Raw genomic sequence first — 55,054 nt, 5'->3', positions numbered from 1 at the left:
GCTAGGCCCGTCGTTCAGGATGACTCTGGGCCCCGGCATTCGCCGGGGAAATCGGGGTGTGAGTTCATGCGTGGCATTCCTTCTCCCCGGAGAAGGAGCCCGCCTTAAATCTCACGGCGAGACGATCGCGGGGCTGATCAGGTCACTCAAGGACGACGCTCCGCGTCGCCGCGCGGCGGCCGCCCGGAGGGCGGTCCTTGACTGACCTGATCAGTCCCGCACGCTGCAGCCCCCAAGAGATTTAAGAATCGCACCCGACCGGTGGTCGGCTTGAACTCGGAGGCGGCTGGTATCTTATTATGGCTCTTCCGCTAGGTAACTGCGCGATCTGCGGCGCGTACGGACCGCTAACCTTCGAGCACATTCCTCCGGAGTCAGCATTCAACGACCGGAGAGTGATGCTTGCAGATATGCAGCGACTTTTGAGCAATCAGGACTGGCAAGGGTTCGAAAATCCAAAAGGAAAATATAAGCAGCGTGGTGCTGGTGATTATACACTTTGTGGAAAGTGTAATAACGACACCGGTCATTGGTACGGCCCGCAATACGTAAAATGGGCCTACGAGGGGATGCGGCATCTGCAGACCATCGGACATGCAGGGGCGTCCCTGAGGTTGCCATACAATATTCAGCCGCTGCCCGTTCTCAAGCAAATCATGGCTATGTTCGCCAGTGCTTGCGGCCCTTCATTCTTCAGTTCTGCTCCAGAAATCAGGCGCTGGGTCCTGAACCCTGATTTGCCGGGGCTGTCGGATAGATTTAAAATATACTGCTATTTTATTTCGCCAAAATCGCGATCAACTCGGCAGGCGGGCATCACTGGGCTTGTGCAGGTCGGCGTTGGTAGCTCTACTTTCGCCGAGATCGCATTCCCACCTTTCGGGTATATCCTATGCCTAGATTCGTTGCCTAATGATCGAGGTCTCGCTGACATAAGTTTTTTCCGAAAATTCCGTAGGAGGGAGTTTCAGGTTATATATCTCAATATTCCCATTCGAGAGGTGAATAGCTTCTTCCCCGGTGATTTTCGGACTATGGACGAAATAAAGAAGCAGTATCTAGCCAGCGCTGAGGGGGCGCTGAAGTCGATACCTAGTGAGGTCAGCGCTTGTCTCACCCCTGCGCCCCCAACCGCTCCCACCCGTCAAAGAACGGGAACCGCTCCGCCCAGAACGCCGCCAGCCGCGGGTCGGCGTCCACCCGCTTGACCACCTCGCTCATGCGCGGCGCCGCCTCGTAGAACCGCACCCGTCTCGGGCCCCAGCGACTCAGCACGGCGACGTAGAGGTCCAGCACCGTCATCTCGTCGCCCAGCAGGTAGCGTCCCGGCGGGATCTGACTCTCCATCATCCGCCAGCAGTCGACGATCCGGTCCTTGATCGCCGCCTTCGCGCGCGCCTGTAGCGCCGGGTCCTCGCCGACCAGCCGCGCCGGCGCGTCGCTGATCCAGTAGAGCGCGTAGATCGAGGCCGAGATGAAGCTCATCCAGCGCAGGAACTGGCCTCGGGCCGGAGCATCGAGCCCAGGGGCGAGGCGCGCCTCCGGATAGCGATCGGCCAGCCAGATCAGGATGGCGGCGCTTTCGGTGATCGTCTCGCCGTCCGGCGTGACCAGCGCCGGAATTTGCTTAAGGGGATTGATCGCGGCGACCTTGGCGGCCTCCGCCTCGCCGCGCCAGGTCGGGGCCTCGACCACCTCAAAAGGCAATCCGATCAAGGTCATGGCCGCCTCGACAGGCACGCCGCCCGAGCCGACGGCGCTGAAAATCGTAAACGGCTTTTTCACGATTCATCCCCTATCTTGTGGGTGAGGCCCATTGTCACACTAGATGTGGTGGGGCACTCTTAGGCGTGCGTCGGGCGGTCGCCTGCCGTAACCTCTTCTAACCCGTCCGCTCGATTCTCGCTCCGAGGCCCTGTCATGTCCGCTCCGTCGTCGCTGATCCTGCCTGGCCTGATGACCCCCTCGGGCGGCTACAAGCCGTTCCGCTATCCCTGGGCCTACGACTTCTGGAAGAAGCAGCAGCAGGTCCACTGGATGCCGGAAGAGGTGCCGCTGGGCGAGGACCTCAAGGACTGGGCCGTCAAGCTGAACGACAAGGAACGGAACCTGCTGACGCAGATCTTCCGCTTCTTCACCCAGTCCGACGTCGAGGTGCAGGACAACTACATGGAGCGCTACGGTCGGGTGTTCAAACCGACCGAAGTGAAGATGATGCTGGCCTCGTTCGCGAACATGGAGACGATCCATATCGCGGCCTACGCCCTGCTGCTCGAGACCATCGGGATGCCCGAGACCGAGTTCTCGGCGTTCATGGAATACGAGGCCATGAAGGCCAAGCACGACTACATGCAGACCTTCGGCGTCGAGACCAACGCCGACATCTGCCGCACCCTGGCCATGTTCGGCGGTTTCACGGAAGGGCTGCAGCTCTTCGCCTCGTTCGCGATGCTGATGAACTTCCCGCGCTTCAACAAGATGAAGGGCATGGGCCAGATCGTCTCGTGGTCGATCCGCGACGAGAGCCTGCACTGCGACGGCGTGATCAAGCTGTACCACGCGTTCAACAAGGAAACGAACGCGGTGACCAAGGCCGTGGCCGACGACATCGTCGACTGCTGCAAGCACGTGGTGGGCCTGGAGGACAAGTTCATCGACCTGGCCTTCGAGGCCGGCGAGGTCCAGGGCATGACGCCCGACGACATCAAGGCCTATATCCGCTTCGTCGCCGACTGGCGCCTGCGCCAGCTGCAGCTGCCCGAGGTCTACGGCATCAAGGAAAACCCGCTGCCGTGGCTGCAGGCCCTGCTGTCGGGCGTCGAGCACGCCAACTTCTTCGAGGCCCGCGCCACCGAATACTCCAAGGCCGCCACCAAGGGCTCGTGGCACGGCGCCGATGGCGTGTGGACCAGCTTCGACGAGATGATGAAGAAGCGCACCGACCAGACGCTGCCGGCCGAATAGGGCGGCTTTAGCGCGCGCGAAGAGGGCGGGTCCGCGAGGGCCCGCCCTTTTGCTTTTGGGGTCGGGCCCCGAGCGCGGCCTTGGCGCCGCCCCGCTTTGGACACAACGACAGGTTCCATTTCGCGCCCAGCGGTTGGGGGCGAGGGGATGGTTCTGGCCAGACGGGCGCGGGGTGGCGCGATCGCGACGCTTTCGCTGGCGCTGCATGGCGTCGTGCTGTTCTGGCTGGCCTGGCCAAGATCCGCCGACCTGGTCGCCAACGGCCCGGACCTGTCGTCGATGACGGTCGAGATGACCCGACCCCCTTCGGCCGCGCGGGCTTCTCCGAGGCGGACGCCCGCGAGAGCCGCCGCCGCCCCGGCGCCGATCGTGGCGCCATCTTCGACGGCGATCGCGAAGGCGACGGAAGCGAGTGTCCCGCCGGCGCCGGAGGTCGCCGCTCCGCCGGACGCGGCGCGTCTGAGGGCCGCTCTGCGCGGTCGCCGCCGACGGCCCCCGCTACGCCGCGCCGATGGATCCGGAGAAGCGGGCCTATTACGACGAGCTCGCCGCGGCCGGACCGTCCAGCCGATCCCAGGCCAGCGCCAGGGCCGGCGGCGCGAGCCCTGGCGCCTTGCAGGTCCTGAAATGCTCGGTGACCTTCGGAGCCGGCGCGAAGGAGAAGGACCGCCAGGGCATGGTGCGCCTGGGCAAGACCCCTTGCTACATCCCGCTGCAAGGCAGCTTCTTCACGCCCGAGGCCGGCGTCCACAAGCGGTAGTGACCGTGTCGCCTCGGCGGCCTAGTAAGGAGCGCACGGTCGGAGTTTTCTTTATGAGCCCCAACGTCGCCCTGATTGGCCCCGGCGCCATCGGCGGAACCCTTGCGGCTTGGTTGGCCCAGCGGGGGGACCTGGACCTGACCGTCTGCGCGCGTACCCCGTTTGAGACCCTGACCGTCGAAACGCCTGACGGCGAGATCTCGGCCCGGCCTAAGATCGCGACCTCGCCGCGGGGCCTGTCGCCGGTCGACTGGGTGCTCGTGGCGACGAAGGCCTATGACGACGCCGGCGCCGCGCCCTGGCTGGCCGCGCTGGTGGGACCACGGACGCGCGTGGCGGTGATCCGCAACGGCGTCGAGCACCGCGAAGCTTTCGCCGGCCGGGTCGACGCCGCCAATCTCCTGCCGGTGATCGTCGACTTCCCGGCCGAACGGTCCGCGCCCGGCGTGTTCCGCCAGCGACGCTACGGCTGGATCCGGGTTCCCGAAGGCGAGGCGGGCAAGGCGTTCGCCGCGTTGTTCGCCGGCTGTCCCATCGACGTGGGGACGACGGACGACTTCGTGTCGGTCGCTTGGCGCAAGCTGGCGCTGAACGCGGCCGGGGCGGTCAACGCCATGACGCTGAAGCCCTCGGGCGTCGCCCACGATCCTGGCGCCGCCCAGGTGATGAAGGCCCTGGTCGCGGAGTGCGTGGCGGTGGGCCGGGCCGAGGGCGCGACCCTGGCCGATGACCTCGGCGATCAGGTCGTGAACGGCTATCGCGCCGGGCCCTCTGACTTGGTCAACTCACTGCTGGCCGATCGTCAGGCGGGCCGGCCGATGGAATTGGACGCTCGCAACGGCGTCATTGTCCGCAGGGGCGCGGCGCACGGCATCCCGACGCCAGCCAATGCGATGATCGTGGCCTTGCTGAACGCGGCGGCGGGCTGATCCCTACGGCTGGTACTTCTTCGGGATCGCCTTGATCTCGTCGGGCGTCAGCTTGGTGATCGCCTTGGCGCGGATCGGGACGGCGAAGCCCATGCCGTCCGAGACCCGCAGGTCCAGGTCCAGCGGCTGGCAGATGCTGTCGCTGCCGCGCACCACCGATACGAGGTGGCTGCCCGGCCAGGTCAGCTGGTTGGAGCCCCAGGCCAGGTCGACGCGATAGACGTCGCGGCCGCGCACCTTCATGTACAGGGTGTTCTTGTCCGGGGCGGTCCAGCCGCGCCAGTCGGACAGGTAGAAGCATTGGCGGGCGGGCTTGGCCGGCGCCGGAGCGGCGTCCTGGGCCGAGGCGGCCAGACCCGAGAGGCCCGCGATGGCGAGCCCGATCAGCGCGGCGCGCGCGGAGTGGGTGATCTTGCTCATGACACGTCGTCCTTCAAAGCCCCCAACGCTTGAGATTGGCCCTGGGCGAGGCGGAGTCAAGCGCGCGGCGTACAGAAAGAACTATACACGAAAACGGCCCGCCCCTCGACGGAAAGGCGGGCCGTTGGCGGCGTATCCCAAGACCGGGTGTCAGGCCTTGGCGGGCTCGGCCGGAGCTGGGTCCAGCTCGCCTTCCCACTTGGCGACCACGGCGGCGGCGACGCTGTTGCCGACGACGTTGGTGGCGCTGCGGCCCATGTCCAGCAGGTGGTCGACGCCGAGCACCAGCGCGATCCAGCCCTCAGGCAGGCCGAAATAGGTCAGGGTGGCCATGATCACCACCAGCGAGGCGCGCGGCACGCCGGCCATGCCCTTGGACGTGACCATCAGCAGCAGCAGCATCGAGGCCTGTTGCTCGACGGTCAGGTGGACGCCGTGCACCGCCGTGATGAACAGGGTGGCGAAGGTGCAGTACATCATCGAGCCGTCGAGATTGAACGAGTAGCCCAGCGGCAGGACGAAGCTGACGATCTTGCGGCGCACGCCCAGGGTGGGCAGGCCATCCAGCAGGCGCGGATAGGCCGCTTCGGAGCTGGCGGTCGAGAAGGCCAGCAGGGCCGGCGTGCGGATGAAGCCGAACAGCGGGATGGCGCGGCGTCCGAGGAAGGCCAGGGCGGCCAGGAACAGCAGCAGCCACAGCGTGCCCAGGCCCGCGTAGAAGGCGCCGATGAACTTGGCGTAGACGCCGATGATCGACAGGCCTTCCTTGGCGACGGTGTTGGCCAGGGCGCCGAAGATGGCCAGCGGGGCCAGCGACATCACGAAGCCCGTGACCTTCAGCATGATCGAGGCGGCCTGCTCGGTCACCTGCATGACGGCCGGGGCCTTGTTGTCCAGGGTGGCGACGGCGGTGCCGACGAACACCGAGAAGACGACGATCTGCAGGATCTCGTTCTTGGCCATCGCCTCGAACAGCGAGGCCGGGATCAGGTGGTCGATGAAGCTCTTGATCGTGAAGGCGCCCTCGGCCGACGGCGGCGCGCCGGCCCCGGCGGCTTCCTTCAGGACCACGCCATGGGCCGGGTCCAGCAGATGGAACATGCCGATGCCGATCAGCAGCGACAGGATCGAGGCGACGATGAACCAGGAGAGGGCCTTGACGCCGACGCGCCCGACGGCGGCGGCGTCCTCCATGTGGGCGATGCCGGCCACCAGGGTGGTGAAGACCAGCGGCGCGATGATCATCTTGATCAGGCGAAGGAAGACGTAGGGCAGCAGCGAGGCCAACTCGGCCGCCTTCTTGGCGCCGGCCGCGTCGAGATACTGGTTGCACCCCCAACCGACCGCGACGCCCAGCACCATGGCCAGGACGATCAGAAAGGCGAAACGTTTATTCATGGATCCCCCTGGCGCCCTCTGCTGGGCGTCGACGGCGTACTGGTGGTCGGAAGGATCGACGCGCGACAGCGCCCGCGCCGCCATTCGCGCCTTCCTTGAGCATTTCCGCCCTTGTGGCGGACGAAAGCGGGTTCGTCCATGCCTGTTGAGGCGGCGACGCCGGGCCAGGGCGAGCCAGGCCGGCGAAATGGGCTCATAATTCCAGAGACGCGGGACCGCCGGACGCCCTCATCGGACACTAAGTAAGAAGTTTTTCTACTTCGTGGGGCCGGTGTCTCGCCAATGTCGTGAAACGTCGCTATAAGGCCGCATGTCAAACCAAGAAAAAGCAATCGCCGTCGTCGAACGGCTCAATGACGAATATGAACGCGCCGTCGGCGCTCTCCGCGACGCCCTCCGCGCCTATCTCGAAAACGGAACCCGGCCCGACCCGCAGGCGCGGTTCGACGGCAGCTTCGCCTATCCCGAGCTGAGGCTGACCTACGATCCCGAGGCCCTGCCGCCCAAGCTGGCCCGGTCCTACGCCCGCGTCAGCCGGCCCGGCGTCTATGCCACCACCGTAACCAAGCCGGCCCAGTTCAAGGACTATCTGGTCGAGCAGCTGACCCTTCTGATGGACGACTTCGACGTCGAGATCGAGATCGAGCGCTCGCGGCAGGAAATCCCCTATCCCTACGTGCTGGACGCCTCGATCGACCTGAACCAGGCCGACGTCCGCAGCGAGGATATCGCCCGCTTCTTCCCGACCACGGACCTGGCCTTCATCGGCGACGAGATCGCCGACGGCGTCTGGAGCCCGGCGCTGGAGGAGACCCATCCGCTGTCGCTGTTCGATGGCCTGCGCACCGACTTCTCGCTGGCCCGTCTGAGGCACTACACCGGCGCGCCGGCCGAGGACGTGCAGCAGTTCATTCTGTTCACGAACTATCATCGCTATGTCGACGAGTTCGTGCGCTGGGGCATCGAACAGCTGAAGGCGGACGGCAGCCCCTATACCGCCCTGTCCTGCTCGGGCGGCCTGACGATTACCGCCAACACGGCCAATCCGGAACTGGCGGTGGCCGAGTCGACCTGGCGCAAGCACCAGATGCCGGCCTACCACCTGATGGCCCCGGGCGGCGCGGGCGTGACCCTGGTCAATATCGGCGTCGGTCCGTCCAACGCCAAGACAATCTGCGATCACCTGGCGGTGCTGCGGCCGCAGGCCTGGCTGATGATCGGCCACTGCGGCGGCCTGCGCGACACCCAGACCATCGGCGACTACGTCCTCGCTCACGCCTATCTGCGCGACGACCACGTCTTGGACGCGGTGCTGCCGCCCGAGATCCCGGTCCCCTCGATCGCCGAGGTGCAGCGCGCCCTCTACGACGCGGCCAAGGCGATCAGCGGCGACAGCGGCGGCGAACTGAAGAAGCGCCTGCGCACCGGCACGGTCGTCACCACCGACGACCGCAACTGGGAACTTCGCCACAGCCTGTCGGCCCTGCGCTTCAACCAGAGCCGGGCCGTGGCGATCGACATGGAAAGCGCGACCATCGCCGCCCAGGGCTATCGCTTCAGGGTGCCCTACGGGACGCTGCTCTGCGTGTCGGACAAGCCGCTGCACGGCGAGATCAAGCTGCCCGGCCAGGCCAACGCCTTCTACGAGCGCGCCATCAGCCAGCACCTGCAGATCGGCATCCTGACCTGCAAGCTGCTGCACGCCGAGGGCCCGAACCTGCACTCGCGGAAACTGCGGGCCTTCGACGAACCGCCGTTTAGATGAGCTCGGTGTTAGATGCTCCCCCGCAGTGCGGGGGAGCTGTCGGCGGAGCCGACTGAGGGGGCGAACCCGGCCCACGTCCAACTGGCCCCCTCCGGCCCTTTGGGCCACCTCCCCCGCGACGCGGGGGAGGATCTACCCCTCCGCCCAGCTCTTGATCAGCTGGTGCGCGATGGCCAGGGGCGGGGGGGCGAACAGGCCTTCCAGCTCGCCCTTGATCAATTGCGCCGCCTCGTCCTTCGAGAACCAGCGGACCTCTTCCAGCTCGGTCTGGTCGGGCGCGGCGTCGCCGCCGTCGACATCGGCCGTCAGGCCCATCATCAGCGACGAGGGCCAGGGCCAGGGCTGGCTGGAGTGATAGCGGACCGCGACGGCGGTCAGCCCCGCCTCTTCCTTCAGCTCGCGGGCGCAGGCTTCCTCGATGGTCTCGCCCGGCTCGAGGAAGCCGGCCAGAGCCGAGAACATGCCCTTGGGCCAGGCCGCCTGGCGTCCCAGCAGGCATTTGCCCTCGTGCAGGGCCAGCATGATCACCACCGGGTCGGTGCGCGGGAAGTGCTCGGCCTCGCAGGCCGGGCAGACGCGTTTCCAGCCGCCGTCGGCGACCTCGCTCTTCTGGCCGCAGTTGCTGCACCAGCGGTGGCGGCGGCGCCATTCGAACATCGACTTGGCGGTGGCCAGGATGCCGGCGTCGGCCGGCGGCATGGCGGCGGCCACGCCGCGCAGCTCCTCGAACCGGCCCAGGCCTTGCAGCGGCCCCTCGGACGGATCGGCGGCCGTGTCGATGTCGACGGCGAAGACCGCGATGTCCTTCCAGAGACCGAGGAACAGCAGCCGCTCCTGGCCGCCGGCAAGGTCCTGGGCCAGGTCGGCGCGCAGATAGGCGATCTGCACGCCCTTCGGCTTGCCGTCGTCGCCCAGCAGGTCCTCGACCAGGGGCTTGCCGTTCCACAGCGCGACCGCCAGCGACTCGGGGTCGGCCAGCTTCTCGGCCAGCCAGGCCTCGTCGCCGCGGCGCTCGCTGGCGCGGTTCAGGGGGTTGCCGGCGAAGGTGTTGGTGATGATCGAGAGGGACATACGGCGTGTCTAGCGCGACCGTGTTTGTTCGTCACGACGTCGCATGAACGTCATGCGGCTTGCATCCGTCGCGATGAGTCGCGATATAGGCCTCGGAGATCGGCGCGGACGGAAGCCTCGCCAACCTGGTCAGGGCCGAGAGGCAGCAGCCACAACGAGATCACCTCTGGGTCGCTGTCCGGTCTCCACCTTCCCTTTCCCCTAAATCTGTCAGCGGATGCGCGCGCGAACGGGCGTGAGGCTTTTGCTGCGTGCTCCGCCCTACTACACTCCGCGCCATGGCCGACCACGACGACCTCTCGACCGATTCCGCGCCGCCGTGGGATGAGGCTCCCGCTGAACGCGACGAGAACACCGCCGACATCTTCGGCGACGCGCCCGCGCCCGTCCCCGTGTCGCGCCCCGTTGTCCAGGATCCGCCGCCCGAAACCGGCGACGCCTATACCGTGCTGGCGCGGAAGTACCGCCCGCGCACCTTCGAGGACCTGATCGGCCAGGAGGCCATGGTCCGAACATTGGCGAATGCGTTCGCGACCGGCCGCATCGCCCACGCCTTCATGCTCACCGGCGTGCGGGGGGTCGGCAAGACCACGACCGCGCGCCTGCTGGCCCGCGCGCTGAACTACGAGACCGACACGGTGAAGGGCCCCTCGGTCGACCTGACCACCGAGGGCTATCACTGCCGCGCCATCATCGAGGGCCGGCACATGGACGTGCTGGAGCTCGACGCCGCCAGCCGCACCAAGGTCGACGAGATGCGCGAGCTCTTGGACGGCGTGCGCTACGCCCCTGTCGAGGCGCGCTACAAGGTCTACATCATCGACGAAGTGCACATGCTGTCGACGGCGGCGTTCAACGCGCTGCTGAAGACGCTGGAAGAGCCGCCGCCGCACGCCAAGTTCATCTTCGCGACGACCGAGATCCGCAAGGTGCCGGTGACGATCCTGTCGCGCACCCAGCGCTTCGACCTGCGCCGGGTCGAGCCCGACGTGCTGGTCAAGCACTTCGACCGCATCTCGGCCAAGGAGGGGGCGCGGATCGAGATGGACGCCCTGGCCCTGATCGCCCGCGCGGCCGAGGGCTCGGTGCGCGATGGCCTGTCGCTGCTGGATCAGGCCATCGTCCAGACCGATCGCGGGGCTACGGTCTCCGCCGCGGTGGTTCGCGACATGCTGGGCCTGGCTGATCGCGGCCAGACCATCGCCCTGTTCGAGAACGTCATGGCCGGCAAGACCAAGGACGCGCTGGAGGGTTTCCGCGCCCTTTGGGGCTTCGGCGCCGATCCGGCGGTGGTGATGCTCGACGTCCTGGATCACTGCCACGGCGCGGCGGTGTCGAAGGCCCTGGGGCCCGACGCCCTGTCGATGCCCAAGGAGCAGGCCGCGCGCCTGGCCGCGATCGGCGCGCACACCTCGGCCGGCACGCTGTCGCGCCTGTGGCAGATGCTGCTGAAGGCCCACGAGGAAGTGCGCCGCGCGCCCGACGCCATGGCCGCCGCCGAGATGGCCCTGATCCGCCTGTGCTACGCCGCCGACCTGCCCGGTCCGGAGGAGGCGCTGAAAGCCCTGCGCGACGGCCAGCCGCCCGGCGGACTGGGCGGCGGCGGTCCCTCCGGCGGCGCGATCGGCGGCGGGGCGGGCGGGGCGACCGCTTCGATACAAGCGCCGATGACCCTGGCCGCGCCCGGCGCCCAGGCCATGCCGGTGCTGGCCTCGTTCGACGACGTCATGGCCCTGATCGCCGCCAAGCGCGACATCGGCCTGCGGCTGGACGTCGAGCAGTATGTCCGCCCGATCAGCTTCCGCCCCGGCGCGATCACCTTCGAGGCCGCGCCCGGCGCGCCCGGCAACCTGGCCGGACGCCTGGTGCGCTTCCTGAAGGAGCATACCGGCCAGCCCTGGCTGGTCGCGGCCGAGGGCGGCGGCGGGGCCGAGAGCCTGATGGAGCGCCAGAAGCGCGAGGAGCGCGAGGCGCTGGAGGCGATCAAGGCCGACCCGTTCGTCGCCTCGGTGCTGGCGGCCTTCCCCGGCGCCGAGATCGTCGAGATCCGCAAGATCCTCACCCCCGAGGCGCCGCCGCTGGAGCCGGACGAGGAAGAGGGATAAGGCCCTTCCCCCTTGATGGGGGAAGGGTTTGGGATGGGGGTGAATGCTGAGTTGGCCGCCATGCGCTGCATCAACCGCTGCGTCACCCCACCCCTACCCCTCCCCATCAAGGGGAGGGGAATTCGAAGCGTTGGAGATTGAGACCATGAAAGACCTCGGCGGCCTGATGAAGCAGGCCCAGGCCATGCAGCAGAAACTGGCGGACGCCCAGGCGCGCCTGGCCGAGACGACCGTCGACGGCACGTCGGGCGGCGGAATGGTCACCGTCACGCTGATGGGCAATGGCGAGCTCGTCCGCGTTCTGATGGACGAGAGCCTGGTTCAGCCGGGCGAGGGCGAGGTGATCGCCGACCTGATCATCGCCGCCCACGCCGACGCCAAGAAGAAGCTCGACGCCAAGCAGGCCCAGCTGATGCAGGAGGCCGCCGGCCCGATGGCGGGCCTGATGGGCGGCCTGCCGGGGATGAAGTTCTAGAATAGAAGCCAAGAGGAGGGTGGTGATGCGGAGTTTGAGTTTCGCCGGGATCGGAGTGATCCTCGTCGTCATCGTCGCCCTCCTGGTGGGCTGGCCCAGCTACAACGTCTACGCCGCGCGCAAGCACGGCGAGGCCGAGCTCGCCCGCGCCAGTCAGAACCGTCAGGTGCGCGTGCAGGAAGCCTTGGCCAAGTACGAGGCCGCCGACTACGACGCCAAGGCCGAGATTCGCCGGGCCCAGGGCGTGGCGGCCGCGAACAAGATCATCGCCGAGAGCCTCGGCGGTCCCGAGGGCTATCTGCGCTGGCGCTATATCGAGATGCTGCAAGAAACCTCGGCCCAGGGCGGCCACCAGGTGATCTATATCCCGACCGAGGCCGGCCTGCCGATCCTGGAAGCCGGCCGCCGCGCCCAGCCCCTGCCACGTCCCGACGCGGACAAGAAGAAGGACTGATGGCCGCCTCCGCCGGACCCGAGATCGAGCGCCTGATCGCTCTGCTGTCGAAGCTGCCGGGGCTGGGGCCGCGCTCGGGCCGTCGCGCGGCCCTGGCGCTGCTCAAGAAGCGCGACACCCTGCTGGCGCCGCTGGCCGCCGCCATGGCCGAGGCCCAGGCCAAGGTTCGCGCCTGCTCCGTCTGCGGATCGTTCGACACCACCGATCCCTGCGCGATCTGCGCCGACGCCACGCGGGACGCGCGCCTGCTGTGCGTGGTCGAGGAGGTCGGGTCGGTGTGGGCCATGGAGCGCGGCGGGTCCTTCAAGGGTCGCTACCACGTGTTGGGCGGCCTGCTGTCGGCGCTGGACGGCGTCGGCCCCGACAGCTTGCGGATCGGCGAGCTGGCCGCCCGGGTCGCGGACGGGGCGGTGGCCGAGGTGATCCTGGCCCTGCCGGCGACGGTCGACGGCCAGACGACGGCCCACTACATCGCCGATCGGTTGGCGGCGAGCGGCGTTCCGGTGACCATGCTGGCGCGGGGCGTGCCGGTCGGCGGCGACCTCGACTGGCTGGATGACGGCACCATCGCCCAGGCGCTGCGCGCCCGGCGGCCGGCTTGAACCATGCAGTCTTCAGATCTTCCGCTTTTTGCCGGCGCTGAGCGTCTGTTCTTCCTGGATGTTTCCGGACTCAAGCCCATCGGGCCTTATAATTTCGCGGTCCACTCAGGGGGCAAGGCCTGTCTCCTTCCGCCGCCGGCCGCCTTCACCATTGAACGCCATAGCGGTGAAATAGTGCTTTGGCATTGGACGGCCGCCGGCGAGCCGCAAACCCACTCTCATCCTGATGGCGTCGAGGAGGCCTTCTCGGTGGTGAGCGATATCTTCGGCGCAGATGCGAAAGGTTGGATCCGCGTTGACTGATCACGGGGTTTATGGACTCGGCGACTCCGGCTAAGAACGGAGCATGAACTTCTCCGACCCGTTCCTGATCCTGGCCGTCGTCTTCCTGCTGGCCGCCGTGGCCTGCGCCCTGTGGGCCGTCGCCGCCCAGAAGCGCGCCGCCAGGGCCGAGGCCCAGGCCTGGCTGCTGAACGAGAAGGTCACACAGGCCGAGGAGCGGATGCGTCTTCTCGAGGACCAGTCGGCCACCCAGATCGAGCTGATCAAGGCCCAGGCGGCGCAGAGCGCGAACACCATCGCCGAACAGCTGATCAAGCGGGCCGACGAGAACGCCAAGAGCCGCGAACGGCTGGCCGAGGCGCGGATCGAGGCCCAGCTGAAACCCGTGGCCGAGACCCTGGCCAAGTTCGAGGCCCAGGTCACCGCCGTCGAGAAGGCTCGGGCCGAGGAGACCGGCGGCCTCAAGGCCCAGATCGCGCAACTGCTGGAGGCCTCGACGGCGACCCAAGTCGAGGCCCGCAAGCTGTCGGCCGCCCTGCGGCGCGGGGCGGGGGTGCAGGGCCGGTGGGGCGAGCAGACCCTGCGCAACGTGCTGGAGGCCGCCGGCCTCAACAGCCGCTTCGATTTCCAGGAGCAGTTTAGCGTCGACAGCGAGGAGGGCCGCCGGCGGCCCGACGTCACCGTCACCCTGCCGGGCGGCGGGGTGTTCGTGATCGACGCCAAGTGCTCCCTGAACGCCTTCCTCGAGGCCCAGGACGCCACCGACGAGGCGCTGCGCGAAGCGGCCCTGGCCCGCCACGCCGCCAGCGTCCGCGCCCACATGCAGGGCCTGTCGTCCAAGGCCTATTGGGACCAGTTCGCCAGCGTCGGCTCGCCCGACTTCGTGGCCATGTTCGTGCCCGGCGACGGCTTCCTGGCCGTGGCCCTGGACCGCCTGCCCGACCTGATGACCGAGGCCATGGAACGCAAGGTGGTGCTGGTCACGCCGACCACCCTGTTCGCCCTCTGCAAGGCGGTGGCCTATGGCTGGCGGGCCGAGGACCAGGCCAAGAACGCCGCCCGCATCGTCGAGGTCGGCCGCGAGCTCTACAAGCGCGTCTCGGTGATGGGAGCCCACGCCGGCGCCATGGGCAAGGCGCTGGAAAACGCGGTGGGCAAGTACAACCAGTTCGTCGGCTCGCTGGAGAGCCAGGTGCTGACCCAGGCCCGGCGCTTCGAGGAGCTGTCGGTCGACCACGAGGGCAAGGAGATCGCCGAGCCGGCGGCCATCGATCAGGGCGTGCGGCCGCTGACCAAGCTGGCCGCCTCGGCGGGGGAGCGGCAATCTCCCACCTTGACGCTCGGAAATGAGACGCCTACCTGACCTTGGTCATGGCCATCCGTCGCATCCTCACCGTCGATAACGCCGCCGACATGGCGGTCCTGAAGAAGATTTCCACGCCCGTGGAGGCCGTCACCGACGACCTGCGCGCGCTGATGGACGACATGCTGGAGACGATGTACGACGCCCCCGGCATCGGCTTGGCCGCCGTGCAGATCGGCGAGCCGATCCGCGTCATCGTCATGGATCTGGCCCGCGAGGGCGAGGAGCCGGCCCCGCGCTACTTCGTCAATCCCGAGATCCTGTCGCGCTCGGAAGAGGTGCTGGGCTACGAGGAAGGCTGCCTGTCGGTGCCGGAGTATTTCGACGAGGTAGAGCGCCCGTCGAAGGTGACGATCCGCTACATGAACTATCAGGGCGAGACCGTCGTCGAGGAGGCCGAGGGCCTCTACGCCGTCTGCATCCAGCACGAGATGGACCACCTGGAAGGTGTGCTGTTCATCGACCACCTCTCGCGCCTGCGCCGCGACCGGGCGATCACCAAGGTGAAGAAGGCCCGCCGGGCGGCCTAACGGCCGCCCAGAGCGTCCGATAGATGACAGGACTTTCCGGCCTTGAGGTTCTCAAGGCCGATGACGTCCAGGACGTTGTCCTCGCCCTGCTCGGCATAGTCGCCGATCACCTCGACATAGACCGGCGCCTTCAGCGTCTTCAACCTCTGGCGCAGTTCGGCGACAGGCTGCGCGCGCTCGCCCTTGCGGTCCCGCAGCACATAGCGGTTCTGGACGAGGTCGCAGCGGGTCAGAACGACCGCGTCCTTCTCGAGCGCGACCGTACCGACATAGAGATCCTGGGCTTGGGCCACGCCACCCGCCAGCAGGACGGCGGCGGCCAGCCCGCCGATGAGGTGTTGGCTTCGCATGGCGTCAGCCCGCGAGGTCGATGCGGTAGCTGCAGCCGGCAAGGGTCTTGCCCGGATGGGAGGCGACCGTCGAGACGTTCAGCGCGACCCGCGTCTTGAAGGTCATGCCGGTCTTGTCGTCCCGCTCGGATACGGCGGAGATCTCGCGCTCGCCGAGGAACTTACTTGGCGTGTCGACAGTCGCCTTGACGTCCAGGGATTTGGCCAGCGGATGCGGATCGGCTTCGTCGAGGATGGCCAGGGGACCCGAGCTCGCGAAGGCTATCCGCCGCGTCTGGCGACCGAACACGGTCAGCGGCGCCTTCAGCGTGAAGATCCTGAGCATGGGATTGGCGGACTCGGTTTCCGACAGTCCAAACCTCGCCAGCGCGGCCCGATTGTCGTCTCCCGCGATCCAGAAGGCCAGGGCGTTATATTGCGCGGGCTGATAGGTGCGGCACTCGATCAGCTTGGCCAGGTCGATCGTCGCGGGATCGAAGTCGGCCTCCTCGGCGATCGCGACCATCGGTGAAAGACAGGCGGCGCCCAGGGTCGCCACGCACAACAAAGTCCTCATTTAAATCCCCGAAACGGCTCTGCGTGACCGGTAACCGCTCCGCATGGTGAAGGTTCCAGAAAGAACGCCGGTTCGTCTCCGTCGGCGCGCTGGGCGCTGGAGGAGGTCGGCCAGCCCCATGACGCGCGGCCGGCGTTCCAGCGCGCCTTCGCTCAGCCAGTTGTCGGTATTCGAAGGCGTGTCGAACGGCTAGCGCGTCCGGCCGGTTTCGCTGTCGTAGGGCGTCCCGTCGCGCCGCCGGTAGACCGTCTCCCCATCCCGCAGCACCAGATCGATATCCGGATAGTCGCAGCCGTCCTGGTCCGGCCGCCGCGAGCCGATCTCCAGCAGCAGGGCGTCCTGGTCGGAGCGGTTCTGGAAACAGTGCCCATTGGCCAACCCGGCCTTGAAGCCCGCGCAGTCGCCGGCCCGCAGCACCGTCTCGCCGTCATTCTCGACCAGCACGACCTCGCCCTCGACCACCCAGGTGAACTCGTCCTCGGCCGTGTGCCAGTGGCGCTGGCTAGACCAGACGCCGGGGGCTAGACGCAGCAGGTTCACGCCGAACTGGGTAAGGCCGACGGCGTCGCCCAGCTTGATCCGATGGCGCTCGCGGCAAGGTTCGTTGAACGGCGCGGGATAGGCCGTGCCGATCCGGGTCGGGGCGGCGGAGAGGTCGATCTTGGGCATGGGGCGGCTCTGCGTTGCGTCGGGCGGGAGGGAAGCCTAAAGCCAGGATCATGACCAGTCCCGCGCCCGCCACTGTCAGCATCGATCCCGCCAATCTCGACCCCGTCGCGCTCGCCCAGGCCCTGATCCGTCGGCCTTCGGTGACGCCAGCCGACGCGGGCGCGATGGACACGCTGCAGCGCCAGCTGGAAGCCCTGGGCTTTGCCTGCCGCCGGATGAAGTTCGGCGAGATCGAGAACCTCTACGCCCGGCGCGGGACGGCGCGGCCGAACCTGTGCTTCGCGGGCCATACCGACGTGGTGCCGGTCGGCGACGACGCGGCCTGGACCGCCGGTCCGTTCGAGGCCGAGATCAAGGACGGGATCCTCTATGGCCGGGGCGCGGTCGACATGAAGTCGGCGATCGCCGCCTTCGTCGCCGCCGTGGCCAAGATCCCCGCGCATCCCGGCTCGATCAGCTTCCTGATCACCGGCGACGAGGAGGGCGTGGCCGAGGACGGCACGGTCAAGGTGGTCGAGGCCCTGGCCGCCGAGGGCGAGATCATCGACCACTGCATCGTCGGCGAGCCGACCTCGGCGAACCTGTTGGGCGACATGGTCAAGATCGGCCGGCGCGGCAGCATCAACGCCTGGATCGCCGTGGACGGCAAGCAGGGTCACGTGGCCTATCCGCATCGCGCCGCCAATCCGATCCCGGTGCTGGTCGACATCCTGTCGCGGCTGCAGAGCCGGGTGCTGGACGAGGGTTATGCCGGTTTCCAGCCGTCGAACCTGGAGGTGACCACGATCGACGTCGGCAACGCCGCCACCAACGTCATCCCCTCCTCCGCCAAGGCGCGCCTCAATATCCGCTTCAACCCGGCCCACAAGGGCAAGGACCTGGCCGCCTGGATCGAGGCCGAATGCCGCGCGGCGGCGGAAGGCTTCTCGGGCCGCGTCGAGGTCTTGAGCAAGATCAGCGGCGAGGCCTTCCTGACCGAGCCGGGCGCCTTCACCGACGTCATCGTCGCGGCCGTGACTGACGCGACCGGCCGCGCGCCCGAGCTGTCGACCACCGGCGGCACCAGCGACGCCCGCTTCATCCGCGCCCTATGCCCCGTCGTCGAGTTCGGTCTGGTCGGCTCGACCATGCACCAGGTCGACGAGCGGGTTCCGGTCGAGGAGATCCGCCAGCTGGCGGTCGCCTACGAGGCGCTGATCAACCGCTATTTCGCGGCCTTCGCCTGATGGGACGGGCCGTCCTGGCGAGCTGGCCCTTCTGGGCCCTGGCCTCGGCGGTCTTCGCGGCCCTGACCGCGATCCTGGCCAAGATCGGCGTCGAGGGCGTCGGCTCGAACCTCGCCACCCTGGTGAGGACGGTGGTGATCCTGGCCATCGCGGCCTTGATCGTCACGGTGTCGGGCGAGTGGCGCGGGGCGGGCGAGATCGGCCGGCGGTCCTGGCTGTTTCTGGTGCTGTCGGGCCTGGCCACCGGGGCCTCGTGGCTCTGCTATTTCCGCGCCCTCAAGATCGGCGAGGCGGCCAAGGTCGCGCCGATCGACAAGCTCAGCGTCGTGTTCGTGGCGATCATCGCGGCGGTCTTCCTCGGCGAGAGGCTGTCGCCGGCGAACTGGCTGGGCGTGGCCCTGATCGCCGCCGGGGCGGTGCTGGTGGCCGTAAGGGTCTGAGGGAGCGGGTCGTATGAAAGCGCTTTCGATCCCCGATGTGCTGGCCGAGGTGGCCGTGCTGGTGAAGCCGCACTTCGGCAAGGGGCGGCCGGCCGACTACATCCCGTCCCTGGCCGCCGTGCCGGGAAGCAAGTTCGGCATGGCTGTGCGGACGGTCGACGGCGGCGAGCACGTCATCGGCGACGCCGACGAGGGCTTCTCGGTCCAGAGCATCACCAAGGTCTTCGCCCTGGGCCTGGCGCTGAACCGCATCGGCGACGAGATCTGGACGCGGGTCGGCAAGGAGCCGTCGGGGACGCCGTTCAACCATCTGTCGCTGCTGGAGGCCGAGGACGGCGTGCCGCGCAATCCGTTCATCAACGCCGGCGCCATGGCGGTCGTCGACGTGCTGATGAAGGTGACGAAGGATCCGGCCGCCCTGGTCCGCGACTTCGCCGGTTTTCTCTGCGGCGAGCGGCTGGAGATCGATCCGACGGTGGCGGCGTCCGAACTGGCCAACGCCTGGCAGAACCGCGCCATCGCCAGCCTGATGCGCGGCCAGGGCACGATCGAGCACGATCCCGAGGCGGTGGTCGCCGCCTATTGCCGCCAATGCGCCCTGACCATGAGCTGTCGCCAGCTGGCCCGGGCCTTCCTGCCCCTGGCGGCGGGCGGCTTCTCGCCGGTGGCGCAGGAGACGATCTTCCCCGAGCGCCTGACCCGGCGGCTGAACGCCCTGCTGCTGACCTGCGGCATCTATGACAGCGTCGGCAACTTCGCCTACCGCGTCGGCCTGCCCGCCAAGAGCGGCGTCGGCGGCGGCGTCGTGGCGGTGATCCCGGGCAAGGCGACGGTGGCTGTGTGGTCGCCGGAGCTCGACCGGTTCGGAACGTCGGTCGTCGGCACGGCGGCGCTGGAGGCGTTCAGCCAGATCACCAATTGCTCGGTGCTGTAATCGCCTTGACGTTGAGCGTGGCCGGTGGCCACTCTTTTCGGAAAAGGAGGCTGTCTTGATCGCAGCATTAGTTCTGGCTGCTCAGGTCGCCCCGGTGACCGTGACTTTGGAACAGCTGGTCGCGGCGCCCGACAAATATGCGGGCGCCCAGGTCAAGCTTGCGGGACAGGTCGACGCCTGCTGGGGCATGATGTGTGCGGTCTGTCCAACCGAGGCGACGCCTGCGACGGTCAAACGCGACCAGTGCTTGGCCATCGGCTTCGCCCGCGACCAGCCGTCGCTAGACCGACCGATCCGCTATTCTGGCATCATCTTTACAGCAAGCTTCGATCCGACCTGTTTGCGCGAGGCTTGTCTGGACAACGGTGCGGTGCTCAGGGGCGCGGTGATCGAAACGGTGATGCGTCGGCGGCCCAGCGCTCAGGGTTTGCTCTGGAATCATGAGCCGCTGTATCCGGCGTCACCCTTGATTGCGGAAGCCGTCCATGCCCAGCTGAGGGCGGACTTACCCGCCGATCGTCGCTCCCAGGCCGTTCAGGCTTTCGTGACCGCCGACAAAACCTATTTTGTCTGTGCGTCTAAGCCCGGCGTCTGGCCCACCAGCTGGAGCGCGGCGACCATCGCCGAGAGCGACGTTGATCCCTGGCGCTGCCGGCGCGTGACGTGGCTCGGTGGGCGTTGGTTGCTCGATTGAACCGTCAGGACGCGAGCGGACCGTACCCCACGCCCACCAGATAGAGCCCATCCGCCGGCGCCACGGGCCCGCACTCACGCCGGTCCTTCGCCTCCAGGGCGGCCTTGACGTCGTCCGGCGTCCAGCGGCCCGCCCCCACCTCGACCAGGGTGCCGGTCATCGAGCGCACCTGGCGGTGCAGGAAGGATCGCGCCTCGAAATCCAGATGGATCTCCTCGCCGACCCGGCGCACGCGGGCGACATCGAGCGTCTTCACCGGGCTCTTGGCCTGGCAGTGCATGTCGCGGAAGGTCGTGAAGTCATGCAGGCCGACCAGGTGCTGGGCGGCGGCGTGCATGGCCTCGGGGTCGAGATCCTTCTTCATGTGCCAGACTTTGCCCTTGTCCAGGGCCGGTGGGGCGCGGCGGTTCAGGATCCGGTAGAGATAGCGGCGCTCGTTGGCCGAGAACCGCGCGTGCCAGCCGTCTTCCGCGACCTGCGCCTCTAGGATCGAGACCGCCTCGCGGGTCAGGTGGGCGTTCAGGGCGTTGAACACGGTCTGGGCCGGCCAGTCCTTTTCCAGGTCCACATGCACGACCTGGCCCGTGGCGTGGACGCCGGTGTCGGTGCGGCCAGCGGCGGCGATGCGCACGTCCTGGCCGCTGAAGGCCTTCACCGCCGCCTCGATCGCGCCCTGCACCGACGGCAGCGCGGCCTGCGCCTGGAAGCCGGCATAGGGGCGGCCGTCATACTCGACGAGGAGGCGGTAGCGGGGCATCAGGCCAGGATCGTCCCGGCCGGGATCGGGAAGCCGCGCGTGAAGACCTCGGCGTCCTGGGCGCCCTTGCCCTCGCGCTGGGCCTTCAGCAGGCGCACCGCGCCCTCTCCGCAGGCGATCAGCAGGGCGTCGTCCAGGGCCTGGCCGGGCGGGCCTCCGGCATCCTCGACCCGCGACAACAGGGCCTTCACGCGGACGAGACCCCTTTCCGACGGCGCCTCGAACCAGGCGCCGGGGAACGGCGACAGGCCGCGAATGTGCCGGTCGACCTCGGCGGCCGGACGGGTCCAGTCGATGCGGGCCTCGGCCGACTTGATCTTCTTGGCGTAGGTCACGCCCGCTTCGGCCTGGGGCGTCTCGCGCGCCGCGCTGCGTTCGATGGCGGCCAGGGCGACGGGCAGCAGGCGCGCGCCGACGGCGGCCAGCTTGTCATGCAGGGTGGCGGCGGTGTCGTCGGCGGCGATGACGACCTGCTCGGACATCAGGATCGGCCCCTCGTCCAGACCCTCGCTCATCCGCATGACCTGGACGCCCGTGACCGGGTCGCCGGCCATGATCGCCCGCTGGATCGGGGCGGCGCCGCGCCAGCGCGGCAGCAGGCTGGCGTGCAGGTTGAAGCAGCCGTGAACCGGAGCGTCGAGCACGTCGCTGACCAGGATCTGGCCGAAGGCGACGACGACGGCGGCGTCCAGATCGAGCGCCTTGAACGCCTCGATCTCTTCGGCGGTCTTCATCGAGACGGGCGTGCGGACCGGGAGGCCCAGGCCTTCGGCGAAGGCGTGGACCGGCGAGGGCTTCAAGTCCTGGCCGCGCCCGCGCGGCGCTGGCGGCTGGGAATAGACACAGGCGATCTCGTGGCCGGAGGCGACCAGTTCGGCCAGGCAGGTGACGGCGAAGTCGGGGGTGCCGAGGAAGGCGATGCGCATGGCGGGGGTTTAGACGCCTTGGCGGCTTCGCGCAAAGCCGAGTCGGAACCTGGGCCGTGGGCGCTTCGTTAAGAAGCCGACTCATCAGGGAGCCAGACCATGCGTTCCATTCCGTTCTTCGCCGCCTGCGCCGTGGCCCTCGCGCTGGGCGCCTGCTCGCAGGAGCACGCCGACAAGGTCAAGGACGGCGCCAAGGCCGCCGCCTCCGACATCAAGGACGCCGCCCACACGATCGCCAACGATCCGGATGTCAAGGAAGCCGGCGCGGCGATCAAGGAAAGCGCCAAGGACACCGCCGCCGACCTGAAGGAAGCCGCCGGCGAAGCCACCGACAAGGCCCAGGACCTCGGCGAAAAGGCCGGCGACAAGGCCAAGGAAGCCGGCGCCGACCTCAAGCGCGACGCCAAGAAGGGCGCGGCGGAGAGCAAGAAGCAGCTGAACGAGGCGACGAAGTAGGGAAGTCAGATCCTCCCCCGCGATGCGGGGGAGGTGGCCCAGCGGGCCGGTGGGGGCCGGCTCGGCCGATTTCCAGATCGCCCCCTCCGTCGGCTCCGCCGACACCTCCCCCGCATCGCGGGGGAGGATCTGGAGCCGCCTAGTCCCGCAGCAGGTCGTTGATGCTGGTCTTCGACCGCGTCTGGGCGTCGACCGTCTTGACGATCACGGCGCAGTAGAGGCTGGGGCCGCCGTGCGGGTCGGGCAGGCTGCCGGGGACCACGACACTGTAGGGCGGTACCTTGCCGATGTGCACGGCGCCGGTCTTGCGGTCGACGATCTTGGTCGAGGCGCTGATGAACACGCCCATCGACAGAACGCTGCCCTGGCCCACGACCACGCCCTCGACGACTTCCGAGCGGGCGCCGATGAAGCAGTCGTCCTCGATGATGGTCGGATTGGCCTGCAGGGGCTCTAGAACGCCGCCGATGCCGACGCCGCCCGACAGGTGGACGTTCTTGCCGATCTGGGCGCACGAGCCGACCGTCACCCAGGTGTCGACCATCGTGCCCTCGTCGACATAGCCGCCGATGTTCACGAACGAGGGCATCAGGATCACGTTCTTGCCGATGTGGGCGCCGCGGCGGACGATGGCGCCCGGCACCGCGCGGAAGCCGCCGGCCTCGAACTGCGGGGCGTCCCAGCCGTCGAACTTGTTCGGCACCTTGTCCCACCAGGGACCGACGCCGCCGCCCAGCGTGCCGGCGCGCATGACGGTGTTGGGGTTCAGGCGGAACGACAGCAGCACGGCCTTCTTCAGCCACTGGTGCGTGACCCATTCGCCGTCGATCTTCTCCGAGACGCGGGCCTTGCCGCTGTCGAGCAGCAGCAGGGCCTCGTCGACGGCGGTGCGGACCGGGCCGGTGGTGGCGGCCGAGACCTCGGCGCGGGCTTCCCAGGCGGCTTCGATCTCGGTCTGGAGGTCCGAAAGGCTGACGGTGGTCATGGCGGGCTTCCTTGCAGGCGGGCCGCGTCCAGGAACGCGGCGAGGTCGTGGGTGCGATGATGGACGTGTTCGGAGGTCGAGGCGGCCGCGTGGGCGCCGACCAGGACCGTGGTCATGCCCAGCCGCGCGGCGGGGACGAGGTTCTTCTCGCTGTCCTCGAAGAAGGCCGTCATCGGCGGATCGATCGCGTGCAGCTTGCAGATCTTGTCGAAGGTCGCCAGCGCCGGCTTGGGCACATAGTCGGCCGTCTCGATCGCGAACACGTCCGAGAACAGGTCGCGCAGGTTCAGGTGGGTCAGAACGCGCTCGGCGTGGCCCAGCGAGCCGTTGGTGAAGATCAGCCGCCGGCCCGGCAGGCGCGCGATCGCCGCGCGCAGCGCCGGGTCCGGCGTCAGCCGGTCCATCGAGACGTCGTGCACCTCGTCGAGGAACGCCTTCGGCTCGATGCCATGGTGGGTCATCAGGCCGGCCAGGGTGGTGCCGTGCGCCTTGAAGTATTCATGCTGCAGCGCGCGGGCCTCGTCGCGGGGCAGGCCGGTCTCGCGCGCCACGAAGTCGGTCATGCGCTGTTCGATCAGCAGCATGAACTGGCTTTCCAGCGGGTAGAGCGTGTTGTCGAGGTCGAACAGCCAGGTGTCGACGTGGGAAAGGTCGGCCGACATCAGTGTCTCTTCCCTCGCGCGGCGGCGGGGCGGATCATCGGGAGATCAGCGTGCCCGCGCCGTGCTCGCTGAACAGCTCGACCAGCATCGCGTGCGGGCGGCGGCCGTCCAGGATGACGACGGCCTCGACCCCGGCCTCGATCGCGTGGATCGCGTTCTCCAGCTTGGGGATCATGCCCCCGGTGGCTACACCGGTGGCGATCAGTTCGCGGGCCTGATCGACGGTCATCTCGCGGATCAGCTCGCCCTCGCCGTCGAGCACGCCCTTGATGTCGGTCAGCATCAGCATCCGCTTGGCCTTCAGGGCGCCGGCCAGCGCGCCGGCCACGGTGTCGGCGTTGATGTTGAAGGTCTCGCCCTGCGACGAGACGCCGATCGGCGCGACCACGGGGATGTAGTCGAGCTCCGAGCGGATCAGGGCCTCGATCAGCTGCGGGTCGACCTTGGTCGGCTCGCCCACGAAGCCCAGGTCGACGACCTGTTCGATGTTGCTGTCCGGATCCTTCTTGGTGCGCGTCACCTTCTCGGCGGTGATCAGGCGGGCGTCCTTGCCGGACAGGCCCACGCCGCGCACGTCGGCCTCGGCGCCGGCCTGGGTGATCCAGTTGGCGATTTCCTTGTTGATCGCGCCGGAGAGGACCATCTCGGCCACCTCCATGGTGGCCTCGTCGGTGACGCGCAGGCCGTCGACGAAGGTCGACTTGACCCCGGCCTTGTCCAGCATCCGGCTGATCTGCGGACCGCCGCCGTGCACGACCACCGGGTGGACGCCCAGCAGCTTCAGCAGCACCGCGTCGGCGGCGAAGACCTTGGCCACGTCCTCCTGGCCCATGGCGTGGCCGCCGTATTTGATCACGACCGTTTCGCGGTCGTAGATCTGGATGTAGGGCAGGGCCTCGGCCAGGGTCTTGGCGGTGGCCCAGCCGGCTTCCTCGGCGACTTCGGTCAAGGGCTCGGTCCCTCAGGCAAGAATTGGGATGCGAAATAGGCGGCGGCCTCGATAGCGGACCCCGTCCCCCCTGTCACCTAAAAGGGGGTTCAGCCGGCGCGGTCGAGCCGCCATTTCATGACCAGCACCGTCGCCGACATCGCCAGGCTGGCGATGTTCGACGCCACCACCGGCCAAGCCTGGATCAAAAGTCCGTAGACGATCCAGCAGGTAAAGCCGGTCACCGTCACCAGATAGGTGCGCAGCGAGACGGACGAGGCGTCCTTCTCGCGATGAATTTTGGCGATCTGCGGCGCGAAACTGGTGATCGACAGCAGGGCCGCGAGGGTTCCGATCACGGCGGGCGCCGAGAGCGTCATGCGCTCTTCGACAGCGGCTGGTCGAGACCCCACAGTTGGGCGTAGCGCGGGGCCAGGGTCAGGCCGACGGGCGGCAGGCCCGGCGCCCGGCCTTCCGTCAGGCAGCAGGCCAGATAGGCCAGGGCGGTCTTCACGCCGTGCTCGGAATAGGGCTTGCCGATCACGCCGCACGCCCCGGCGAAGTCTTCCGGAAGGCGCTTGACGTTGGCGGTCATGAACAGCGCGGTCCCGCCGCAGTCCTCGTGGATCCGGCGCGCGACGTCGATGCCGGTGGGGCCGTCGCTGAGGTGGACGTCGATCAAAGCGAGGTCGGGACGCAGCCTCGCGGCGAGATCGACTGCCTCGTCGGCGCTCATGGCGCAGCCGAGGGCGTGGCAACCCACCTCCTCGACCAGATATTCGAGTTCGATCGCCAGGAGCATCTCGTCCTCGACAATCAGAACATCGAGCGCCTTGCCGCTCATCCTAACGCCTATCCTGGTCAGTGCGCCCCATTCACGGGCAGCAGAACGACGACACGCGTTCCCGGTTCCGCGTCCGTCGTCTCGCCGCGCGCCTTCAGTTGCTGGCACAGCAGTTGGACGATGGTCAGGCCGAACCCGGAAACGGGCGATGTCTTACCGATTCCAACGCCGTCGTCGGTGATTTCGATCCGGAAGTCGCCGTTTTCGCGACGAACCCCGACGAAGATCCGGCCGCCGCGTCCCTCCGGAAAGCCGTGGCGCAGGGCGTTGGTCAGCAGCTCATTGACGACCAACGCCAGGGGCGCGGCCTTGGCGGCGGGAATGTCCACCCGCTCCAGGTCCAATTGCATCTCGATGTCGTCGCGCTGGATGGAGCCCATCAGGTCGGCGACCAAGTCGCGGATGAACGCCGAGACGTCGAAGCGCTCGACGTCCTCGCTCTGGAAGAGGCGGCGGTGAACCGTGGCGATGGCGTTGACGCGGCCCAGCATGCCCTTCAGCGAGGCCTTGACGTTGGGGTCGGCGACGCGGCGGTTCTGCAGCAGCAGCAGGCTGGAGATGAGCTGCAGGTTGTTCTTCACCCGGTGGTCGACCTCGTGCAGCAGCACGGTCTTCTGCTCCAGCGCCTGGGTCAGTTCGCGCGTGCGCGCCTCGACCTCGTGCCGCAGGTCGTCGCTGCGGTCGCGGGCCCGAAGCTCGACGACCTTCCGGTCGCTGACGTCCAGCTGGGAGCCGAAGAAATAGACGATGTCGCCGGCGTCGTTGCGCACCGGCGAAAGATAGAGCGCGTTCCAGAAGGTCGAGCCGTCCTTGCGGTAGTTCAGCAGGTCGACCGAGGCGTCCTCGCCGGCGGCGACCGCCGCGCGCAGCGTCTCGATCGCCTTCGGATCGGTGTTCGGACCTTGCAGGAAGCGGCAATTGCGCCCGATGACTTCGTCGCGGCCATAGCCGGTCAGCCTGAGAAAGGCGTCGTTGGCGAAGATGATCGGGTTCTCGGCCTGAGAGGGGTCGGTGACGATCATCGCCATGCGCGTGGCGCGGATCGCCGCCGCGAAGGGATCGTCGATATTATGCTCGGCGGCCAGTCGAGCCCCGGCCCGCCGTGATTCCTCGTAGTCGTTCAAAGCCTGGCTCCCACCACCCCGTGGACGCAGAACGTATGGCCAAGATGTCGAGTTCCCAACATAGCGCATACGCGAAAACGGCGGGAGTCCAGCCAGGACTCCCGCCATCGACGCGGCGGAAACGGGGAGGCGAGCCCGCCGCGCTGTCCGAGGGATCTCCAGGCTTCCCGGTCCGGAGGCCCCTCGAAGGCTGACTATTTGGGCTGATAGATGCGGTCGAACACGCCGCCGTCGGCGAAGTGCGTGGCCTGGGCCTTCTTCCAGCCGCCGAAGGTGTCGTCGATCGTCACCAGCGGAATCGCCTTGAAGCTGGCGGCGTACTTGGCCGCGACCTGCGGATTGCGCGGGCGATAGTGGTTCTTGGCGATGATCTCCTGGGCCAGCGGGCTGTACAGGAAGTTCAGATAGCCCTCGGCGATGGTCCGGGTCTTGTGGCGGTCGACGTTCTTGTCGACCAGGGCCACCGGCGGCTCGGCCAGGATCGACAGGCTGGGATAGACGATGTCGAACTTGCCCGGCAGCTCCTCCTGGGCGAGGTAGGCCTCGTTCTCCCAGGCCAGCAGCACGTCGCCCAGGCCGCGCTGGGTGAAGCTGGTGGTCGCGCCCCGCGCCCCTGTGTCCAGCACGGGCACGTGCTCGAACAGGGCCTTCAGATAGGCCTCGGCCTTGGCGGGGCTTCCGCCCGGCTGCTTGAGGGCCCAGGCCCAGGCGGCCAGATAGTTCCAACGAGCGCCGCCAGAGGTCTTCGGGTTGGGTGTGATCACGTCGATGCCCGGCTTGATCAGGTCCGGCCAGTCCTTGATCTTCCAGGGATTGCCCTTGCGGACCAGGAACACGATCGTCGAGGTGTAAGGGGTCGAGTTCTGCGGCAGGCGCGACTGCCAGTTGGCCGGCAGTAGCTTGGCCTTGGCTGCGATCTCGTCGATGTCATAGGCCAGCGCCAGGGTGACGACGTCGGCCTGCAGGCCGTCGATCACCGAGCGGGCCTGCTTGCCCGAGCCGCCATGGCTCTGGTTGATCACCAGGGTCTGGCCGACCTTTTCCTTCCAGTACTTGGCGTAGGCGGCGTTGATATCTTTGTAGAGCTCGCGCGTCGGGTCGTAGCTGACGTTCAGCAGGGTGATCGGCTTGTTGGCCTGGGCGTGGGCCTGGCCCGCCAGAAGGGCGGGGCTCGCCAGGGCCGCCGCGCCGGCGCCGGCGGCGGCCAGCAGACCGCGGCGGGTCGGAACCTTGAGAGTGTCGCTCATGGGACGATCCTTTCTGGGGGACGGGTCGGGCGGCGTTACGGTCTAGAACGCGTATTGGCTGCGCAGGTTGATCACATGGTAGTCTTGGCTGAGCGGCGTGGCGCCGCCGGCCGGATCCAGACGGTTGATCGAGACGTCCAGATAGTCGAGCGAGAACTTGGTGACCGTGTTCGGGAACCAGTTGATCCCCACGCTGGAGATCTTCTGCTCGCCGCCCCGGACGCGGTCGGCGGCCAGCACGGCGTTCTCGTGATAGTTCAGGTCGGAGACGGAATAGCGCGCCGCCAGTTCGAAGGCGCCCCACTGGCCTTTCTTGGGATCGAAGGGCTTGTCGATCGCCGGGCCGTCGAAGGCGAAGTTGCTCGGGCTGTACTTGCGCGCCTCGCCGGTCAGCACCAGGCCGCCCTCGACGTACCAGGCCTTGAACTTCGGATTGGTCACGCCGACGCCGGCGTTGCGGCGGTCGATGGCCAGGTCGAAATACTCGCCCTGGATCAGCAGGTTCTTCTTCTGGAAGGCCAGCTCGCCGCCGAAGTGGCGGGCGCCGGTCGCGTCGATCGCCCCGGTGCTGATCAGCTGCGTGCCGTCCACCCGCAGTTCCGGACGGTCGGACAGCGTGACCGGATAGGCGCCGCCGATCGCGGTCTGGGCCGGCGTGACCACCTTGCTGGCGTTGACGCCGACATGGACCAGCCAGTCATAGCCCTTGAACGGCACATAGACCGCCCGAGCCACATAGCCGATCTGCTCGTCGAAGGTCTGGGGATCGCCGGCCTTGGCGCCGGTGACGGCCGCCGAAAGCAGATACCGCTCGCCCACCACCTGGCCCTGCAGGCCGATCCGCTTGTCGGCGGCGGCCAGGCCGCGCGACAACTCGGTGGGCGAGGGGCGTTCGGGGAATAGCGAGCCGTTGGTCGAGGCCACGTCCTCGAGGCCGACATTGGGCGCGAAGGCCCCGACCCGGACCTTGAAGGGGGCGTAATTGTACTGGAGCCAAAGCTCCTGCAACGTGCCCGACCCGTCGGTCCCGGCGCCGCCGAAGTCCAGCAGGACGCTGTACTCGAAGTTCTTGTAGAGCTTGCCGTCGACGCCCAGGCGCGCGCGGCGGAAGTTGGTGCCGTTGTTCAGGTCGCGGCCGTTGCCGATCACGGCGGGCAGGCCCTTGTCCTGGTAGTATTGAGCCGCGTCCAGCTGCATCACCGCGTGGATGTTGGCGCTGAAGGCGCCGTCGCCCGAGGCGATGCTGGGCTTGCCGCCGGCGACGCTGACCGTGGTGGCGCTCTGGGTCGCGCGGACGTCCTTGAGGCTGGCGGCGGTGGCGGCCTTCAGGTCGTTGACCTGCTGCTGCAGGGCCTGAAGCTGCGCCTCCAGGGCGGCGATGCGGGCGGCGGCCTCCTCGGGCGATGGCGCGGTCTGGGCCGCGGCGGCCCCGGCCGTGGCCAGCAGCGAAACGCCGGCGATCAGCGCGGCGCGGAAGGCGGTTTGGATGGTTCGCATGTCTATCCCCTCTCGGCGCCGCCAAGGCGGGCCGACCTGCCAGGTCAGGGAAGACGATAATTCCTAGTTCTGGAATGGAGTTTTAGAAAAGCCGACCTTGAGTTTTTCTGGGGGCCACGCTGGAGCGTCGCGGAAGACGCGGGAATTCTCGCCGAGAATCAAAGGCTTGATTCTTGGTGGCAAAAAGCCGCCGCGGTCGTCCGCGACGGCTTTTCCCCATTCTTCGAAGCTTTGGTCGGGCGCGGAGCCGTTAGAACATCGCCCGGCCGGCGAAGCGAAGGTTGTAGCGGTGCTGCTTCTTGGTGGCCTCGACGCCGCCTTCCAGCGCCAGATACGACATCGGCGTGCCGGCCCGCAGGGCGAAGCCGGCGGTCAGGGCGCCGTTCCGATCGTTCATCGGCGTGATCGTGAACGGATTGCCGTTCTTGAACGCCGCGACCGTGTCGCCCAGCTCGCCCGCCAGGGTCTGGCGATAGCCGACGCGGATTTCCGGACGCCACCAGACGGTCTTGCCGAAATCGGCGCCCAGCACCACGCCCAACTCGCCGCTGAGGTTACTGGAGCTGCGCTTGTCGACGGTGAGGTCGAAGCTGTTGGCGGGGTTGGCCACGGCGACGCCGTCGGTGAAGGCGACATCGCCGCCTTCCACCCGCTTGCCTTCATCCAGATAGACGTAGTCTAGGCGCGCTTCAGGACGGGCGAAGAAGCGCCCGAACTTCTGCTCGTAGGCCGCGCCGGCGAAGGCGTTGGCGGTCAGGCCGTTCCAGTCGGCGCTATTGCGGATGTTCTCGTCGGCGAAGCCGTTGCCGTTGAGATCCGGCGCGATGAAGCTGCGGTGACCGTTGAAGAAGCCGTAGCCCACGCCGCCGCCGGCGTTGAACCGCCAGCCGCCGATCGACCGGCGCCAGTAGGCCCCGCCCTGCACGAACGACGCCTTGGTGTGCTCGCCGACCTTGGCGACGTTGTCGTGCTCTTCGATGCTGGCATAGGCCAGGGTCAGGCCCAGCGCGCCGCCCGCGTCGCCCATGGCTTCGTAGCCGGCGACGAAGCCGAACGCCGAGGCCTTGTAGCCGATCGTATCGGCGTTGTTGTCCTGGCGGGTCAGGGTGTTGATTTCCTGGACCCACAGGCTGTCGGGGCCGTAGCGGTCGCCCGGATCGGGGCGCTGCATGGTGGCGGCCGAGATCTGCTGGTTGACCGCCTGCAGGGCGTTGAACACGCCCGCGCCCGTGTCGGGCAGCATCTGATCGTAGAGGTCGCGGAAGCCGTCGCGGGTGCTCTGGTTCAGGAAGGCGTTGGCCAGCTTGCCGTCGGCGCCCAGGGCAGCGAACACCGCGTCATAGGCCGAGGTCTCTTCGCGGTTGAAGCCGATCTCGGCGGCCGTGCGGCGGCGGACGTCGATATAGACGTTGTTGGCGTCGGCGCGGCTGCTGGCGACATACAGGTACGGCGACTGGGCCAGCAGGCCGGTGCCGATGTTGCCGATGTTCAGGTTATTGCCCTGGATCACCGTAAAGCTGGTCGGCGCCTTGACGATATTGGCCAGGCGGATGCCCAGCTCGGCGCCGTCGGCGATATTCACCGGGCCCGAGACGATCAGTTTGGTGTTGGTTCCGGCCGCGGGATCGGCCGAGAACAGCAGGTGGCTGCTGGAGCCCATCGACAGGCTGTTCACGCGCAGGGTGTCGGTGTTCAGGATGCCCAGGCTGCCGTTCGCGACCGAGATGCTGACGCCGCCGGCGTTGGTCAGGTTGCCCACCACGCTGGCGCCGCCGTCGATCGACAGGCTGTCCTGGCCCGAGCCGAACGCGATCGAACCGACCAGCGTGCCGCTCCAGATGTTGACGGTGTCGTTGCCGTTCCCGAGCAGGATGTCGCCGACGATGCTGGGCGCGGCGGTCGTGGCCGTGCTGGTCGAACTGGTGGTGGTGTCGGTGCTGGGATAGGTGGTGGTCGAGGTGTAGTTGGCCGGTCCCGATTGGGTGATCGTCACGCCTTGGTTGTTGGCGCGCAGATCCATCGCGATGGTCCGGCCCGACGTGGTCGCGGCGGGGCTCGGCACGGTGCCGTCGGCCTTGAAGGACGGGGCGGTGACCGCGGCCTTGATCGTGCCGGTGTTGGTGATGCTGGTCAGCGTTCCGGCCTGGTCGAGGATCGCGACCGCGTCGCCGGTCTCGCCCGTGCGGGTGGCCGAGATCGTGCCGATATTGCTCAGCGTGTTGACGTTCGCCCCGGACTCCAGCACCAGGCCGCGCGCGGTGGCCGTGACGCCCGATCCGGCGAACGAGGCGGAGGTCGAGGTGATCGTGCCGCGGTTCAGGAACTGGCCGATCGTCCCGCCGGACTGGACGTCCACGGCGGTGGAATTGGCTTCGTAGCTGGAAGCGGCGATCTGGCCGTCGTTGCGCGCGCCGCCCGTGAGGGTGGTCGAGTAACCGCCGCCCGCGCCGATCTGCAGGCCGGTGGCCGCCACGCCGTTATAGACGCCCGTGCCGGTGATCGTGCCCTTGGCCACCAGCCCATAGGCCAGGTCGCCGGCGCCGACCGCGCCCAGGGTGACATTCTGGCTGGTCGAACCGATCAGCAGGGCCGGCGCGCCGCTGAACGACGAGATGCTGGACGTGCCCGTCGAGCTGGAGGTCACCGTGGTGACGGTGGTGTTGCCGTCCGTGCCGACGGCGGTCGAGTAGTTGGCGCCCTGCAACAGGACGCCGCCCGTGACGTTGCCCGCGACGCGGACGGCCGGGCCGCCCTGCAGCAGGTCGTCGGCGCCCAGTTTGTTCAAGGCGTCCAGGGTGGTCGGGCGGGTGGTGTAGCGATAGCCGGTCGCGCTGACCGAACCTTGCAGGACCATGGCGCCGTTGACGTTCGCGTCGATGGCCTGGGCCACGGAGTTGGCGCCCTGCACGGTGACCGAGCCGCCCAGCGTCACCTTGCCGGTGATCGGCGACGTGACGCGGACGCCGTAGCCATTGTCGCCGGTTACGCTGATCGTGCCTAGATTGGTCAGGTTGCCGACCACCGGACCGCCGATCAGCATCCCGGCCGAGTTGTTGCCGTGGATCGTGATCGTGCCGGCCGAGTCGTTGACGATGTCGCCGGTATGGGTCCCGGCGTTGGTCACCTGGATGCCGATCCGGTTGGTCCCTTGGGCGAACGGGCCGTCCAGGTTGCCGTCGTTGTTGGTGTCGGTCGGCGTATAGTCCTCGCCCAGCGAGATCGTGGCCGAGTTGGTCACCGTGCCGGTGTGACCGCCGATCACCAGGACGCCGACGCTGTTGTCGAGGTTGTTGGTAGACAGCGTGCCCTGGTTGGTGACCAGGTTGTTGCTGTCCAGCGTCACGATCGGGCCGGCCGTCGTCGGCTTGATCGAGCCGTTGGACGTGATCTTCACGTCGTCCGCCGCCGAACCCGTGGCCGTGCTGGTCGCGATCGGCGTCGTGCGCGCGTTGGTAACCTGGGTCTCCGCCGACGCGGCGAAACCCATGGCCAGGAGAGGAGCGGCCGCGACCGTCGCGACCAGGACCTTGCGCTGCATTCCGAACGAAACCCCATGAGAACCGGCGCCATTAATGCGTGTCACGATGCGGCGAAATTGCGGTGAGTCCCGCTCGCGAAACGTACTAAGGCGCCAACCGTCTATCGCATGGCATGGCGGGGCGCCATATCTGGTTCTACGAATCGCCTCTCGCTTGAAACAGTGAGTTCCAGACATGCCGCCGGCGCAGACGCCCCCGGACGCCCCCGATCACCGTGTCGCGAGCGCGTTCTGGCCCGTATTGATCGGGCCCGGAGCCATATTGGGCCTGGCCGTGGTCGGCATGGCCCAGCCCGCGCCCGCCCTGGTCGCCGCCGTCGTCTCGGGCGCGGCGGCGCTGGCCTTGTCGCGGCCGAGACGACGGGCCCGCGTTCCCTCGCCGATTCCCGGCGCGGTCCCCGCCGTCGCCGCCGAGAGCGGCCCGCCGTTCGTCGCCATCCTGGACCGCTTGCCCGATCCGCTGATGGTCATCGCGGCCGAGGAGGCCGATGACCTGACTGGCCGACGCTTCCTGTTCGCCAACGCCGCCGCCCGCGATCTCTTCAAGATCCAGCGCCAGGGCGCGCTGCTGGTGACGGCGGTCCGCAATCCGCGCGTGCTGGAAGCGGTCGACGAGGCTCTGTTCGGCAATGTCGAGGGCGTGGTCGAGTTCGAAACCGGCGGGGCGCAGGGACGCTCCTGGCTGGCCCACGCGCGTCCGCTGAAGGACGCGCCCGGCCGCTCGCGCCTGGCCCTGCTGGCCCTGCGCGACGAGACCGACGCCCGGCGCAGCGAGCGGACGCGCGCCGACTTCCTGGCCAACGCCAGCCACGAGCTGCGGACCCCTCTGGCCTCGCTGTCGGGCTTCATTGAAACCCTCCGTGGCCACGCCAAGGACGATCCGGGCGCGCGCGACAAGTTCCTGGGCATCATGCTGGCCCAGGCCGAACGCATGTCGCGGCTGATCGACGACCTGATGAGCCTGTCGCGCATCGAGCTCAACGAGCACATCGCGCCTCTGGGCCGGGTGGACATGGCCATGGCCGCCATCGACGTGATCGACGCCCTGGCGCCGCAGGCCCGCGAGAAGGGCGTGACGTTCGATCCCGTCCTGCCGCCGCGCGGCGGCGCCGTGGTCGACGGCGACCGCGATCAGATCATCCAGGTGATCCAGAACCTCGTCGACAACGCCATCAAGTACACGCCCGAGCATGGCGTCATCCGCGTGGAGATCTTCCCGGGGCTGTCGGCCGAGGCCGCGGCGGCGGCGCGCGATCCCGCCGCCTCGCGCCTGTCGCTGCTGACGCCGGATCACGACGCGGGCGAACGCTACGCCGTCCTGCGCGTCACCGACAGGGGGCCTGGCCTGGCGCGCGAGCACCTGCCGCGCCTGACCGAGCGCTTCTATCGCGTCGAAGGCCAGAAGAGCGGCGAGCGCTCCGGCACGGGTCTGGGTCTGGCCATCGTCAAGCACATCATGAATCGCCACCGGGGCGGCCTGACGGTCGAGAGCGTGCAGGGCGAGGGCGCGACGTTCGGCGTCTACCTGCCCATGGCCAAGGTCGGCGCGGAGCCGGCGCCCGCCCCGCCGCCCGCCGCGCCCGCCGAGGCCTAGAGGGCGGGATCAGCGCAAGAACAGCCGGCGCCTTCGGACAATGAGGATCCGAAAACGGTCAGTTCTCTCCCCGGCGGACGGCGCCGTTAACCCCAAGGATTTAGGGTGTCGTCAAACTGTAATTAAATCGTCGCATAAGGTCCGCGCCGGGCTGTCACTAGCGGTCCGAGGAAAGACGCGCGTGGGGCGCGGACTTCGGACCCTCGCCGAACCGATGCTGACCTGGCTTTCGTTTCTCGTTCTGGTGTTTTCCAGCCTGACCTTGATGGGCGCCCGTCAAGGCGCTCTCGGGGACGGCCGCCAGACCGCGTTCGACGGCGAGCGCCTCGGCGGCGCGACGTTCCTGGCCAAGCTGGTCAAGCGCGACCGGATCGAAGAGATATTCATCAATCGGCGCGGCCCGCGCGCCCTGGACCCCATCACCGGCCGCTTCGGCTGATCCGGGAGGAAGCAAACATGACCGAGCATACCGTCAAATCCTACGGCGAAGAGCTGGCGCACCTGACCGCCGAGGTCACGCGCATGGGCGGTCTGGCCGAGGCCCAGGTCGCCGACTCCATCGAGGCCATCGCCCGCCGCGACGGCCCCCTGGCCCAGGCGGTGGTCGGCGGCGACGAGCGTCTCGACGCCCTGCAGGCCGACATCGAGCGCAAGGCGTTCCGCCTGATCGCCCTGCGACAGCCGATGGCCATGGACCTGCGCCACGCCGTCGCCGCCCTGAAGATCTCGATGAGCCTGGAACGCTGCGGCGACATGGCCAAGAACATCGCCAAGCGGGCGCTGATCCTGACCGAGGCCGACCCGATGACCGCCCTGACCCGCTCGATCGAGCGCATGGGCCGCCTGGTCCAAGGGCGTCTGAAGGACGTTCTGGACGCCTACACCACCTCGGACCTGCAGCGCGCCATCGGCGTGTGGTCGCGCGACGAGGAGGTCGACGAGCACTACAATTCGATCTTCCGCGAACTGCTGACCTACATGATGGCCGACCCCCGGACCATCAACGCGTGCGCCCACCTGCTGTTCGTGGCCAAGAACCTCGAGCGCATCGGCGACCACGCCACCAACATCGCCGAGATCATCCATTTCGAACTGACCGGCGAAGAGCTGGTTTCGCAGCGTCCGAAGCTGGACGCGATCGCTCAATAACTCCTCGCGAGGCGGCCTGAAGTGACTCCTTACGTTCTGGTGGTCGAAGACGAAGACGCTCTGGCCACGCTTCTGCACTACAACCTCGACAAGGAAGGCTATCGCGTCGGCGTCGCCGGTGACGGCGAGGAAGCGCTGATCATGGCCAACGAGCGGGCCCCGGACCTGGTCATCCTGGACTGGATGCTGCCCAAGGTCTCGGGGATCGAGGTCTGCCGTCGCCTGCGCGGCCGGGCCGAGACCCGCAACGTGCCGATCATCATGCTGACGGCGCGCGGCGAGGAAACCGACCGCATCCGCGGCCTGGACACGGGCGCCGACGACTATGTCGTCAAGCCGTTCTCGATGGTCGAGCTGACCGCCCGCGTCCGCGCGGTGCTGCGTCGGATCCGTCCGGGCCTGGCCGACGACCGCATCACGGTCGGCGACATCGTCATCGACCGGGTGGCCCACCGCGTGAAGCGGGGCGGCAAGGAGATCCACCTGGGTCCGACCGAGTTCCGCCTGCTGGACTATCTGATGCAGCATCCAGGCCGGGTGTTCAGCCGCGAGCAGCTGCTGGACGCGGTCTGGGGCTCGGACGTCTATGTCGAGGCGCGCACGGTCGACGTGCACATCGGCCGTCTGCGCAAGGCGCTGAACGGCACGGCCGATGGCGACCCGATCCGCACCGTGCGGTCGGCGGGCTATTCGCTGGATCTCGACGCGGCTTAAAGCATCGCGCGGATCCGGCGCCCGCCGCGCCGGAAGGCGCTCCGGATCGATTTTTGAACGACGCCCCGACAGGGCTGAACCGCGCGCCGCTCGTCGGCGCGCGGTTTTTCGTGCTGGCGCGAAGCGCGCGACCACCGAACCAAAAGGCGTTCTCGCGAGGAAAACGCGATTTCGCCCAAGGATGGTGAGGCAGAATGTCGCTATCTCGTGAGTTGTTTGATTCACCGCCGGTTAACCGTCCGCGGCCGAACCTCTTCAAGTATTTTCGCGTAAATCGCCCTCTCGGCTTCAGTTTTACGTGATTTGTCTTGAGTGGTCGTTCCGAAGGTATGTGCACCGGAAGAAACAAATTCCGATGTGAAATCGAGGTTTCTCAAAGTCTGGCGAAACATAGCTACGGAAAATCCGCTCCCGTGTCTTTGCGCGAATGTTAGATAGCTCGATCTCTAGGAGGTCGCGATGACTTCATTCGGCTGTTCTTCGTTTCTGCAACAGGGTTAATAATGGGCCGGAGCCTTCCATGCGCATGACGATCAAGCTCAAACTCGCCCTGACCTTCGGGGCGCTCATCCTGATGATGGCCGCCGCCACCTTGTTCGGCGTGCGCCAGTTGGGGGACCTCAACAGCGACCAGAAGGCCATGGTCGAGGGACCGGTGGCGCAACTCCAGCGCAGCCAGGCCCTGGGGATGGCGCTGCTTCAGGTGGTGCGCGCTCAAAAGAACATGGCCCTGGCCGATGACGCCGAGGAGCTGAAGAGCCAGAACGCCAAGGCGATCGACAACAAGCATAAGGTCGCCACGCTGCTCGAAGCGGGCCTGTCCCACGCCTCGCCCACTGGCAAGCCGAAATGGGAGGCCCTGGCCAGCGACTGGGCGACCTTCGCCGAGATCGACGAGGCCATGCGTCGCGACATGATGGAGGGGCGTCGCGACCAGGCGATCGTCCAGATGCGGACCACCCAGCGTCAGATCACCAATCGCATCACGGCGACGGTCGAGGCCCTGACGGACGTCAACGAGAAGCTGCTGGCCTCGACCACCGCCGAAAGCGACCGAGCCTACGGCGCCTCGCGCAACACGCTGATGGGGGTGATCGCCGTCTCGGTTCTGCTGGCGGTCGGGGCGGGGGTCTGGGTCGCCCGGACCATCGCCCGGGGCTTCGCCCAGATCGGCGGCCTGGCCAACGCCGTGGCCTTGGGCGATCTGGAGCAGACCGTGACCGTCACCACCAATGACGAGATCAAGGATCTGGTCGAGACGGTCAATCGCATGACCGCCAATCTCCGCGCCACGGCCAGCCTGGCCGACCAAGTCGCCGCCGGCGACCTGAGCGTCGAGATCAAGCCGCTGTCCGAAAAGGACATTCTGGGCAAGTCGCTGAAGGGGATGGTCGCCAATCTTCGCCAGACGGCGGCGCTGGCCGACAAGGTGTCGGAAGGCGACCTGACCGTCCAGGCCAAGCCCCTCTCGGACAAGGACGTCATGGGGCTGGCCCTGCAACGGATGATCGACCGTCTGCGCGGCGTGGTGTCCGACGCCCTGGTCGCCTCCGAGAATGTCTCCGACGGCAGCCAGGAGCTGTCCTCGGCCTCGGAGCAGGTCAGCCAAGGCGCGACCGAGCAGGCCGCCTCGGCCGAGGAGGCCTCGGCCTCGATGGAGGAGATGGCCGCCAACATCAAGCAGAACGCCGACAACGCCGCCCAGACCGAGAAGATCGCCCGCCAGTCCGCGCAGGACGCCGAGGTGTCGGGCAAGGCGGTCGCCCAGGCCGTGGAGGCCATGCGGACCATCGCCGAGAAGATCACCATCGTTCAGGAGATCGCGCGTCAGACGGATCTTCTGGCCCTGAACGCGGCCGTCGAGGCGGCGCGGGCCGGCGAGCACGGTCGCGGCTTCGCGGTCGTCGCCTCCGAGGTGCGCAAGCTGGCCGAGCGCAGCCAGACCGCCGCCGCCGAGATCAGCGCGGTGTCCGCCGACACGGTCAAGGCCGCGCAGTCGGCCGGCGAGATGCTGGCCAATCTGGTGCCGGACATCCGCAAGACCGCCGAACTGGTCGCCGAGATCAGCGCCGCCTGCCGCGAGCAGGATGTCGGCGCCAGCCAGATCAACGAAGCCCTGCAGCAGCTGGACAAGGTGACCCAGCAAAACGCCAGCGGGTCGGAACAGATGTCGGCGACCTCCGAGGAGCTGGCCGCCCAGGCCGAGGAGCTGCGGACGTCCATCGCCTTCTTCCGCATCGACGGCGTCGACAGCCGCGCCATCGCCCGACCGCCCGCCAAGCGTCCCGCTCAGCCCGCTCGCAAGTCGGGCGGCCGCGCGCCCGTCGCCGCCCAGCAGGCCCGCGCCAAGGGTTTCGCCCTGGACATGACCCAGGGCGGACCGGACCCGGACGACGCGGACTTCCGAGAGTACGCCGCCTGAGACGGCGCGGCGCGGGTCCGGCCTTGACCCGCGCCGCCGCGCGCGCCACACCCCGCGCTCATGGAAAAGCTGACCATCCTCCTCGTCGGGTCCGGCGGGCGCGAGCACGCCCTGGCCTGGAAGATCGCCCAGTCGCCGCTGTGCGGCCGCCTCGTCGCCGCCCCCGGCAATACCGGGATCGCAGCGGTGGCCGAGCTGAGGAACGTCAAGGTGACCGACGCCGACGGCCTCGTGGCCCTGGCCCAGGAGATCGGCGCGGACCTGGTTGTAGTCGGCCCGGAATCGGCGCTGGAGGTCGGCCTGGCCGACAAGCTGGCCGTGGTCGGGATCCCCTGTTTCGGCGGCAGCCAGCGCGCCGCCCAGCTGGAAACCTCCAAGGCCTTCACCAAGGACTTCTGCCGCCGCCACGGCCTGCCGACGGCGGCCTACGGCGTGTTCGAGGACGCGGCCTCGGCCGGCGCTTTCCTGGATACGCTGACGGCGCCGTTCGTGATCAAGGCCGACGGCTTGGCGGCCGGCAAGGGCGTGGTCATCGCCGCGAGCCGCGCCGAGGCCGACGCCGCCGTGCTCGACATGCTGGGCGGCCGCTTCGGCACGGCCGGGGCCCGCGTGGTGATCGAGGAGTTCATGCACGGCGAGGAGGCCTCGCTGTTCGCCATTTGCGACGGCGAGACGGCCGTGTTCTTCGGCGCCGCCCAGGACCACAAGCGCGCCTATGATGGCGACGAGGGCCCCAACACCGGCGGCATGGGCGCCTATTCGCCGCCCCCGGCGCTGACTCCCGCCCTGATCGACCAGGCCTGGCGCGAGCTGATCCTGCCGACCGTCCGAGGCATGGCCGCCGAGGGCAATCCTTACGTCGGCGTGCTCTATGCCGGGCTGATGCTGACGCCCGCCGGGCCGAAGCTGGTGGAATACAATGCTCGCTTCGGCGACCCGGAGTGCCAGACCCTAATGCCGCGTCTGGCCAGCGACATCGTCCCGATCCTGCTGGCCGCGGCCCGGGGCGACCTGGCCTCGGTCGAGCCCCCCCAGTGGCGCGACGAGGCGTCGATCTGCGTGGTCCTGGCCGCCCAGGGCTATCCGGACGCCCCCCGCGTCGGCGGGCTGATCACCGGCGCCGAGGCCGATTTCGGAGACGCGGTGGCGGTCTTCCACGCGGGCGCGACCCGCGACGCCGAGGGGAACCTGCGCGCCTCGGGCGGCCGGGTGCTGAACGTCTGCGCCCGGGGCGCGACCCTGCGCGAGGCCCGCGACGCGGCCTATGCGGCGCTGGGGACCATCGGCCTGGAAGGCGGGTTCCACCGCCGCGACATCGGCTGGCGCGCGCTGTCGAAATAAGCCCGCGCTCTTCCGTTGCGAGAGGGTTGCCTAGGGCGCTTCACCCTCTAAACTCCGCGTTTAAACAAGCGTTGGGGAGATCGCGCCATGACGGACGCCGCCGAACAGTCCGCCCAGGACATGAACTCGGGCACCAAGCCGGTCGACCCGCGTCATGCGATCGACGAGACCAGGCTGGCGGCTTGGCTGGAGGCGAACGTCGAGGGCTATGCCGGCCCGCTGGAGGTGCGCCAGTTCAAGGGCGGCCAGTCCAACCCGACCTACCAACTGGTGACGCCCGCCAAGAAGTACGTCCTGCGCCGCAAGCCGCCGGGCAAGCTGCTGCCCAGCGCCCACGCCGTCGATCGCGAGTTCAAGGTGATCTCGGGCCTGAACAAGGCCAGCTTCCCGGTCGCCAAGGCTTATGCCCTGTGCATGGACGAGGACGTGATCGGCACGATCTTTTACGTGATGGACAATGTCGAGGGCCGGATCCTGTGGGACGGGACCTTGCCGGACTATCAGCCCGCCGAGCGTCGGGCGATCTACGAGGCCGAGATCGACACCCTGGCGGCGCTGCATAATGTCGACTACGCCGCCGTCGGCCTGTCGGATTTCGGCAAGCCCGGCAACTATTTCGCCCGCCAGATCGATCGCTGGACCAAGCAGTACAAGGCCTCCGAGACCAAGACCATCGAGGAGATGGACCGGCTGATGGACTGGCTGCCCCGGACCGTGCCGGCCGACGACCAGACCTCGATCGTCCATGGCGACTACCGCCTCGACAACATGATCCTGCACGCCACCGAGCCGCGCGTGGTGGCGGTGCTGGACTGGGAGCTGTCAACCCTGGGCAATCCGCTGGCCGACTTCAGCTATTTCCTGATGAACTGGGTGATGCCGTCCGACCAGCGCGGCGGCCTTTCGGAGATCAAGGACCTGGAGGCCTACGGCATCCCGACCATTCCGCAGGCGGTCGAGCGCTATTGCAAGGCCACCGGCCGCGACGGCCTGCCGGAGCTGGACTGGTACTTTTCGTACAACCTCTTCCGACTGGCCGGCATCTGCCAGGGCATCGTCGGACGGGTGCGCGACGGCACCGCCGCCAGCGCCCACGCCCAGCTGATGGAGGCTCGCGTGCCGGTCCTGGCCAAGGGCGCCTGGGACTTCGCGCGCAAGGCGGGCGCCTGAGGCGCCTAATCTAGGCGCGCGCGAACCGGGCGCGGTAGGCGCCGGGCGTGGTCGCGAAATGACGCCGGAAGTGGTGGCGTAGCGCTGGCGCGCCCAGGCCGACGGCCCGCGCCACGTCGTCTATGCCGGCGGCGGTCGTCTCCAGGAGATCCCGCGCCCGGTTCAGGCGCTCGGCCAGCAGCCAGCGGGCGGGCGTCGCGCCGGTGGCCGCCTCGAACCGCCGCAGGAAGGTCCGCTCGCTCATGCCCGCCGCCTTGGCCAGGGCCTTGAGGGTATGGTCGCCGGCCAGGTCGGCGCGCATCCGGTCCAGGATGGGGCTCAGGCGAGGCGCCTCGTGGGGAACCGGGACGGGCCGCTGGACGAACTGAGCCTGACCGCCGTCGCGGTGCGGCGGCACGACCAGCCGGCGGGCCACGGCGTTCGCCGCCTCGGGACCGAAATCGCGCCGGATCAGGTGCAGGCCCAGGTCGATGCCCGCCGCGCTGCCGGCCGAGGTCAGCAGGTCGCCCTCGTCGACATAGAGCACGTCCGGCTCGACCGCGATCGCCGGATGGCGCTCGCGCAGGGCCTGGGCGTAGCGCCAGTGGGTCGTGGCCCGCCGGCCGTCCAGCAGGCCGCTGGCCGCTAGCACGAAGACGCCGGAGCAGATCGACATCAGCCGCGCGCCCGCCGCGTGCGCCGCGCGCAGGGCCTCGATCAGCGGCGCGGGCACGGGCGCGTCCAGGCCGCGCCAGCCGGGCGCGACGATGACGCTGGCCTGGCTCAGAAGCTCCAGCCCGCCGTCGGCGGCGATCCGCACCCCGCCCAGACCCCGCAGCGCGCCCGGCTCCGCGGCGGCGGTGGCGAAGCGGTACCAGCCGGGGCCCATCTCCGGGCGGGGCAGGCCAAATAGCTCGACGGTCACGCCATATTCGAAGGTGCACAGGCCGTCATAGGCCAGGGCCACGACGAGGGGACGCTCCGGGGAATACGTGTTTGGCATGATCTTTACGGTCAATGTCGATTTCGCCAGCTAACGCCGGGCGCCGCTCTCGGGCAAGTCTGTCGGCGTCATCAACGGAGGCCGAAATGAGCGTCGTATCCGAAATCCCCGCCGCGCCGTCCCCGGAGGCCGCCGCCCACTTCGCCGCCCGCCTGTCGCTGGAGACCGATTGCGCAGATGTCGCCGAGGCCCTGCGGGGCGGCGAGCCCGACTTCGTTCTGCTGCACGTGGTGGGCCAGCCGGAGGCCTATGCCCGCCGCCACGTGCCCGGCGCCATCCACCTGCGCCACGCCGAGATGACCGCCGAGCGGATGGCGGCCTGGCCGCGAGACACCTTGTTCGTCGTCTATTGCGCCGGCCCGCACTGCAACGGCGCCGACCGCGCGGCGCTGAAGCTGGCCCGGCTGGGCCGGCCGGTGAAGCTGATGATCGGCGGGATCACCGGCTGGGCCGACGAAGGCCTGCCGTTCGCGGAGGGCGCCGAGCCGGGGCGGCTCTAGATAAAGCGCGGATTGGCCTTGCGCAGGCCTTCGTTGGCCAGGGCGTCGGCGCGTTCGTTCAGCGGATGACCGGCGTGCCCCTTGACCCAGCGCCAGTCGACGTCGTGCCGCTCGCGCGCGGCGTCGAGACGCTTCCAGAGGTCGTCGTTCTTGACTGGGCTCTTGTCGGCGGTCTTCCAGCCGCGCGCCTTCCAGCCCCGGATCCACTCCTGGATCCCCTTCATCACGTACTGGCTGTCGGTGTGCAGCTCGACCTTGCAGGGCCGGTTCAGCAGCTCCAGCGCCTGGATCGCGGCCATCAGCTCCATGCGGTTGTTGGTCGTCCCCGCCTCGCCGCCGCTGATTTCCTTCTTCTTGTCGCCGTAGAACAGGATGGCGCCCCAGCCGCCCGGGCCCGGATTCCCCTTGCAGGCGCCGTCCGTGTAGATCGTGACCTTGGGCGTCATCAGAACAGCACGAGGCCTTCGCGATGGACGGCCAGCTTGCGCTCGTACTCCAGCGGATCCTTCGGCTTGACCAGGGCGCCGGCCGGCGTCGCGCCCCAGTCGGCCAAGCGGGTCAGGAAGAAGCGCAGCGCCGCGCCGCGCGCCAGGATCGGCAGGGCTTCCTTCTCGGCCGGGCTCAGCGGCCGCCGGCGCTCGTAGCCGTTCAGCAGGGCCTTGGCGGCGGTGATGTTGAAGCTGCCGTCGGGCTCGAAGCACCAGGCGTTCAGCATCACCGCGACGTCGTAGGCGTAGGCGTCCTCGCAGGCGAAGTAGAAGTCGATCGTCGCGGCGAACCTGCCGTCCGGCTTGAAGAACACGTTGTCGGGGAAATAGTCGGCGTGGATCGTCCCGGCGGGCAGGTTGCGCGGCCACATCAGGGCCAGTTGCGCCAGGTCGTTGTCGATCGTCGCCGCCAGACCCGGCTTCAGGTCGTCGGCGGCCTTGCGGTGCTTGGCGAAGAATGGCGACCAGGACGCCTGGCCCAGGTCGTTGGCGCGGCGGCCGGGATAGCCTTCGCCGGCCAGGTGCAGCCAGGCCAGGCCCTCGCCGGCCTCGCGGCAGTGGGCGGCCGTGGGCCGGCGCACCGACAGGCCCGGCAGGAACTCGACGATGGCGGCGGCCTTGCCGCGCAGGGTCGACAGGGTGGCGCCCTGGCGGGTCGGGATCGGCCGGGCGCTGGGATAGCCCCGATCGGCCAGCCAGGTCAGCAGGTTCAGGAAATAGGGCAGGTCCTCGGCCTTCACCCGCCGCTCGTAGACCGTCAGGATGTAACGGCCCTTCTCGGTTTCCAGCAGGAAATTCGAGTTCTCCGTGCCCTCGGCGATGCCCTTGAACGCCAGCGGCGCGCCCAGGTCATAGCCTCGCAGGAAGGCTTCGAGTTCTTCGTCGGTGATGTCGGTATAGACGGCCATGACGCGGGGATGCGGGAGCGGGCGCTGGCGGTCAAGGGGGCTAGGCGAGGCAGGCTGCGGAAGGTAGGGCTCGATCAGACACGCTTCCAGTTGTCCCAGTGCGTCCGCAGCGCCTCTAGTCGATCCCCAAAGGCGCCGGCGCCGTTCTGAAACTGCGGAAAAGTTTCGACGCCCCAGTCCGTGGACTCGATAATATGCGCCACGGCAATGAGCTGGCTTAGCCCAAACTGCGCTTCCAGCTCGGCGATTTCGGCTGGGTCGGTGGCGAGAACCAAGGCTTCGGCCTTCTCGAGTTGGGCACCCCACTCTTCCAAGAACGATGTCGACATCTGCTCTCAGGCCGTCAGCAGCCTCGGCAGCTTGAACGTGATCGTCTCCCGCGCCTCGACCAGTTCCTCGACGGTCGTGTCGAACCGCGCCGAGATCGCGTCGATGACCCCCTGCACCAGGTCCTCCGGAGCCGAGGCGCCGGCCGTCAGGCCCACGCGCGACACGCCGTCGAACCAGGTCCAGTCGATCCCCGCCGCGTCGTCGATCAGATGAGCGGCGGAGGCGCCGGCCTTCAGACCGACTTCCTTCAGCCGCACCGAATTGGACGAGTTCCGCGACCCGACCACCAGCACCAGTTCTGACTGCTCGGCCAGATGCTTGACCGCGTCCTGGCGGTTCGTCGTGGCGTAGCAGATGTCTTCCTTGTGCGGCGCGGCGATGCCGGGGAAGCGTTCGCGCAGCAGGGCCACCATGTCGGCCGTGTCGTCGACCGACAGCGTGGTCTGGGTCAGGAAGGCGACGTTGGCGGCGTCCTTGGGCTCCCAGGCGGCGGCGTCCTTGAGGTCCTCGATCAGGGTGACCGCGCCCTCGGGCAGCTGGCCCATGGTGCCGATGACTTCCGGGTGGCCGGCATGGCCGATCAAGACGATCTCGCGGCCGGCGTCGTAATGCTTCTGCGCCTCGACATGGACCTTGGAGACCAGCGGGCAGGTGGCGTCCAGATAGATCATCTGGCGCGATTGGGCCTCGGCGGGCACCGACTTGGGCACGCCATGGGCCGAGAACACGACCGGGCGGTCGTCGGGGGCCTCGGACAGTTCCTCGATGAACACCGCGCCCAGGGCCTTCAGCCGGTCGACCACGTGGCGGTTATGGACGATCTCGTGGCGCACATAGACCGGGGCGCCGAACTTCTCGACGGCGCGCTCGACGATCTGGATGGCGCGATCGACCCCGGCGCAGAAGCCGCGCGGGCTAGCCAGGACGAGCGAGATCGGGCGGCGGACGGGCGCGGGGGCGTTCATGGCGCGGAACCTAGTGGGTCCGGCCGCCGGGCGCCAGGAGTCTGCGTCGTTGCGACGTCACGCATATGCCTTTATCAGGCTGCATGACGCCGATGGGCTCCCATGGTCCCGCTTGGCTCCTTTTTTCTCGAACCGGACGTTTCATGCGCCGCACCTTCACGCTCGCCCTCAGCGCCCTGATGGCCGTTTCGCTCGCCGCGACGGCGACGACTGTTCACGCCCAGCGGGGCGGGCGCGGCGGTCCGAGCAGCGGGCAGGGCGACGACGACGAGGCCGGCAAGAAGAAGAAGCGCGACGAGGAGTGGAACCAGCCCAAGGCGCCGCTGCCCCAGCTGCGCAACGCCGGCCCCTGCCCCTATGTGAAGGTGCTGTACGACGCCAGCCGCTATATCGAGTTCGCGGGCGGCAAGGAATCGGCGTCCCAGGCCGGTTTCACCGGCGAGATCCAGAACATTTCCTCGGGCTGCGCCTACAAGAGCGACGAGCCGATCAAGATCCGCGTCGAGCTGCTGTTCCAGCTGGGCCGCGGCCCCAAGGCCGAGGGCGAAAAGCACGACTATCGCTACTGGGTGGCCGTGACCGAGCGGAACCAGTCGGTGATCGCCAAGGAATATTTCGACCTGCCGGTGACCTTCGCCCCCGGCCAGGACCGCACCTACGCCCGCGACACCATCGAGCAGATCACCATTCCGCGCGCCGACGCCAAGGTCAGCGGCGGCAATTTCGAGGTGCTGATCGGCTTCGACGTGACGCCGGAAATGGCCGCCTTCAACCGTGAGGGCAAGCGCTTCCGCGTCAACGCCGGCCAGACCGCCCAAGCCCAGCAGGCCGGGCAAGCGGGTCAAACCCAAGCAGGGACTTCCACCAAGCAATGAACGATTTGAAGCGGTCCCTGAGCGAGGCGGCCGCGGCCGCTTTCCAGGCCGCCGGACTGCCTCCCGAGTTCGGACGCGTCACGGCCTCCGACCGGCCCGACCTGGCCGATTTCCAATGCAACGGCGCCCTGGCGGCGGCCAAGAGCGCCAAGCGCAATCCGCGCGAAATCGCCGTTCAGGTGGTCGACATCCTGAAGGGCGATCCGCGCCTGGCCTCGGTGGAGATCGCCGGCGTCGGCTTCATCAACATGCGCGTCAGCGACGAGGCCCTGTCGGCTCGCGTCCGCGAGATCGCGGCCGACGAGCGCGTCGGCGCCCAGCTGCTGGAGCAGCCGCGCCGCGTCCTGGTCGACTATGCCGGCCCCAACGTGGCCAAGCCGATGCACGTGGGCCACCTGCGCGCCTCGATCATCGGCGAGTCGGTCAAGCGCCTCTATCGCTTCCGGGGCGACGACGTGGTGGGCGACGCCCACTTCGGCGACTGGGGCTTCCAGATGGGGCTGCTGATCAGCGCCATCATGGACGAGGACGCCTTCATCAACGCCCTGATGGAGAAGCTGCCGGAGGCCCCGCGCGGCTTCTCGGCCGCCGATGAAGCCAAGGTGATGGCCGAGTTCGAGAGCCGGATCACCCTGGCCGATCTCGACCGCATCTATCCGGCCGCCTCGATCCGCCAGAAGGAAGACCCGGCCTTCAAGGAGCGGGCCCGCAAGGCCACGGCCGAGCTGCAGAACGGCCGCTTCGGCTATCGTCTGCTGTGGCGTCACTTCGTCAAGGTCAGCCGCGTGGCGCTGGAGCGCGAGTTCCACGCCCTGGGCGTCGACTTCGACCTCTGGAAGGGCGAAAGCGACGTCAACGACCTGATCGAGCCGATGGTCCGTCAGCTGGAGGACAAGGGTCTGCTGGTCGAGGACCAGGGCGCCCGCATCGTCCGCGTGGCCCGCGAGGGCGACAAGCACGACGTGCCGCCGCTGCTGGTGGTGTCGTCGGAAGGCTCGGCCATGTACGGCACGACGGACCTCGCCACCATCCTGGACCGTCGCAAGTCGTTCGACCCGCACCTGATCCTCTATTGCGTGGACCAGCGTCAGGCCCTGCACTTCGAGACCGTGTTCCGCGCCGCCTATCTGGCCGGCTACGCCGCCGAGGGCGCGCTGGAGCACATCGGCTTCGGCACCATGAACGGCACGGACGGCAAGCCCTTCAAGACCCGCGCCGGCGGCGTTCTGAAGCTGCACGACCTGATCGAGATGGCCCGCGAGAAGGCCCGCGAGCGCCTGCGCGAAGCCGGCCTGGGCGCCGAGCTTTCCGAGGAGCAGTTCGAGGACACGGCCCACAAGGTCGGCGTCGCGGCGCTGAAGTTCGCCGACCTGCAGAACTTCCGCGGCACGTCCTACGTGTTCGACCTCGACCGTTTCACCAGCTTCGAGGGCAAGACCGGTCCCTACCTGCTGTACCAGTCGGTGCGCATCAAGAGCGTGCTGCGCCGGGCGGCCGAGGCCGGCGCGACGGCGGGCCGGATCGTGATCCACGAGCCCGCCGAGCGTGACCTGGCCATGCTGCTCGACGCCTTCGAGGGCGCGCTCAGCGAGGCCTACGACAAAAAGGCGCCGAACTTCGTGGCCGAGCACGCCTACAAGCTGGCCCAGGCCTTCTCGAAGTTCTACGCCGCCTGCCCGATCGTCAGCGCCGACACCGAAGACCTCCGCGCCTCCCGCCTGTCGCTGGCGCAGACCACCCTGCGTCAGCTGGAACTGGCCCTGGACCTTCTGGGCATCGAAGCGCCGGAGCGGATGTAGACTCCGCTCGCCCCGTCCCCCTCGCGGAGAAGGGGGTAGGGATGGGGCCGCTGGCGCTGAGCCTGCCTATTCGGAGCGCACACCCCCACCCCCGGCCCCTCCCCGCAAGGGGGAGGGGAGATCAGCGTTGCAATCCCCGAAAACCCGCCCGACAGTCCCGCCGCTTCGCGTGTGTCGGGAGGGGTCATGAAGTCGTCCGTGGTCGTCAGCTTGTTGGCGAGTGTCTGCGTCAGCGCCATCGCCGCGCCGGCCTGGGCGGAGAAGGCCAAGCCCCAGACCGACAAGTTCGCCGAGCTGACCGCCGGTCTCGAGCGCAAGGACGGCCTGGTCCCGGTGTTCGTCGATCGGAAGGACAACCGCGTCTACCTGCTGCTGCCCAAGCCGGGCGCGGACGGGATCGCCGGGCGGTATCTCTACCAGACCTATCTGCGGGCCGGCCTGGGCTCGAACCCGACGGGGCTGGACCGTTCGGCGCCGGGTGACACCCAGATCATCGCGTTCCGCAAGGTGGGCGGCAAGGTCGTCGCCCAGTTCGAGAACTGGGGCTTTTCGGCCGCGCGCGGCTCGGCCGACGAGCGCGCGGCGGTCGCCGAGTCCTTCCCGATCTCCAGCGTGTGGTCCAACACCGTCGAGGCGCAAGGCCCGGACGGCCGGCTGCTGGTCGACGTCACCACCTTCCTGACCCGCGACGCCCAGGGGATCGCCAAGACCCTCAAGCGCAGCAAGCAGGGCGACTTCCGCCTGAACGACGGCCTCTCCTACGCCGACACCGGCGAGGTGAACGTCTTTCCCCGGAACGTCGAGCTGGAGGCGGTCGAGACCTTCGTCGGCGACGATCCGGGGGGCGAGGTGCGCGGCATCGTTCCCGACCCGCGCAATGTCACATTGGTGCTGCACCACTCGCTGGTGGCCCTGCCGGAGCCGGGCTTCGTCCCGCGCCAGAACGATCCGCGCGTCGGGGTCATCGACCACGTGGTGGCCGACTATTCCGCGCCGCTGAGCGAGCCGATCGTCTACCGGTTGGCCCATCGCTTCCGCCTGGAGAAGACCGATCCCGCCGCCGCCCGCTCGCCGGTCAAGAAGCCGATCGTCTTCTACGTCGACCGCGCCGCGCCCGAGCCGGTGCGCTCGGCGCTGATCGAGGGCGGTCGCTGGTGGAACCAGGCGTTCGAGGCCGCCGGCTTCATCGACGCCTTCCGGGTCGAGGTGCTGCCCGAGGGCGTCAGTCCGCTGGACGCGCGCTACAACGTCGTCAATTGGGTACACCGCCAGACGCGCGGCTGGTCCTACGGCCACGAGGTCGTCGACCCGCGCACGGGCGAGATCGTCAAGGGCGACGTGCTGCTGGGCTCGCAGCGCATCCGCCAGGACCGGTTGATCTTCGAGGGGCTGGAAGGCGCCGACAAGACCGGCAAGGGCGGGCCTAACGACCCGATCCAGATCTCCCTGGCGCGCCTGCGCCAGCTGGCCACGCACGAGATCGGCCACTCGATCGGTCTGCAGCACAATTTCGCCGCCAGCACCTATGGCGGCCGCGCCTCGGTGATGGACTATCCGGCGCCGAAGATCGCGATCAAGGACGGCCAGCTGGACTTCTCCGACGCCTATGCGCGCGGCGTGGGCGTCTGGGACCGGTTCGTGATCGACTGGCTGTACGCGCCCGCCCCGGCGGGGAGCGACGAGAAGGCCTGGCTGAAGGCCAAGGCCGACAAGAGCCAGGCCGACGGCCTGCGCTATGTCTCTGACGAGGACGCCCGCGCGGCCGACACGCCCCATCCGCTGGGCGCGGTATGGGACAACGGCTCCGATCCAGTGGCCGAGCTGGAACACGTGATGGCGGTGCGCAAGATCGCGCTCGATCGCTTCGGCCTGGGCAATCTGCCCAAGGGCGCCTCGGTGGCCGACCTGAGGCGGGTCATCGCGCCGATCTACATCTTCCAGCGCTATCAGGTCGACTCGACGGCCAAGCTGGTCGGCGGGGTCGACTTCACCTACGGCGCCGAGGGCGACGGCCACGAGGCCTCCAGGATCGTGCCGGCCGATCGCCAGGTCGCCGCCATCGACGCCCTGCTGCGGACCCTCGCGCCGGCGGCGCTGGATCTTTCCGACAAGACCCTGGACCTGCTGAGCTCGGGCCAGTCGCAATCGACCGACCACGCCTACGAGATCGAGACCCTGGGCCAGGGACCGGTCTTCGATCTGCCCGCCGCCGCCGAGGTGGCCGCCGATCTGGTCTGGAGCGACCTGTTCGCCGCGGCGCGCCTGAACCGCCTGGTCGAGGCCAAGCGCCGCGATCCGGCCCAACCAGGCGTCGACGGCCTGCTGGACAAGGCCCTGGCCTTCGTCGCCTTCGACGGCAAGGCGACGGGCCGCCAGGCCGAGCTGACGCGGCGCGTTCGCCAGCGTCTGGTGACCAGCCTGGCCCAGACCCTGGCCGACCGGGACCTCTCGCCGACCGCCGCGGCCCTGATCCGCGCCCGCCTCTCCGAGTGGGGCAAGGGGCTGAAGACCCTAACGCCAGGCGACGCGGCCGATCGCGCCCAGGCGCTGGTGTTGTCCGGCGTGGTCTCGGACCCGAGCGGCGGGCGCCTCGCGGCCCTGGTCGCCGACGGCAAGGGCAAGGTCGCCGTCCCGCCCGGTCCGCCGATCGGGGAAGACGACTGGTTCGGCGACCTGGCGCTTTAGGCCCGCTCCAGGTCCTTCAGCACGCCCAGCAAGTCCTCGACGCCGCCGCGCTCGAGATATTGCTGGGCTGCCAGCACGAGGCGCAGCTGTTTGGCCAGCAGGGCCAGTTGGCGATGCTGATTCTCGGTGGCGCGAAGGGCGGTCTCGGCCTCCAACGCCTCGGCTTCGGCCAGCAGCTTGCGAACCTCGGCCAGGGTCTTCTCGTTCTGGACGCCGGCCTTGCGGAGATACTCCTTGAGGCTGGCCAGGCCTTCGGCGGCCAGCGCCTTGGCCTCGTCGCGGATGGTGGTCTGGGCGACGGGATCGGCGATGGCGTCCAACACACGACCCAGGGCGTCGTTGAGCTTTCCCGCCAGAGTGACGCGGGCCTGTACCTCCAGCGGGGGCAGTCGCCGAGCGTCGATCAGCCTTGGAAGGTTGCTGCCATCGGGCGCTTTGCGCCGAGTCTCGACGAAGACGTTGATGATGAAGCGCGTGGCGACGATCGCCTGCTCGGATTTCACCACGGTCGCGGCCATGACCACGCCGTGCTCGGTGAAGACGTAGGGGCGGTGGCGCCGGCCGCCTCGGCCCGCGTTTGAGGTCGCAAAATGCGACCTCAAAGATTCAAACTCAGCGGCGGTCATTTGGAAGGCGAAGTTCTCGAACTTCTCGGGGTTGCGCTTGACCTGTTCGTTCAGCCGCTTGCTCTCGACGGCGAACAGTCGCGCGAGATCGGAATCCAGGATGACGTGCTGGCCGCGCAGTTCGAACACGTCGAGGCGTTGCGGAGTTTCCGCCGGCAAGGTCCCCTCCATGTGGGTCGCTCGTCGATATCCCATTTTAGGATATCAACTTTGACATGTTCTACAATTGTTCGCAATCGCCGGGCGCGACGCCACCTCCGTCGTTGACTCTCGTCCCCGCCTCGCCCTAAGAGCCCAGGACCCCAGCGGGAGACATCGGGATTCGCTCCCGAGGCCGAAGGCGCAACCGCCCCGGAAACGCTCAGGCAAAAGGACCGCTCGGGTTTAGGAACGCTGGAAAGTAGCCGTCCGACAAGGCGGCTCGCCGAAGGAGCAAGGCTGACCCCAAGCAGCAGAGGGGGAAGGCCGGAATCTCTCAGGTCAAAGGGACAGCGGGGGCGACTTGCCGGCGGACGCCGGTCCCGTCGCCGACCCCGCTTGGAGCCCGTTCCTTGTCCGAAGATCTCAAGAAGACCCCGCTGTACGACGCCCACGTCGCCGCCGGCGCGCGCATGGTTCCGTTCGCGGGCTATTCCATGCCGGTGCAGTACAAGGACGGGGTGCTGAAGGAGCATCTCTGGACCCGCGAGCACGCCGGCCTGTTCGACGTCTCGCACATGGGCCAGGCGCGCTTGCGCGGCGAAAACCCGGCCAAGAGCTTCGAGAAGGTCGTCTCGGCCGACTATCAGGGCCTCAAGCCTGGCAAGCAGCGCTACGGCGTGCTGCTGAACGCCGGGGGCGGGATCATCGACGACCTGATGACCGCGCGTCCGGACGACGACGGCCTGTTCGTGGTGGTCAACGGCGCCTGCAAGGACAACGACTACGCCATCATCGCCCGCGAGCTGGCCGGCGAGGCCACGGTGACCCGCCTGGAGGACCGCGCGCTGCTGGCGCTGCAAGGCCCGGAGGCCGCCGCCGTGCTGGCCGCCCACGTCCCGGAAGCCGCTGAGATGGTGTTCATGGACGCTAGGGCCCTGACCGCTTTCGGCGTCGACGCCATCGTTTCCCGCTCGGGCTACACCGGCGAGGACGGCTACGAGATCTCGGTGCCCGCCGACGCCGCCGAGCGCGTCTGGAACACCCTGCTGGCCGACGAACGCGTCAAGCCGATCGGCCTGGGCGCTCGCGACAGCCTGCGCCTGGAAGCCGGCCTGCCGCTGTACGGCCACGACCTGGACGAGACCGTCTCGCCGATCGAGGCCGGCCTGAACTTCGCCGTCGGCAAGTCGCGCCGCGAGGCCGGCGACTACCTCGGCGCGGATCGCATCGCCAAGGAACTGGCCGGCGAGCTCACCCGCGTCCGCGTGAACCTGAAGGTTCTGGAGGGTGCTCCGGCCCGCGAAGGCGCCGAGATCGCCGACGAGGCCGGCGCCGTGATCGGCAAGGTGACCAGCGGCGGCTTCGCCCCCAGCCTGGGCTACCCCATCGCGATCGGCTTCGCGCCTCCCGCCTACGCGGCGATCGGGACCAAGCTAAAGGTCATCGTCCGCGGAAAGGCCGCCGCCGCCGAGGTGGTCGCCAGCCCGTTCGTTCCGAACCGTTACGTCCGCAAACTCTAAATCAAGCCAAGGGCCGACACAGATGCGCTTCACCAAGGATCATGAATGGGTCGTCGTCGAGGGCGACGTGGCCACCGTCGGCATCACCGCCTACGCCGCCGAGCAACTGGGCGACGTGGTGTTCGTGGAAGTCCCCGAGGCCGGCAAGACCGTCAAGCAAGGCGACCAGCTGGCCGTCGTCGAGAGCGTCAAGGCCGCCTCGGACGTATACGCCCCGGTGTCGGGTGACGTCGTCGAGGGCAACGCCGAGCTGTCGGACGCCCCGGAAACCGTCAACGCCCTGCCGGAAAGCGGCGGCTGGTTCGCCAAGATCAAGCTCGCCAACCCGGCCGAGGTCGACGCTCTGATGGACCGCGACGCCTACGAAGCCTACCTGGGCACTCTGTAAGAACCTCCCCCCTTGATGGGGGAAGGCCAGGGGCGGGGGTGACCCCGCCGCCCTAGCCACCCCATCCCCACCCTTCCCCTAAGAGGGAAGGGAGCAGGACAGAAACATGCGCTACCTCCCCCTGACCCCCGAAGATCGCGCCGAGATGCTCGGCGTGATCGGCGTCAAGTCGATCGACGACCTGTTCGTCGACGTGCCGGCCTCGGCGCGCCGCGACGCGCCCGTCGACCTGCCGCGCTTCGCCGGCGAGCTCGACGTCGAGCGCGAGATGACGGCCCTGGCCCGTCGCAACCGCTCGGCGGGGGAGGGGCCGTTCTTCTGCGGGGCCGGCGCCTATCGCCACCACGTGCCGGCCACGGTCGACCACATCATCCAGCGGTCGGAGTTCCTGACCAGCTACACGCCCTACCAGCCGGAAATCGCCCAGGGCACCTTGCAGGTCCTGTTCGAGTTCCAGACCCAGGTCGCGGCCCTGACCGGCATGGAGGTCGCCAACGCCTCGCTCTATGACGGCTCGACCGGCGCGGCCGAGGCCGTGATGATGGCCCACCGCGTCACCCGCCGGAGCAAGGCGGTGATGTCGGGCGGCGTCCATCCGCACTATGTCGGCGCGATCGAGACCCTGGCTCACGCCGCTGGCGTCGAGACAGCCCGGATGCCGGCGGCCATCGACGCCGAGGACGCGGTGATCGCCGCGATCGACGCCGACACCGCCTGCGTCGTCGTCCAGACCCCGAACGTGTTCGGCACGGTCACCGACGTGACCAAGATCGCCGAGGCGGCCCACGCCGCCGGCGCCCTGCTGATCGTCGTCACGACCGAAGCGGTCTCGTATGGCCTCTTGAAGTCGCCCGGCGAGATGGGCGCCGACATCGCCGTGGCCGAGGGCCAGTCGATCGGCAACGGCCTGAACTTCGGCGGCCCCTATGTCGGCCTGTTCGCCTGCAAGGAAAAGTTCGTCCGCCAGATGCCGGGCCGCCTGTGCGGCGAGACGGTCGACGCCGACGGCAAGCGCGGCTTCGTGCTGACCCTGTCGACCCGCGAGCAGCACATCCGCCGCGACAAGGCGACGTCGAACATCTGCACCAACAGCGGCCTCTGCGCCCTGGCGTTCTCGATCCATATGAGCCTGCTGGGCGAGGTGGGGCTGCGCAAGCTGGCCGGGCTCAATCACCAGAAGGCCCTGGCCCTGCGCGACGCCCTGGCGGCCGTGCCCGGCTATGAGATCCTGACGCCGCGCTTCTTCAACGAGTTCGCGGTCCGCGTCCCGGGCAACGCGGCCGAACTGGTCGAGACCCTGGCCAGCCACGGCGCGCTGTTTGGCGTGCCGTTCTCGCGTCTCGACGCCAGCGCGGGCATGGACGACGTGCTGCTGGTCGCCGCCACCGAGACGACGCTGGACGTCGACATCACTTTCCTGACCAAGCTGCTGACCAAGGTGGTGGGCCAATGAGCATGAACAACGTCGGCCGCCCCACGCGCCCCGAAACCGCCAACGATGCTGGC

At 68.3% G+C, this 55,054-nt stretch carries 54 protein-coding genes, 1 other RNA gene, 1 pseudogene and 1 riboswitch (1 of these 57 running past the window's edge); of the genes and pseudogenes, 32 read left to right on the top strand and 24 right to left on the bottom strand.

What is annotated here, in order from left to right; all coding sequences use genetic code 11:
* Positions 1-1,113: 1,113 nt before the first annotated feature.
* Positions 1,114-1,785, bottom strand: coding sequence for a glutathione S-transferase family protein (locus tag OR37_RS03275; protein ID WP_004615782.1), 672 nt, complete (start codon positions 1,783-1,785; stop codon positions 1,114-1,116).
* Between the two features lie 135 nt (positions 1,786-1,920).
* On the opposite strand from OR37_RS03275, the gene OR37_RS03270 reads away from it, so the two are divergent.
* The 3 genes from OR37_RS03270 to OR37_RS03260 all read left to right on the top strand — a co-directional run bounded on the left by OR37_RS03270 (position 1,921) and on the right by OR37_RS03260 (position 4,653).
* Positions 1,921-2,964, top strand: a complete 1,044-nt coding sequence (locus tag OR37_RS03270) for a ribonucleotide-diphosphate reductase subunit beta (RefSeq protein ID WP_004615781.1) — start codon at positions 1,921-1,923, stop codon at positions 2,962-2,964.
* Positions 2,965-3,475: 511 nt separating this feature from the next.
* Entirely contained in the window at positions 3,476-3,724 is a 249-nt protein-coding gene (locus OR37_RS03265; protein WP_004615780.1) for a hypothetical protein, read from the top strand.
* Between the two features lie 53 nt (positions 3,725-3,777).
* A complete protein-coding gene (locus OR37_RS03260) occupies positions 3,778-4,653 on the top strand; it encodes a 2-dehydropantoate 2-reductase (RefSeq protein ID WP_004615779.1) in 876 nt (291 codons plus the stop codon).
* Positions 4,654-4,656: 3 nt separating this feature from the next.
* Here OR37_RS03260 and OR37_RS03255 read toward each other — a convergent pair whose 3' ends face one another.
* Positions 4,657-5,073, bottom strand: coding sequence for a DUF6491 family protein (locus tag OR37_RS03255; RefSeq protein ID WP_004615778.1), 417 nt, complete (start codon positions 5,071-5,073; stop codon positions 4,657-4,659).
* Between the two features lie 150 nt (positions 5,074-5,223).
* On the bottom strand, positions 5,224-6,471 hold the full coding sequence (locus tag OR37_RS03250; RefSeq protein WP_004615777.1) for a dicarboxylate/amino acid:cation symporter: 1,248 nt from the start codon (positions 6,469-6,471) through the stop codon (positions 5,224-5,226).
* A gap of 310 nt (positions 6,472-6,781) precedes the next feature.
* On the opposite strand from OR37_RS03250, the gene OR37_RS03245 reads away from it, so the two are divergent.
* Positions 6,782-8,236 (top strand): AMP nucleosidase, encoded by a 1,455-nt coding sequence (locus OR37_RS03245; protein WP_004615776.1) that lies wholly within the window; start codon positions 6,782-6,784, stop codon positions 8,234-8,236.
* Positions 8,237-8,368: 132 nt separating this feature from the next.
* On the opposite strand, the gene nudC is transcribed toward OR37_RS03245, so the two are convergent.
* A complete protein-coding gene (gene nudC, locus OR37_RS03240) occupies positions 8,369-9,307 on the bottom strand; it encodes an NAD(+) diphosphatase (RefSeq protein WP_004615775.1) in 939 nt (312 codons plus the stop codon).
* Positions 9,308-9,400: 93 nt separating this feature from the next.
* On the opposite strand from nudC, the gene ffs reads away from it, so the two are divergent.
* The 8 genes from ffs (at position 9,401) to def (ending at position 15,118) form a co-directional block, all read left to right on the top strand.
* Positions 9,401-9,498, top strand: an RNA gene (gene ffs, locus OR37_RS20605) — signal recognition particle sRNA small type.
* Between the two features lie 87 nt (positions 9,499-9,585).
* Positions 9,586-11,412: a DNA polymerase III subunit gamma/tau gene (locus OR37_RS03235; RefSeq protein WP_004615774.1), complete on the top strand. Its 1,827-nt coding sequence runs from the start codon at positions 9,586-9,588 to the stop codon at positions 11,410-11,412.
* 145 nt (positions 11,413-11,557) lie between these two features.
* Complete coding sequence (locus OR37_RS03230; RefSeq protein ID WP_004615773.1) at positions 11,558-11,887, top strand: YbaB/EbfC family nucleoid-associated protein; 330 nt, start codon at positions 11,558-11,560, stop codon at positions 11,885-11,887.
* Between the two features lie 25 nt (positions 11,888-11,912).
* Entirely contained in the window at positions 11,913-12,341 is a 429-nt protein-coding gene (locus OR37_RS03225; protein WP_004615772.1) for a hypothetical protein, read from the top strand.
* A complete protein-coding gene (recR, locus tag OR37_RS03220; protein WP_004615771.1) occupies positions 12,341-12,943 on the top strand; it encodes a recombination mediator RecR in 603 nt (200 codons plus the stop codon). The genes OR37_RS03225 and recR overlap by 1 nt, the downstream gene beginning before the upstream one ends.
* A gap of 3 nt (positions 12,944-12,946) precedes the next feature.
* Positions 12,947-13,246: a hypothetical protein gene (locus OR37_RS21615; RefSeq protein ID WP_131368803.1), complete on the top strand. Its 300-nt coding sequence runs from the start codon at positions 12,947-12,949 to the stop codon at positions 13,244-13,246.
* Positions 13,247-13,289: 43 nt separating this feature from the next.
* A complete protein-coding gene (rmuC, locus tag OR37_RS03215; RefSeq protein WP_004615770.1) occupies positions 13,290-14,588 on the top strand; it encodes a DNA recombination protein RmuC in 1,299 nt (432 codons plus the stop codon).
* An 8-nt stretch (positions 14,589-14,596) separates the two neighbouring features.
* Positions 14,597-15,118, top strand: a complete 522-nt coding sequence (gene def, locus OR37_RS03210) for a peptide deformylase (RefSeq protein WP_004615769.1) — start codon at positions 14,597-14,599, stop codon at positions 15,116-15,118.
* Here the strand turns inward: def and OR37_RS03205 are convergent.
* The 3 genes from OR37_RS03205 to OR37_RS03195 form a co-directional block, all read right to left on the bottom strand.
* Positions 15,115-15,468, bottom strand: coding sequence for a hypothetical protein (locus OR37_RS03205; protein WP_004615768.1), 354 nt, complete (start codon positions 15,466-15,468; stop codon positions 15,115-15,117). The two genes, def and OR37_RS03205, sit on opposite strands and share 4 nt — an antisense overlap.
* A 4-nt stretch (positions 15,469-15,472) precedes the next feature.
* Positions 15,473-16,024, bottom strand: a complete 552-nt coding sequence (locus OR37_RS03200; RefSeq protein ID WP_054508498.1) for a hypothetical protein — start codon at positions 16,022-16,024, stop codon at positions 15,473-15,475.
* A gap of 189 nt (positions 16,025-16,213) precedes the next feature.
* The gene (locus OR37_RS03195) at positions 16,214-16,693 is read right to left on the bottom strand and encodes a cupin domain-containing protein (RefSeq protein ID WP_004615765.1); all 480 of its coding nucleotides are present in this window, start codon (positions 16,691-16,693) and stop codon (positions 16,214-16,216) included.
* 50 nt (positions 16,694-16,743) lie between these two features.
* On the opposite strand from OR37_RS03195, the gene dapE reads away from it, so the two are divergent.
* The 4 genes from dapE to OR37_RS03175 are packed head-to-tail and all read left to right on the top strand — an operon-like array spanning position 16,744 to position 19,987.
* Complete coding sequence (gene dapE, locus OR37_RS03190; protein WP_004615763.1) at positions 16,744-17,919, top strand: succinyl-diaminopimelate desuccinylase; 1,176 nt, start codon at positions 16,744-16,746, stop codon at positions 17,917-17,919.
* On the top strand, positions 17,919-18,359 hold the full coding sequence (locus OR37_RS03185) for an EamA family transporter (protein ID WP_004615762.1): 441 nt from the start codon (positions 17,919-17,921) through the stop codon (positions 18,357-18,359). The genes dapE and OR37_RS03185 overlap by 1 nt, the downstream gene beginning before the upstream one ends.
* 13 nt (positions 18,360-18,372) lie before the next feature.
* Positions 18,373-19,293 (top strand): glutaminase, encoded by a 921-nt coding sequence (locus OR37_RS03180; protein WP_004615761.1) that lies wholly within the window; start codon positions 18,373-18,375, stop codon positions 19,291-19,293.
* A gap of 55 nt (positions 19,294-19,348) precedes the next feature.
* A complete protein-coding gene (locus tag OR37_RS03175; protein ID WP_004615760.1) occupies positions 19,349-19,987 on the top strand; it encodes a hypothetical protein in 639 nt (212 codons plus the stop codon).
* 4 nt (positions 19,988-19,991) lie between these two features.
* Here the strand turns inward: OR37_RS03175 and truA are convergent, their stop codons facing one another.
* Both truA and fmt read right to left on the bottom strand, forming a co-directional pair.
* Positions 19,992-20,744: a tRNA pseudouridine(38-40) synthase TruA gene (gene truA, locus OR37_RS03170; RefSeq protein WP_004615759.1), complete on the bottom strand. Its 753-nt coding sequence runs from the start codon at positions 20,742-20,744 to the stop codon at positions 19,992-19,994.
* On the bottom strand, positions 20,744-21,670 hold the full coding sequence (gene fmt, locus OR37_RS03165; protein WP_004615758.1) for a methionyl-tRNA formyltransferase: 927 nt from the start codon (positions 21,668-21,670) through the stop codon (positions 20,744-20,746). Before fmt ends, truA begins: the two co-directional genes overlap by 1 nt.
* Before the next feature lie 99 nt (positions 21,671-21,769).
* On the opposite strand from fmt, the gene OR37_RS03160 reads away from it, so the two are divergent.
* Positions 21,770-22,126, top strand: a complete 357-nt coding sequence (locus OR37_RS03160; protein WP_004615757.1) for a hypothetical protein — start codon at positions 21,770-21,772, stop codon at positions 22,124-22,126.
* A 139-nt stretch (positions 22,127-22,265) separates the two neighbouring features.
* Here the strand turns inward: OR37_RS03160 and dapD are convergent, their stop codons facing one another.
* The 9 genes from dapD to OR37_RS03115 all read right to left on the bottom strand — a co-directional run bounded on the left by dapD (position 22,266) and on the right by OR37_RS03115 (position 32,951).
* Entirely contained in the window at positions 22,266-23,111 is an 846-nt protein-coding gene (gene dapD, locus OR37_RS03155) for a 2,3,4,5-tetrahydropyridine-2,6-dicarboxylate N-succinyltransferase (protein WP_004615756.1), read from the bottom strand.
* On the bottom strand, positions 23,108-23,773 hold the full coding sequence (locus tag OR37_RS03150) for a pyrimidine 5'-nucleotidase (protein ID WP_004615755.1): 666 nt from the start codon (positions 23,771-23,773) through the stop codon (positions 23,108-23,110). Before OR37_RS03150 ends, dapD begins: the two co-directional genes overlap by 4 nt.
* A 34-nt stretch (positions 23,774-23,807) precedes the next feature.
* A complete protein-coding gene (gene argB, locus OR37_RS03145) occupies positions 23,808-24,722 on the bottom strand; it encodes an acetylglutamate kinase (RefSeq protein WP_004615754.1) in 915 nt (304 codons plus the stop codon).
* 89 nt (positions 24,723-24,811) lie between these two features.
* Positions 24,812-25,081, bottom strand: a complete 270-nt coding sequence (locus tag OR37_RS03140) for a SemiSWEET family sugar transporter (RefSeq protein ID WP_004615753.1) — start codon at positions 25,079-25,081, stop codon at positions 24,812-24,814.
* A complete protein-coding gene (locus tag OR37_RS03135) occupies positions 25,078-25,545 on the bottom strand; it encodes a response regulator (protein WP_004615752.1) in 468 nt (155 codons plus the stop codon). The genes OR37_RS03140 and OR37_RS03135 overlap by 4 nt, the downstream gene beginning before the upstream one ends.
* A 17-nt stretch (positions 25,546-25,562) precedes the next feature.
* Positions 25,563-26,669: a photosensory histidine protein kinase LovK gene (gene lovK / locus OR37_RS03130; protein ID WP_004615751.1), complete on the bottom strand. Its 1,107-nt coding sequence runs from the start codon at positions 26,667-26,669 to the stop codon at positions 25,563-25,565.
* Between the two features lie 194 nt (positions 26,670-26,863).
* The gene (locus tag OR37_RS03125; RefSeq protein WP_004615748.1) at positions 26,864-27,916 is read right to left on the bottom strand and encodes a sulfate ABC transporter substrate-binding protein; all 1,053 of its coding nucleotides are present in this window, start codon (positions 27,914-27,916) and stop codon (positions 26,864-26,866) included.
* Positions 27,917-27,958: 42 nt separating this feature from the next.
* Positions 27,959-29,413: an OprO/OprP family phosphate-selective porin gene (locus OR37_RS03120; protein WP_004615746.1), complete on the bottom strand. Its 1,455-nt coding sequence runs from the start codon at positions 29,411-29,413 to the stop codon at positions 27,959-27,961.
* Between the two features lie 250 nt (positions 29,414-29,663).
* Entirely contained in the window at positions 29,664-32,951 is a 3,288-nt protein-coding gene (locus tag OR37_RS03115) for an autotransporter outer membrane beta-barrel domain-containing protein (RefSeq protein ID WP_004615745.1), read from the bottom strand.
* Between the two features lie 175 nt (positions 32,952-33,126).
* Here OR37_RS03115 and OR37_RS03110 point away from each other — a divergent pair, with 175 nt between their 5' ends.
* The 7 genes from OR37_RS03110 to OR37_RS03080 all read left to right on the top strand — a co-directional run bounded on the left by OR37_RS03110 (position 33,127) and on the right by OR37_RS03080 (position 41,341).
* Positions 33,127-34,545 (top strand): sensor histidine kinase, encoded by a 1,419-nt coding sequence (locus OR37_RS03110; RefSeq protein ID WP_004615743.1) that lies wholly within the window; start codon positions 33,127-33,129, stop codon positions 34,543-34,545.
* Positions 34,546-34,726: 181 nt separating this feature from the next.
* Complete coding sequence (locus tag OR37_RS03105; RefSeq protein ID WP_004615742.1) at positions 34,727-34,984, top strand: hypothetical protein; 258 nt, start codon at positions 34,727-34,729, stop codon at positions 34,982-34,984.
* 17 nt (positions 34,985-35,001) lie between these two features.
* Positions 35,002-35,694, top strand: a complete 693-nt coding sequence (gene phoU / locus OR37_RS03100) for a phosphate signaling complex protein PhoU (protein WP_004615741.1) — start codon at positions 35,002-35,004, stop codon at positions 35,692-35,694.
* A 21-nt stretch (positions 35,695-35,715) separates the two neighbouring features.
* Positions 35,716-36,408, top strand: a complete 693-nt coding sequence (gene phoB / locus OR37_RS03095) for a phosphate regulon transcriptional regulator PhoB (RefSeq protein WP_004615740.1) — start codon at positions 35,716-35,718, stop codon at positions 36,406-36,408.
* A 520-nt stretch (positions 36,409-36,928) separates the two neighbouring features.
* Positions 36,929-38,830 (top strand): HAMP domain-containing methyl-accepting chemotaxis protein, encoded by a 1,902-nt coding sequence (locus OR37_RS03090; RefSeq protein WP_004615739.1) that lies wholly within the window; start codon positions 36,929-36,931, stop codon positions 38,828-38,830.
* A 60-nt stretch (positions 38,831-38,890) separates the two neighbouring features.
* Positions 38,891-40,171, top strand: a complete 1,281-nt coding sequence (purD, locus tag OR37_RS03085; protein WP_004615738.1) for a phosphoribosylamine--glycine ligase — start codon at positions 38,891-38,893, stop codon at positions 40,169-40,171.
* Between the two features lie 87 nt (positions 40,172-40,258).
* The gene (locus tag OR37_RS03080) at positions 40,259-41,341 is read left to right on the top strand and encodes a phosphotransferase family protein (protein ID WP_004615737.1); all 1,083 of its coding nucleotides are present in this window, start codon (positions 40,259-40,261) and stop codon (positions 41,339-41,341) included.
* Positions 41,342-41,351: 10 nt separating this feature from the next.
* Here the strand turns inward: OR37_RS03080 and ftrA are convergent, their stop codons facing one another.
* A complete protein-coding gene (gene ftrA / locus OR37_RS03075) occupies positions 41,352-42,323 on the bottom strand; it encodes a transcriptional regulator FtrA (protein ID WP_004615736.1) in 972 nt (323 codons plus the stop codon).
* A gap of 86 nt (positions 42,324-42,409) precedes the next feature.
* On the opposite strand from ftrA, the gene OR37_RS03070 reads away from it, so the two are divergent.
* Positions 42,410-42,823 (top strand): rhodanese-like domain-containing protein, encoded by a 414-nt coding sequence (locus OR37_RS03070; protein WP_004615735.1) that lies wholly within the window; start codon positions 42,410-42,412, stop codon positions 42,821-42,823.
* On the opposite strand, the gene rnhA is transcribed toward OR37_RS03070, so the two are convergent.
* From rnhA to ispH, 4 genes are all read right to left on the bottom strand, one after another.
* Entirely contained in the window at positions 42,820-43,269 is a 450-nt protein-coding gene (gene rnhA, locus OR37_RS03065; RefSeq protein WP_004615734.1) for a ribonuclease HI, read from the bottom strand. The genes OR37_RS03070 and rnhA overlap by 4 nt on opposite strands.
* Positions 43,269-44,219 (bottom strand): homoserine kinase, encoded by a 951-nt coding sequence (gene thrB / locus OR37_RS03060; RefSeq protein ID WP_004615733.1) that lies wholly within the window; start codon positions 44,217-44,219, stop codon positions 43,269-43,271. The genes rnhA and thrB overlap by 1 nt, the downstream gene beginning before the upstream one ends.
* Before the next feature lie 74 nt (positions 44,220-44,293).
* Positions 44,294-44,548 (bottom strand): hypothetical protein, encoded by a 255-nt coding sequence (locus tag OR37_RS03055; protein WP_004615732.1) that lies wholly within the window; start codon positions 44,546-44,548, stop codon positions 44,294-44,296.
* Positions 44,549-44,554: 6 nt separating this feature from the next.
* A complete protein-coding gene (ispH, locus tag OR37_RS03050) occupies positions 44,555-45,514 on the bottom strand; it encodes a 4-hydroxy-3-methylbut-2-enyl diphosphate reductase (RefSeq protein ID WP_004615731.1) in 960 nt (319 codons plus the stop codon).
* Between the two features lie 143 nt (positions 45,515-45,657).
* On the opposite strand from ispH, the gene OR37_RS20915 reads away from it, so the two are divergent.
* From OR37_RS20915 to OR37_RS03035, 3 genes are all read left to right on the top strand, one after another.
* Positions 45,658-46,389 carry a hypothetical protein gene (locus OR37_RS20915; protein ID WP_004615730.1) on the top strand — a complete coding sequence of 244 codons (732 nt, stop codon included), beginning with the start codon at positions 45,658-45,660 and terminating at the stop codon, positions 46,387-46,389.
* Positions 46,386-48,188, top strand: a complete 1,803-nt coding sequence (gene argS, locus OR37_RS03040) for an arginine--tRNA ligase (protein WP_004615729.1) — start codon at positions 46,386-46,388, stop codon at positions 48,186-48,188. Before OR37_RS20915 ends, argS begins: the two co-directional genes overlap by 4 nt.
* A 186-nt stretch (positions 48,189-48,374) precedes the next feature.
* Positions 48,375-50,873: a zinc-dependent metalloprotease gene (locus OR37_RS03035; protein WP_004615728.1), complete on the top strand. Its 2,499-nt coding sequence runs from the start codon at positions 48,375-48,377 to the stop codon at positions 50,871-50,873.
* Here the strand turns inward: OR37_RS03035 and OR37_RS03030 are convergent.
* Positions 50,870-51,670: an ORF6N domain-containing protein gene (locus OR37_RS03030; RefSeq protein ID WP_004615725.1), complete on the bottom strand. Its 801-nt coding sequence runs from the start codon at positions 51,668-51,670 to the stop codon at positions 50,870-50,872. The two genes, OR37_RS03035 and OR37_RS03030, sit on opposite strands and share 4 nt — an antisense overlap.
* 125 nt (positions 51,671-51,795) lie before the next feature.
* A riboswitch (glycine riboswitch) is annotated at positions 51,796-51,886 on the top strand.
* A gap of 164 nt (positions 51,887-52,050) precedes the next feature.
* Here OR37_RS03030 and gcvT point away from each other — a divergent pair.
* From gcvT to gcvPB, 4 genes and pseudogenes are all read left to right on the top strand, one after another.
* A complete protein-coding gene (gene gcvT / locus OR37_RS03025; protein ID WP_004615723.1) occupies positions 52,051-53,160 on the top strand; it encodes a glycine cleavage system aminomethyltransferase GcvT in 1,110 nt (369 codons plus the stop codon).
* A gap of 19 nt (positions 53,161-53,179) precedes the next feature.
* Positions 53,180-53,548 (top strand): annotated as a pseudogene (gene gcvH / locus OR37_RS03020) (glycine cleavage system protein GcvH); the annotation flags it as partial.
* A gap of 106 nt (positions 53,549-53,654) precedes the next feature.
* Positions 53,655-55,001, top strand: coding sequence for an aminomethyl-transferring glycine dehydrogenase subunit GcvPA (gene gcvPA / locus OR37_RS03015; RefSeq protein WP_004615721.1), 1,347 nt, complete (start codon positions 53,655-53,657; stop codon positions 54,999-55,001).
* Positions 54,998-55,054 carry the 5' portion of an aminomethyl-transferring glycine dehydrogenase subunit GcvPB gene (gcvPB, locus tag OR37_RS03010; RefSeq protein ID WP_004615720.1) on the top strand. 1,518 nt of this gene lie beyond the right edge of the window, so 57 of the gene's 1,575 nt are visible here — the first part of the coding sequence; its start codon is at positions 54,998-55,000; its stop codon lies off the right edge, out of view. Before gcvPA ends, gcvPB begins: the two co-directional genes overlap by 4 nt.

Origin of the sequence: Caulobacter vibrioides OR37 (assembly GCF_000372645.1) — a bacterium.
Classification (GTDB): Bacteria; Pseudomonadota; Alphaproteobacteria; order Caulobacterales; family Caulobacteraceae; genus Caulobacter; species Caulobacter vibrioides_E.
The sequence above is the reverse complement of the archived record's forward strand: the minus strand, read 5'-3'. Positions and strand labels throughout refer to the sequence as shown.

Coding starts and splice junctions, on each gene's coding strand:
- OR37_RS03270 (WP_004615781.1), top strand. CDS start 1,921: ATGTCCGCTCCGTCGTCGCTGATCCTGCCTGGCCTGATGACCCCCTCG.
- OR37_RS03265 (WP_004615780.1), top strand. CDS start 3,476: ATGGATCCGGAGAAGCGGGCCTATTACGACGAGCTCGCCGCGGCCGGA.
- OR37_RS03260 (WP_004615779.1), top strand. CDS start 3,778: ATGAGCCCCAACGTCGCCCTGATTGGCCCCGGCGCCATCGGCGGAACC.
- OR37_RS03255 (WP_004615778.1), bottom strand. CDS start 5,073: ATGAGCAAGATCACCCACTCCGCGCGCGCCGCGCTGATCGGGCTCGCC.
- OR37_RS03250 (WP_004615777.1), bottom strand. CDS start 6,471: ATGAATAAACGTTTCGCCTTTCTGATCGTCCTGGCCATGGTGCTGGGC.
- OR37_RS03245 (WP_004615776.1), top strand. CDS start 6,782: ATGTCAAACCAAGAAAAAGCAATCGCCGTCGTCGAACGGCTCAATGAC.
- nudC (WP_004615775.1), bottom strand. CDS start 9,307: ATGTCCCTCTCGATCATCACCAACACCTTCGCCGGCAACCCCCTGAAC.
- OR37_RS03235 (WP_004615774.1), top strand. CDS start 9,586: ATGGCCGACCACGACGACCTCTCGACCGATTCCGCGCCGCCGTGGGAT.
- OR37_RS03230 (WP_004615773.1), top strand. CDS start 11,558: ATGAAAGACCTCGGCGGCCTGATGAAGCAGGCCCAGGCCATGCAGCAG.
- OR37_RS03225 (WP_004615772.1), top strand. CDS start 11,913: ATGCGGAGTTTGAGTTTCGCCGGGATCGGAGTGATCCTCGTCGTCATC.
- recR (WP_004615771.1), top strand. CDS start 12,341: ATGGCCGCCTCCGCCGGACCCGAGATCGAGCGCCTGATCGCTCTGCTG.
- OR37_RS21615 (WP_131368803.1), top strand. CDS start 12,947: ATGCAGTCTTCAGATCTTCCGCTTTTTGCCGGCGCTGAGCGTCTGTTC.
- rmuC (WP_004615770.1), top strand. CDS start 13,290: ATGAACTTCTCCGACCCGTTCCTGATCCTGGCCGTCGTCTTCCTGCTG.
- def (WP_004615769.1), top strand. CDS start 14,597: ATGGCCATCCGTCGCATCCTCACCGTCGATAACGCCGCCGACATGGCG.
- OR37_RS03205 (WP_004615768.1), bottom strand. CDS start 15,468: ATGCGAAGCCAACACCTCATCGGCGGGCTGGCCGCCGCCGTCCTGCTG.
- OR37_RS03200 (WP_054508498.1), bottom strand. CDS start 16,024: ATGAGGACTTTGTTGTGCGTGGCGACCCTGGGCGCCGCCTGTCTTTCA.
- OR37_RS03195 (WP_004615765.1), bottom strand. CDS start 16,693: ATGCCCAAGATCGACCTCTCCGCCGCCCCGACCCGGATCGGCACGGCC.
- dapE (WP_004615763.1), top strand. CDS start 16,744: ATGACCAGTCCCGCGCCCGCCACTGTCAGCATCGATCCCGCCAATCTC.
- OR37_RS03185 (WP_004615762.1), top strand. CDS start 17,919: ATGGGACGGGCCGTCCTGGCGAGCTGGCCCTTCTGGGCCCTGGCCTCG.
- OR37_RS03180 (WP_004615761.1), top strand. CDS start 18,373: ATGAAAGCGCTTTCGATCCCCGATGTGCTGGCCGAGGTGGCCGTGCTG.
- truA (WP_004615759.1), bottom strand. CDS start 20,744: ATGCCCCGCTACCGCCTCCTCGTCGAGTATGACGGCCGCCCCTATGCC.
- fmt (WP_004615758.1), bottom strand. CDS start 21,670: ATGCGCATCGCCTTCCTCGGCACCCCCGACTTCGCCGTCACCTGCCTG.
- OR37_RS03160 (WP_004615757.1), top strand. CDS start 21,770: ATGCGTTCCATTCCGTTCTTCGCCGCCTGCGCCGTGGCCCTCGCGCTG.
- dapD (WP_004615756.1), bottom strand. CDS start 23,111: ATGACCACCGTCAGCCTTTCGGACCTCCAGACCGAGATCGAAGCCGCC.
- OR37_RS03150 (WP_004615755.1), bottom strand. CDS start 23,773: ATGTCGGCCGACCTTTCCCACGTCGACACCTGGCTGTTCGACCTCGAC.
- OR37_RS03140 (WP_004615753.1), bottom strand. CDS start 25,081: ATGACGCTCTCGGCGCCCGCCGTGATCGGAACCCTCGCGGCCCTGCTG.
- OR37_RS03135 (WP_004615752.1), bottom strand. CDS start 25,545: ATGAGCGGCAAGGCGCTCGATGTTCTGATTGTCGAGGACGAGATGCTC.
- OR37_RS03125 (WP_004615748.1), bottom strand. CDS start 27,916: ATGAGCGACACTCTCAAGGTTCCGACCCGCCGCGGTCTGCTGGCCGCC.
- OR37_RS03120 (WP_004615746.1), bottom strand. CDS start 29,413: ATGCGAACCATCCAAACCGCCTTCCGCGCCGCGCTGATCGCCGGCGTT.
- OR37_RS03115 (WP_004615745.1), bottom strand. CDS start 32,951: ATGCAGCGCAAGGTCCTGGTCGCGACGGTCGCGGCCGCTCCTCTCCTG.
- OR37_RS03110 (WP_004615743.1), top strand. CDS start 33,127: ATGCCGCCGGCGCAGACGCCCCCGGACGCCCCCGATCACCGTGTCGCG.
- phoU (WP_004615741.1), top strand. CDS start 35,002: ATGACCGAGCATACCGTCAAATCCTACGGCGAAGAGCTGGCGCACCTG.
- OR37_RS03090 (WP_004615739.1), top strand. CDS start 36,929: ATGCGCATGACGATCAAGCTCAAACTCGCCCTGACCTTCGGGGCGCTC.
- purD (WP_004615738.1), top strand. CDS start 38,891: ATGGAAAAGCTGACCATCCTCCTCGTCGGGTCCGGCGGGCGCGAGCAC.
- OR37_RS03080 (WP_004615737.1), top strand. CDS start 40,259: ATGACGGACGCCGCCGAACAGTCCGCCCAGGACATGAACTCGGGCACC.
- ftrA (WP_004615736.1), bottom strand. CDS start 42,323: ATGCCAAACACGTATTCCCCGGAGCGTCCCCTCGTCGTGGCCCTGGCC.
- OR37_RS03070 (WP_004615735.1), top strand. CDS start 42,410: ATGAGCGTCGTATCCGAAATCCCCGCCGCGCCGTCCCCGGAGGCCGCC.
- rnhA (WP_004615734.1), bottom strand. CDS start 43,269: ATGACGCCCAAGGTCACGATCTACACGGACGGCGCCTGCAAGGGGAAT.
- thrB (WP_004615733.1), bottom strand. CDS start 44,219: ATGGCCGTCTATACCGACATCACCGACGAAGAACTCGAAGCCTTCCTG.
- OR37_RS03055 (WP_004615732.1), bottom strand. CDS start 44,548: ATGTCGACATCGTTCTTGGAAGAGTGGGGTGCCCAACTCGAGAAGGCC.
- ispH (WP_004615731.1), bottom strand. CDS start 45,514: ATGAACGCCCCCGCGCCCGTCCGCCGCCCGATCTCGCTCGTCCTGGCT.
- OR37_RS20915 (WP_004615730.1), top strand. CDS start 45,658: ATGCGCCGCACCTTCACGCTCGCCCTCAGCGCCCTGATGGCCGTTTCG.
- argS (WP_004615729.1), top strand. CDS start 46,386: ATGAACGATTTGAAGCGGTCCCTGAGCGAGGCGGCCGCGGCCGCTTTC.
- OR37_RS03035 (WP_004615728.1), top strand. CDS start 48,375: ATGAAGTCGTCCGTGGTCGTCAGCTTGTTGGCGAGTGTCTGCGTCAGC.
- OR37_RS03030 (WP_004615725.1), bottom strand. CDS start 51,670: ATGGAGGGGACCTTGCCGGCGGAAACTCCGCAACGCCTCGACGTGTTC.
- gcvPA (WP_004615721.1), top strand. CDS start 53,655: ATGCGCTACCTCCCCCTGACCCCCGAAGATCGCGCCGAGATGCTCGGC.